Source organism: Hominimerdicola alba (assembly GCF_900109655.1).
GTDB classification, from domain to species: Bacteria; Bacillota; Clostridia; order Oscillospirales; family Ruminococcaceae; genus Hominimerdicola; species Hominimerdicola alba_B.
This window is the reverse complement of sequence record NZ_FOAT01000009.1, coordinates 115343-155798: the sequence shown is the minus strand read 5'-3', so window position 1 is coordinate 155798 and position 40456 is coordinate 115343. Positions and strand designations below refer to the sequence as shown.

The 40456-nt window shown below is 46.5% G+C and carries 24 protein-coding genes (1 of these 24 only partly in view); 15 read left to right on the top strand and 9 right to left on the bottom strand.

Annotation, left to right across the window (positions count from 1 at the left end):
• The 12 genes from BMY75_RS11130 to BMY75_RS11075 all read left to right on the top strand — a co-directional run.
• The coding region (locus tag BMY75_RS11130; protein ID WP_074833852.1) for a glycoside hydrolase family 11 protein at window positions 1-2145 on the top strand (2145 nt) is incomplete at its 5' end.
• A gap of 320 nt (window positions 2146-2465) precedes the next feature.
• Window positions 2466-4958 carry a fibronectin type III domain-containing protein gene (locus BMY75_RS11125; protein ID WP_074833850.1) on the top strand — a complete coding sequence of 831 codons (2493 nt, stop codon included), beginning with the start codon at window positions 2466-2468 and terminating at the stop codon, window positions 4956-4958.
• 362 nt (window positions 4959-5320) lie between these two features.
• On the top strand, window positions 5321-8023 hold the full coding sequence (locus BMY75_RS11120) for a glycoside hydrolase family 9 protein (protein ID WP_074833848.1): 2703 nt from the start codon (window positions 5321-5323) through the stop codon (window positions 8021-8023).
• 646 nt (window positions 8024-8669) lie between these two features.
• Window positions 8670-11696 (top strand): glycoside hydrolase family 9 protein, encoded by a 3027-nt coding sequence (locus tag BMY75_RS11115; RefSeq protein ID WP_074833846.1) that lies wholly within the window; start codon window positions 8670-8672, stop codon window positions 11694-11696.
• Window positions 11697-11847: 151 nt separating this feature from the next.
• On the top strand, window positions 11848-12510 hold the full coding sequence (locus BMY75_RS11110; RefSeq protein ID WP_074833844.1) for a response regulator transcription factor: 663 nt from the start codon (window positions 11848-11850) through the stop codon (window positions 12508-12510).
• Entirely contained in the window at window positions 12507-13502 is a 996-nt protein-coding gene (locus tag BMY75_RS11105; RefSeq protein ID WP_074833842.1) for a sensor histidine kinase, read from the top strand. The genes BMY75_RS11110 and BMY75_RS11105 overlap by 4 nt, the downstream gene beginning before the upstream one ends.
• A 191-nt stretch (window positions 13503-13693) precedes the next feature.
• Window positions 13694-13918 carry a hypothetical protein gene (locus tag BMY75_RS11100; protein WP_074833840.1) on the top strand — a complete coding sequence of 75 codons (225 nt, stop codon included), beginning with the start codon at window positions 13694-13696 and terminating at the stop codon, window positions 13916-13918.
• A gap of 95 nt (window positions 13919-14013) precedes the next feature.
• A complete protein-coding gene (locus BMY75_RS11095) occupies window positions 14014-14205 on the top strand; it encodes a hypothetical protein (protein WP_074833838.1) in 192 nt (63 codons plus the stop codon).
• 125 nt (window positions 14206-14330) lie between these two features.
• Entirely contained in the window at window positions 14331-14522 is a 192-nt protein-coding gene (locus tag BMY75_RS11090; RefSeq protein WP_074833836.1) for a hypothetical protein, read from the top strand.
• Between the two features lie 47 nt (window positions 14523-14569).
• On the top strand, window positions 14570-15337 hold the full coding sequence (locus tag BMY75_RS11085; protein WP_074833834.1) for an ABC transporter ATP-binding protein: 768 nt from the start codon (window positions 14570-14572) through the stop codon (window positions 15335-15337).
• A complete protein-coding gene (locus BMY75_RS11080; protein ID WP_074833832.1) occupies window positions 15327-17345 on the top strand; it encodes an ABC transporter permease in 2019 nt (672 codons plus the stop codon). The genes BMY75_RS11085 and BMY75_RS11080 overlap by 11 nt, the downstream gene beginning before the upstream one ends.
• 254 nt (window positions 17346-17599) lie before the next feature.
• A complete protein-coding gene (locus BMY75_RS11075) occupies window positions 17600-19648 on the top strand; it encodes a cellulase family glycosylhydrolase (protein WP_074833830.1) in 2049 nt (682 codons plus the stop codon).
• Between the two features lie 70 nt (window positions 19649-19718).
• Here BMY75_RS11075 and BMY75_RS11070 read toward each other — a convergent pair whose 3' ends face one another.
• From BMY75_RS11070 to BMY75_RS11050, 5 genes are all read right to left on the bottom strand, one after another.
• Window positions 19719-21656, bottom strand: coding sequence for a substrate-binding and GGDEF domain-containing protein (locus tag BMY75_RS11070; RefSeq protein WP_074833828.1), 1938 nt, complete (start codon window positions 21654-21656; stop codon window positions 19719-19721).
• A gap of 258 nt (window positions 21657-21914) precedes the next feature.
• Window positions 21915-24647 carry a glycoside hydrolase family 9 protein gene (locus tag BMY75_RS11065; protein WP_074833826.1) on the bottom strand — a complete coding sequence of 911 codons (2733 nt, stop codon included), beginning with the start codon at window positions 24645-24647 and terminating at the stop codon, window positions 21915-21917.
• A 268-nt stretch (window positions 24648-24915) separates the two neighbouring features.
• A complete protein-coding gene (locus tag BMY75_RS11060; RefSeq protein WP_074833824.1) occupies window positions 24916-27216 on the bottom strand; it encodes a CotH kinase family protein in 2301 nt (766 codons plus the stop codon).
• Window positions 27217-27228: 12 nt separating this feature from the next.
• The gene (locus BMY75_RS11055; protein ID WP_074833821.1) at window positions 27229-27900 is read right to left on the bottom strand and encodes a DUF4956 domain-containing protein; all 672 of its coding nucleotides are present in this window, start codon (window positions 27898-27900) and stop codon (window positions 27229-27231) included.
• Window positions 27901-27921: 21 nt separating this feature from the next.
• The gene (locus BMY75_RS11050; RefSeq protein WP_074833819.1) at window positions 27922-28590 is read right to left on the bottom strand and encodes a polyphosphate polymerase domain-containing protein; all 669 of its coding nucleotides are present in this window, start codon (window positions 28588-28590) and stop codon (window positions 27922-27924) included.
• A gap of 341 nt (window positions 28591-28931) precedes the next feature.
• On the opposite strand from BMY75_RS11050, the gene BMY75_RS11045 reads away from it, so the two are divergent.
• Both BMY75_RS11045 and BMY75_RS11040 read left to right on the top strand, forming a co-directional pair.
• A complete protein-coding gene (locus BMY75_RS11045; protein ID WP_074833817.1) occupies window positions 28932-30314 on the top strand; it encodes a vWA domain-containing protein in 1383 nt (460 codons plus the stop codon).
• Between the two features lie 494 nt (window positions 30315-30808).
• A complete protein-coding gene (locus tag BMY75_RS11040) occupies window positions 30809-32545 on the top strand; it encodes a putative bifunctional diguanylate cyclase/phosphodiesterase (protein ID WP_074833815.1) in 1737 nt (578 codons plus the stop codon).
• A gap of 132 nt (window positions 32546-32677) precedes the next feature.
• On the opposite strand, the gene BMY75_RS11035 is transcribed toward BMY75_RS11040, so the two are convergent.
• Entirely contained in the window at window positions 32678-33559 is an 882-nt protein-coding gene (locus tag BMY75_RS11035; protein WP_074833813.1) for a serine hydrolase domain-containing protein, read from the bottom strand.
• 192 nt (window positions 33560-33751) lie between these two features.
• Here BMY75_RS11035 and BMY75_RS11030 point away from each other — a divergent pair, with 192 nt between their 5' ends.
• Window positions 33752-35011: a glycoside hydrolase family 27 protein gene (locus tag BMY75_RS11030; protein WP_074833811.1), complete on the top strand. Its 1260-nt coding sequence runs from the start codon at window positions 33752-33754 to the stop codon at window positions 35009-35011.
• A gap of 90 nt (window positions 35012-35101) precedes the next feature.
• Here BMY75_RS11030 and nrdR read toward each other — a convergent pair whose 3' ends face one another.
• From nrdR to BMY75_RS11015, 3 genes are all read right to left on the bottom strand, one after another.
• On the bottom strand, window positions 35102-35548 hold the full coding sequence (nrdR, locus tag BMY75_RS11025; RefSeq protein WP_024856039.1) for a transcriptional regulator NrdR: 447 nt from the start codon (window positions 35546-35548) through the stop codon (window positions 35102-35104).
• 154 nt (window positions 35549-35702) lie between these two features.
• A complete protein-coding gene (locus tag BMY75_RS11020; RefSeq protein ID WP_074833809.1) occupies window positions 35703-38813 on the bottom strand; it encodes an HD domain-containing phosphohydrolase in 3111 nt (1036 codons plus the stop codon).
• A gap of 421 nt (window positions 38814-39234) precedes the next feature.
• A protein-coding gene (locus tag BMY75_RS11015; RefSeq protein WP_074833807.1) for a YhgE/Pip domain-containing protein crosses the window boundary here: on the bottom strand, window positions 39235-40456 show its end. Its footprint extends 2426 nt past the window's final position; 1222 of the gene's 3648 nt are visible here — the last part of the coding sequence; its start codon lies off the right edge, out of view; its stop codon occupies window positions 39235-39237.

Here is a 40456-nt window from a genome sequence, read left to right as displayed (position 1 = left end):
ATGACACTGCACGACAATGACGGTGGTTTCAGCACATCCTGGAAGTGTGGTCCTAATGGTTCGAGAGGTAACTTCCTTGCTCGTCGTGGTCTTTACTGGGGTCTGAATAACCCTAAGACATACAAAGATTACGGTGATTTCTATTGTGATTATGACTGCAACTGGCAGGCAGGTTCATCAGGTAACTCCAGAATCTGTATCTACGGCTGGGCTCAGAATCCTCTGGTAGAGTACTACATCATCGAAGACTGGAAGAACTGGTCTCCTGCACAGGATTCTTCTGCGCAGTACAAGGGTTCCGTTAATATCGACGGCAGTGAATACAAGATCTACACAAGTGCAAGAAATTCCTACACCATCGAAGGCAACAAGAATTTCACACAGTATATCAGCATCCGTCAGAACCTTAGAACCAAGGGTACCATCAGCGTTTCCGAGCACTTCAAGGCATGGGAATCCAAGGGCCTGAAGATGGGCAACCTGTACGAAGTTGCTTTCAACGTTGAAGGTTGGGAATCCGATGGTTCAGCTGACGTTAATCTGAAGATGTATGAAGGCAAAAGTGGCTACACTCCTGACCCCGAGCCGGATGAGCCGGAGATCGAGGGTACACTGTACTCAGCTACATTCGAGAACGGCACCAATTCCTGGAGCGGCAGAGGTTCTGCAAGTGTAGCATCATCTTCTTCCAAGGCTTATGAGGGCAGCAAGTCCCTGTATGTAAGCGGCAGAACTGATAACTGGAACGGCGGTGAGGTAGATGTCAACACTTCTACTTTCAAGCCTGGCAGCTCTTATAGCTTCAGCGCTATGGTAAATCCTACCGAGAGCACAACTGTTCAGCTGTCTATGCAGTATGATCAGAATGGTACCACAAATTACACTCAGATAGCTGAGGGCACCTGCACAGCAGGCAAGTGGTCCAAGCTTGAGAACACTAACTTCACAATTCCTTCAGGCGCATCCAATGTAAAGATGTACGTTGAAGCTCCCGACAGTCTGTGCGACATCTATGTTGACAGAGCTATAATCGCAAACAAGGGCTATGTTGCTTCCGGCACAGGCGCAGGCACAGGTACAGGCGGAACAAGTGCAACTGTTCCTTCAAACGTTAAGATGGAATACAGCAGCCAGTACAACCAGATGAGATTCACTTGGGACGCTGTAAAGGGCGCTGACAAGTACGGCATCGCAGTTTATCTGGCAGGCAAGTGGAGAGTTCAGGATTCCAACATCTCCGGCACTTCCTACACCACTCCTAAGGGTCTTACTCCTAACATGAGCTACAGAGTAGCGATCGCTGCAAGAGTAAACGGCAAGTGGGATACAGCAGGCGCTCTGGACAGCTACGTAGTAGTAATCACCAGATCCTACAACAACATTCAGTATCGCACCCCTGTTTACACAAACAACGGCGGTAACGAAGGAAATAACGGCGGTAACAACGGCGGCAATAATGGCGGCAACAACGGCGGTAACAATGGTGGTAACAATGGTGGTAACAACGGTTACTACGTTGACCCCAGCAAGCCTATGGTAGCTATCTCTTTCGATGACGGTACTGCACAGGGCTACTCCGGTCAGAGAATCATCGATGCTCTCTATAAGAACGGCTTCCACGCAACATTCTTCTATGTTGGCAACTGGATCGGCAAGCCTGATCAGGTTCGTGATGCTTACAGCAAGGGCATGGAGATCGCAAACCACACTATGTCTCACCCCAACCTGACTGAGCGTAATGCAAGCCAGATCCGTTCTGAGTATGATAACTGTGCAAGCAAGCTGAAGAGCATCATCGGCGCAGAGCCTTCCAAGCTCCTCAGACTGCCTTACCTGGCTTCCAACTGGCAGGTTCAGCAGACACTGTACGATGTTCCTATGATCACTTGTGCTATCGATACACAGGACTGGAACGGTGCATCTGCATACCAGATCGAGAACACTATCAAGAACGCAGCTAACAACGGTTCTCTGAACGGTGCTATCGTTCTCTGCCACGAGACTTATGACAATACTGCTACAGCTATGGAGAGTGTTCTTCCTTGGCTGAAGTCTCAGGGCTATCAGGTAGTTACCATTTCTGAAATGTTCGCAGCTAAGGGCAAGACTCTTAACGGCGGTCAGATCTACACAAAGGTAAGCTGATTTTCATTAAAAAGACCATATTAATAAGGTCGGAGGAGATCTCATCTGAGGTCTCCTCCGATCTTTTTGTTAAAATATATGTCAATTACTGAAATTTCTGTGAAAATGATTGACGGCGTGTATAAAGTGTGATATAATATAAAAAATTATCTAATAGGTCCGAAGTATATATTTTTTCGCGACGATTAAGATATCAAAAACAAAAAGCGGAGACATGTATACCGTGTTCCAAGGCGGGTCTGAGTATCGGCTGAGGTGAGGGTATATCGGGAATGTGTGCTGTGCACACTGTTGATGTTCACGTAAGGAGGAACAAGCCAATGAGCGGAAACTATACTCTGAAAAAAGTAACTGCAGGACTGCTGGCATTCGTGCTTGCGGCAGGTATGATGCCTGTAAGTGCAGAGAGCTTTTCGAAAGATGGTGCAGCTGTTGTTGCTGTTACCGCTGTAAACGAGAAAGAAGAGACTGAGATATGGAGCGGTAAAGGCAAGGGCACTAAGGCTGAGCCTTATCAGATCACATCTTCTGATGAATGGAAAAAGCTGGCTGAGAAGGTAAATGAAGGCGAAAGCTTCAGCGGCAAATACTTCAAGCTTACAAAGGATATAACAGTTACTGAGATGATAGGCAAGAACGAGCATCCCACAGAGACCGTGAGCCGTCCTTTCTCGGGAATATTTGATGGTAATGGTCATACTTTGACTGTTAAGATAGACGAATCGGAAAAGGAAGCCGATAAAATGACACACTGCGCTGCACCTTTCTGCGGCGTAAAGGATGCTGTCATCAAGAATTTTACAGTTAATGGCTCTGTTAAGAGCGGCATACATTCTGCAGGCGTTGTTGGTGCTGCACTCGGTACTCTGGAGATTGAAAATGTTCAGGTAAATGCTGAGATAAGCGGCGGAACACACAATGGCGGACTTGTTGGTCACAGCTACGGTACAGCTGTTAAGATCACAAACTGTGGTTTCAATGGAACTGTAAAGGCTTCAGATGTAGCTTGTGGACTGATCGGATGGTGCGGAGATAACGGAAATGTAACTGTAACTAACTGCCTTATAGACGGAAAGTGTACTGAGGCTGTTTCGATAGATCCTGTTGCAGCAGGTACCAGCGGAAAAGTAACTATCAAAAATACATATTCTACTTTTGAAGCTGTTGGTGCAAACAATCTTGTCTTCACAGGTGAAGTAAAGAAAGTTTCGGATATAACAGCACCTGTTGCTGTTGAAGAACTGGTATATGATGAAGAAGAACATGAGCTCATAACAGCAGGTTCTGTTAAAGACGCTAAAATGGTTTACAGTCTTTCTGTAGACGGCAATTATACCAGAGATCTTCCTAAGGTAAAGGATGCAGGTGATTACGAGGTCTGGTACAAGCTCGAGGGCATGGGCAACTGCACAGCTAAGTTTGTGAAAGTTACTGTTGAAAGAGCAGATATCGAACCTACAGTATCTGTTGCTAACTGGGCATTCGGTGATGAGCCAAGCGTTCCCGTTGTTGACGGAAACAAGGGCGAGGGCGAAGTTAAGTTTGAATACAAGTCCAAGGACGCAGAGGATTCCGAATACACCGATAAAGTACCTACCGAGGTAGGCAACTATACTCTGAGAGCAACTATTGCTGAAACCCAGAACTTCAAGGGCGCTGAGGCTCTTGCTGATTTTACTCTGGAGATAAAGTACACCTGGCATGACGCTGCTGAAGCTTCCTGCGATAAGGACGGAAATACAGGTTATTTTGACGGCTCTGACGGAAAGTTTTATGTTTTCGCAGACGGTGCATATCAGGAGATCGAGAAGGATTCCTGGAAGGTACCCGCAACAGGTCACACCTATGGTGATCCCGAGTGGAAGTTTACAGCTGATTACAGGACTGCTATAGCTTCCTTCAAGTGCGAAGACTGCGGCCACGTTGAGAATGTCAAGACACTCGTAACTTCCAAAATCAAGGATGCAACCTGCACCGAAGAAGGCAAGGCTGTTTATAGCGCAATGATAGAGTTCAACGGCAAGAAGTATACTGAAACAAAGGAAATAGTTCTTCCTGCTGTTGGTCATTCCTACACCAAGACCGAATGGATCTGGAACAAGAACGCAAGCGGCGCAACTGTAAATGTCATCTGCGAAAAATGCGGAGATGTTAAGACAGGTAAAGCTGAAATTTCAGTAAAGACTATAAATCCTACATACAATGCTGAGGGCAAGAAGATATATACTGCAACAGCAACCATCGATGGCGTTGAGTATACCGATGTCAGAACCATCACTATCAGCAAGCTGTCCACTGCTACTGAACTTTCTTACGAAGCCGGTAACGGTTCTGCGGTGCTTTCATGGACACCTGTAGCAAGTGCTGAGAAGTATGCCGTATGTGCGTATATCAGCGGTACATGGCATAAGTTAGATGAGGTTGACGGCACTTCCTATGAATTCAAAGGTCTGAACCCCGGAACAGTTTACAGAGTTGCTGTTATAGCCTATGCAAACGGCAGCTGGAGCACAGATGTTTCAAATTGGATAGGCGTTGCCTGCAAGTCTAAGTTCCCCGGCGTAGATGTTGAAGTATCCCACAAGAGATTCAAGCTCACATGGACTCCTGTTGAGGGCGCTGAAAGATACGCGATCGGAGCATATATTAACGGCGAATGGAAGATTCTTGCAAGGGAAGACGGCGACGTTACAAGCGTTATCTCACCTGAGTTTGAATCCGGCACCTACAAGATGGTAGTTTGCGCAAGGATCAACGGCGAGTGGGATCTGAGAAAGCTGGAATCCAGAACATTTGAAGTTACCATTGACTGATCGAAGATCATTAATATGAAGATAACAGGACAAAGAGGCTGTTCTCCTTGTCCTGTTTTTGTTTTGGTAAAATTGCACGTTTAATCGTTTAAGTTTTTGTAAGGCATCGATTTTGTAGCTAGTTTATGAGGTCGGAAAATTTGTCTGTATACGCGGAATTTGTACGGTTTCTCGGTAAAATCAGTCATGATATGATAAGATAAAATGTGTATACGTTAAATGATTTTGTTTCATGTAATCGTTTAATTAATTATATTAGCTATTGACAAACAACAATCAATATAGTATATTTTAAAAATATAGGGATATTATATTTATTATGCCTAAACCGGAAATCTTTATTTATCGAGAGGAGAATGGAAATGATATTTAAGAAGATTACCGCAGCAGTTTCGGCACTTGTTATGGCAGCAGGAATGGTTTCTGTACTGCCTCAGGACAATTCACCGGTACTGACGGCAAACGCAGCTTCGGCATACAACTATGCAGAGGCACTCCAGAAGTCTATGTTCTTCTATGAGGTACAGCAGTCGGGCGTACTTCCCGAATGGAACACTGTACAGTGGAAGGATGACTGTATGGTGGATGAAGACGGCAACGAGACCGACTATGTAAAGGGCGGCTGGTTCGATGCAGGCGACCACTTCAAGTTCTGTCTTACAAATGCTTATTCAGCTTCAATGCTTGCATGGGGCTACCTTGAGTACAAGGACGCTGTTGATAACGCAGGCATGGGCGAGCTTTACAGAAACAATCTCAAGTGGGGACTTGACTATGTAATGGCATGCGATAAGGGCAACGGCAAGATGGTAGGTACCATCGGTGACTTCACAGGCGGTTCTACCGACCATAACATCTGGTGCAGCTCAGAAGTATATCTCCGTAAACATCACCTCAACAACGGCGACTGGGAGCGTCCTTATGATGTGATAGAGAATTCTTCTGTTGCAGGTCTTTCTGCTGCTGCTCTTGCACAGGGATATCTCGTATTCAAGGATTCCGATCCTACAACTGCGGCACAGTACCTTAAGCACGCTAAGGATCTGTTTGCCGGTGCTGACAAGATAAGAGATTGTTCAGATATCGGCGGTATGACAGGTATGTACAAAACAGAGTCATGGGTAGATGACTGTATGTTTGCGGCTCTCTGGCTTTATAAGGCTACAGGCGATAAGACATATCTCAATAAGGTTGAAAAGGAATACATACCGATATTCCCTCTGGAAGAACAGGATACAGCACGTAAGTTCACATGGGGACTCTGCTGGGACGATACTTCACAGGGTGCTGCTTTCCTCTATGCTCAGATAACAGGAAACAAGGAGTGGACTGCTCACGTTAAGCGTCATCTTACTTACTGGATGGGCGAGGATTCTAAGTCATTCTTCGGAAAGATAACACCCAAGGGACTTTCTTGGCTGTTCCAGTGGGGCTCTCTGCGTCACGCAACAACGACAGCTTTCCTTGCAAAGCTCGGTTCCGATACACTTTTCAAGGGTACAGATGTTGAGAGTAAGTTCAGCAAGTGGGGCGACCTCCAGATGAACTACTGCTTCGGCGATAACGAAATGGGCTACAGCTATGTTCTCGGCATGGGCGATAAGTCGCCTTCTGCTATCCACCACAGAAACGCTTCCGGCGTACACGATGACCACTGGAACGAACTCGGTCAGGAATCCGGCGGAAACGAAGGCTGGCAGACAGAATATGCTCATACTCTCTACGGCGCACTTATCGGCGGTCCTGACAGTTCCGGTAAATACGGCGATTACAAGGTAGCTGACTTCCAGTATACAGAGGTTGCTATCGACTACAACGCAGGCTACACCGCTTGTCTGTGTGCTATGATCGACGATTACGGCGGAAAGCCTCTCGCAAACTTCCCCGAAAAGGAAACTCCCAAGTGGGATGAATGGGAAGTTGCAGCTGTACTCAACGGCAAGGGCAACAGCTATTCCGAGATCAAGGCATGGGCTATGAACCACACTGCTTGGCCTGCAAGAGTTGCTAAGGATATTGAGTACAGATACTTCTTCGATGCTTCCGAGATATTCGATGCAGGTCTGACTATCGATGATATCAAGGTACTGAGCAACAGCCAGCAGTACAAGGAAGGCGAGCAGGGCTACGCTACTGTAAGCGGTCCTTATGTATATGAGGGCGACAAGACAGGCAATACCCTTTATGCAAAGATCAAGTTTGAGGACGGCAGAGCTATCCAGCCTACAGGTCAGAGCGAGCACAGAGATGAAGTACAGTTCAGGATCTCTATCCCCGATGCTATAAACGGCAAGTCTACCGCAGGCGCATGGGATCCTACAAATGACTGGTCTTACAAGGGCGGTCTGGCTACAGCATCCGACATCAAGAGCGATGCTGCTCTCAACAAGAATATACCTATGTATGTAAACGGCGTACAGGTTTGGGGTACTGAACCTAACGGCAAGACCGCAAGCGGTTCCGAGTACGTATTCAAGAGAAACGGTGGAAACAACGGAGAAATAGGTGTTAATGCTCCTGCTCCCAACGTTAAATGTGATTCTACAACAACCACAACTGCAAAGCTCAGCTGGAACACTGTACAGGAAGCTACCAAGTATGGTATTTACTCTTATTCCAACGGCAAGTGGACACTGATCGATGAAACATCAGCCACTTCTTACACTATTAAGGGTCTGAAGCCGGGCACAAGCTATTCGTATGCTGTTGCTTCAAACAGAGGCGGAAAATACAGTAATAACAATACTACGAAAATAACTGTTACTACCCAGAAAGAGAGCAGCCAGATCGATTATCCTACAAACGTTAAGGTAAACTACAATACCCAGTACCATCAGGTACAGCTCGTTTGGGATAAGGTTGCAGGCGCTGACAAGTACGGCATCGCTGTATACCTGGCTGGTAAGTGGAGAGTTCAGACCTCCAACGTTACTACAAACAGCTATGTAACTCCTAAGAACCTGACTCCCGGCATGACCTACAAGGTAGCAGTTGCTGCAAGAGTCAATGGCAAGTGGAACACAGCTGATCCTATCAAGAACGCTGTAACTGTTACTATCAAGTAATTTACAGTTCCACAGAATCTATAAACGGCAGTTTCTTCGGAGACTGCCGTTTTTTTGCTTGCTCACAGATCAAAATAAATTATTGGATTTAACAAAATAGCACAGAAAACGATTGCGATAATTGTTAAGAACATCAATTCTAAAAAATCGGTTTTTAGATCGCTTCAGAAGAAGTTCACAGGAATATGGACAAAACGGTCGAATGCCTGTATATGGACATTTCAGAACTTTTGCCAAAGGAAAGTTTGGCATTGTAGGAATATTTTATCATGCCGAGCCTAAAAGAATATTATGAGTTATAGTCATATTAAGCTTTAGTTTGTGACAATACAACTTATTAACATATAGTATTCAAAGAATTAACAGGCTGTACGAAAACACGAGTTTTACTTGACTTTTTACATATTACGAGTTGTACGTATTGTATAAATAAACACGTGCGTAATCGTTAAAGTAAATGAAATTTAATCAAAACAATTGACTTTTTTGAGAAATATATTATAATAATAGCAGGTGGAAAAAAGGGTAGTGCAAGTCGGATGAAGACTTCCTTATTTCTCTTAAAACATTCGTTGATTCGGCAGCTGCACTGATGCCGTATCACAAACAAATTTATTTTTTCTATTTTTTCAGGGAGGGTTAATTCATGCAGAATCCAATGAAGAAGATTGCCAGCGGACTTCTGGCAAGCGTTGTATCTCTGTCCACAGCTTCCGCACTCATTCCTATGAGCGCATCTGCTTCTCAGATGCTGGGTCAGACAGATTTTGATGCTGGTGTAGGTCTGCCTTGGCATACTTGTGAGACCAACCCCGCTAAGCAGTCTTTTGACATCAGCGGCGGTACTTACAATGTTGAGATCATTAACAACGATGGTCCTGAGTCCAGATGGGATCTTCAGCTCCGTCACAGAGGCCTCAAAATCAAGAAGGGTCAGACTTATAAGGTTCACTGGGAAGTTGATTCTACCAGCGATGGTGAGATGTACACCAAGATCGGTAACTACGGCGGAACTGTTGAAGTTTGGCACAATAACTGCACAGACGGTACTTTCAACCAGTGCTGGGACTGCGTACCGATAAAGAAGGGTCATAACGAGTTTGATGCTACATTCACTGCTGACGAGACTGTTGAAGTTGCTGAGTGGGCATTCCACTACGGCGGACAGGGTCTGTATCAGTCCAAGGATTGTTTCCCCAACGGTACAGTTCTGAAGTTCGATAATCTTTCACTGGAAGGTCCTGATGCTTGGCCTACCGATAACGAGATGGGTGTTGTAAGACCTGAGAGCAACGTTCGTCTGAACCAGCTGGGTTACTATCCCAATCTTTCCAAGAAGGCTTCTTATGTAACAGACGCTTCTTCACCTCTGCAGTATGAGATCAGAGATAAGAGCGGCAACGTTAAGTATACCGGTACAACTACAGTATTCGGTTCCGACCCTGATTCCGGTACAGGTAAGACTACCAGTGTTTCGTTAGGTAGCCAGAGTGTTACCAGACTGAAGGACAGCGGTGCTTATGTACATATCATCGACTTCTCTAAGTTCACTACAACCGGTACATATTACATCTATGTAAAGGATACTGTTGGCGTTTCTGGTACTCAGGTTCTTCTTGATAAGGGCGCAAATGATACCAAGCGCAGCGGTAATGATCTGCTCTGGACAAATCCTCAGACCAAGAAGCAGTATGTAATGAACAAGAGCCATGAGTTCGAGATCAGCAATAGTGTATACAGCACTCAGCTGCTGAAGGACTCCATGAACTACTTCTATCAGAACCGTTCCGGTGTTCCGATAGAGTCTCAGTACATCACTTCCGGTGATAAGAGCGAGCTGGCTCACACTAAGTATGGTCATAACCCTGATACTGCTTATGTACAGTCCAAGTGGGTTAAGTCCTACGACAGCGAAGGCTCTGACGTTGAGAAGAGCAAGAGCATCAACGGTACCGGCGGTTGGTACGATGCAGGTGACCACGGTAAGTACGTTGTTAACGGCGGTATCTCTGTATGGACTCTCCAGAACGACTATGAGTTCACCAAGAAGAACGGCACCACCAAGAAGTGGACAGACGGCACTATAGCTATCCCCGAGAATGGTGATAAGGCTCCTGATATCCTCGACGAAGCAAGAGTTGAGCTGGAGTGGATGTTCAAGATGATCGACAGCAACGGATTTGTATATCACAAGCTGCACGACCACAAGTGGACAGGTCTGGCTACCAAGTCTTGGGACTATGATAAGGAAACGATGGAGAACGGCGAGAAGGGCTGGGGCACTATCCGTATAGTTAAGCCTGCAACCTATGCCGCTACATTCAATATGATCGCTTGCGCAGCACAGGCAGCACGTCTGTGGAAGGGCATCGATGACAGCTTCGCAAATGAGTGCCTGTCTAATGCTAAGAAGAGCTGGACTGCTATAATGGCTAAGGAGAGCAAGTGGAACATCAAGAAGGGTGATTCTTCTACCGATCCTTACTTCGCTCCTCTGGATCAGGCTATCGGCGGCGGTGCTTACGGTGATACCTATGTAGGCGACGATGCTTACTGGGCAGCTTGCGAGCTCTTCGCAACAACCGGCGATTCTACTTACTATAACTTCCTCAAGAAGTACAGCAACCCCAACGATACATCCGGCAAGGATAAGGCATTCAGCCTGACAACCAGCCTGGGCGGCGGCGAGAACAACGGTTCATTCAGCTCCTTCAACTGGGGTTGTACATCCGGTCTGGGTACCCTGTCTCTGTACCTGAACCCCAGCAAGCTTTCTTCTTCTGAGCAGAGTGCAATTAAGTCTTCCATCACATCTGCTGGTGATACTTATCTGGCTCAGCAGGCTAAGCAGGGCATGGGCATTCCTTACAAGGGTGCTACATTCGAGGATGCTATCAACATCGGTGAAGGCATCAAGATCACTGGTTATGAGTGGGGTTCCAACTCCTTCGTAATCAACAACGCAATGGTACTTGCTTACGCTTATGACGCTTCTAAGGGCTCTAAGTACCTGAACGGTGCTGCTGAAGCTCTGGACTACATCTACGGACGTAACGGCCTTGGCTTCTCCTATGTATCCGGCTACGGCGACAAGACAATGGAATGGCCTCACCACAGATTCTGGTCTAAGGGCGTAGATCCTACCTTCCCGAAGGCTCCTGATGGCGTACTGTCCGGTGGTCCCGGCGCTGGTATGCAGGATCCTTACATCGGCGGTCTGGGCTACAAGAGAGGCACACTGGCTAACCAGAAGTGCTACGTAGACAGCGCAGAGTCTTGGTCTGTAAACGAAGTTACCATCAACTGGAATGCTCCTCTGGTTTGGATGACAACATTCATGATCGATGAAGCTGCTAAGGGTACTGGCGGTTCTACAGGCGGAGACGAGGATAAGACTGATTATCCTAAGAACGTAAAGGCTAACTACAACACTCAGTATCACCAGATCCAGTTCGTTTGGGACAAGGTACAGGGCGCTGACAGATACGGCATCGCTGTATATCTGGCTGGTAAGTGGAGAGTTCAGACTTCCAACATCACTACTAACAGCTTTGTAACTCCTAAGAACCTGACTCCCGGCATGACCTACAAGGTAGCAGTTGCTGCAAGAGTTAACGGTAAGTGGAATACAACTGATCCTATCAAGAATGCTATCACTGTTACTGTTAAGTAATATATAGTTTCATAGAACCTATAACGGCAGTTTCTTCGGAGACTGCCGTTTTTTGCGTAAATACGAGCTTTTACGCTTGACGAATCGTGATAAATGATATATAATTGTTAAGGCGATAATGCTATGAATATCATTGAACAGGAGAAAGACAATGAAAAAAATAATGATAATCGAAGACGATACCGTGCTGCGCGATGAAGTCGCGACACTGTTAAAAAATTCGGGGTATGAGGTTCAGGTTGTTACCGACCTCAGCACTTCCCTTGAACAGATGAAGTCATCGGGGGCTGACCTTATACTGCTGGATATAAACCTTCCCTTTGTGGGCGGCGAGACACTTTTGCAGGAGTTCCGCAAAGTCAGTGATACCCCTGTTATAATGCTGACCAGCAGAAGCACCGAGATAGACGAGGTGCTTTCTATGAGCTTCGGCGCTGATGACTATATCACCAAGCCCTATAACCCAACCATACTTCTGCTGAGGATATCCGCGGTGCTGAAGCGCTTTACCAAGACTGGCGGTTCCCAGATGTATCACGATGCCGAGGTCAGCACCGTAAAGGGAAGCATCGACCGAAACGGCAAGGAGCAGGTTCTTACCAAAAATGAGATGATCATCTTTCAGCTTCTGCTTGACAGACAGGGGGAGATAGTCACCCGCGATGACCTCATGACCGCACTCTGGGATAACGACGAGTTCGTTAACGACAATGCTCTTTCGGTAAACATAAGCAGACTTCGCGGAAAGCTTGCAGACCTAGGATTTGAAGACGCCATCGAGACCAGAAAGAAACAGGGGTATGTACTGAAATGAGCATAACCGAATATTTAAAAGACAGACTTTCGGTTTACATGATATACCTTGTCACCCTCGCAACAGCGCTGATCTTCATGCAGGCTTTCCATATCAGAACGCAGTGCATTATAATAGTATATGTGATACTTCTGCTGGGCGGGGGCATCGCCGAGTGCTGGGTATTTTTCAGGAAAAAGAGTTTCTATGACAAGCTTAACTACTGCCTGGATAATCTTGATAAAAAGTATCTTCTGGCGGAGATGACAGAAGCTCCCGACTTTTTTGACGGCAGATTTCTGTACGAAGTTCTCAGGCAGTCCGATAAGGCTATGTGCGAGCATATAGCTGAATACCGCCGAGAGAATCTGGAGTTCCGCGAGTATATAGAGATGTGGGTGCATGAGGTGAAACTCCCTGTGGCAAGCTTGCAGCTGATGTGCCACAACGACGGCAGCACAAGGTATTCCGAACAGCTGAAGCGCATCGACGACTACATCGAGAACGTGCTTTACTATGCCCGCAGCCGCAACGCAGAAAAGGATTATATTATCAAGGCTGTACCTCTGAAACGTGTATTCAGCGAGATAGCCATAAAGAACCGCAGCGAACTTCTGGAGCGTAATATATCACTCTCGGCCGAGGGGCTTGATACGGAAGTCATGACCGATTCAAAATGGCTTGCATTCATATTCGGTCAGCTTATGGGCAACAGTATTAAGTACGAAGCAGACGAGATAAAGGTCTATGCAGAGGACTTCGACGACAAGACGGTTCTGCATTTCCGTGATAATGGCATAGGCATTTCGGAGGCTGATCTGCCCTATATATTTGAAAAATCCTTTACGGGCGAAAACGGAAGAACTCACACCAAGTCAACAGGCATGGGTCTGTACATAGTAAAAATGCTCTGCACAAAGCTGGGACACAGCGTGCAGGCAGATTCAGTACAGGGGGAATACACCGATATAACCATAGTTTTCGGCAAAGACAAGCTTCACAATATTCAGTAGACCAAACTATCCCATATCCCGACAGTGTAAATATGCTATCGGGATATGGGAGTATTTATGCCGCAACATTACGAAACTGTAATGTCAGGTAAGATTAAAATATCGACCCGACTGTCCTTTTGTGTTATACTTTAATCAAAGCAAGGGGGAAGACCCCACGGACAGTATAACTCAAGAAGGGGAGATAAATTATGGAGAACACAAGAAAAGTAATGGTGATAAGCGCACTGGTAACAATAGTAATGTTTCTGATAGCGGTGATAAACTACTCGCACACCGATGTGTTCGATCCCGCACTCGGAACCATGATAGCTTTCGGAACAGGCATCTACTGCTGCGCTTCACAGAAGTATAAAGAAGAGATCGAAGAGGCTGACAAAGAGAAAGCAACATTACAGAACTGTAATGCAGTGTAAGATAAAAATAACGACAGACAGCAAAACCTATGATATAATATAGACATAGTAAGGGGAACACCCCGTGACCTGAGACATCTGAAAGGAAGATAGATATGAAAAAGGAAAGAACAGCATTGATAATAAGCACAGTTACAACACTGGTACTTTTTATAATCGCAATGGTGAATTACATACAGACAGGTTTCTGGGACACTACCCTCAGCGGACTGATCGCCTGCAACGCTTGTATCTGCTGCTGTACGGAAGAAAAATACAGGTCAGCTAAAAAAGCGCAGAAGCAGTAAACATTACAAAACTGTAATGTAAAGTAAGATAGAAAAAACGACAGACAGCAAGACGTATGATATAATAAAGATACAGTAAGGGGCTGGACCCCACAAAGAATATGAAAAGGTTAAGGTGATCCAAAATGAAATTTGCAAAGATGACACTGGTGATATGTACACTGATGATGATGGCAGTAACAGCAGGCGTGATAATGCACTTCGTTGCAATCAGAAATCTGGACATTCCGGGTATGGCGATACTTGCAGCAAGCACACTTGGCTATTCATATGCATATTCCGTATATCTCACAAAGAGATCGGAGCAGTTCATTTAAGAAAGACCTTGATATAAAAAATACTACAAAGGAAAAGAGAGTTGGATATGGAACAGTTACTCAAGATCGAAAACATTGAAAAATACTACGGCAGCAAGTCGAGCCTTACCAAGGCGATAGACGATATATCCTTAGGGGTATCAAAGGGCGAGTTCGTTGCTATAATGGGAGCTTCGGGAAGCGGTAAGACCACGCTGCTCAACTGCATCTCCACCATCGACCGCGTTACTGCGGGTCATATATATCTGGAGAACAGCGATATCACCGAGATAAAGGGCAAGGAGCTGAACAAGTTCAGGCGCGAAAAGCTGGGATTCATCTTTCAGGATTTCAACCTGCTGGATACACTGACAGCTTACGAGAATATCGCACTGGCACTTTCGATACAGAAAAAGCCTGTCAAGGAAATTGACGAGGCAGTCAAGACAGTTGCTGAACAGCTGGGAATCACCGAGGTGCTGAAAAAGTACCCCTATCAGATGTCAGGCGGACAGAAGCAGAGAGTAGCTTCTGCACGTGCCATAGTTACTTCACCCAAGCTTGTACTTGCGGACGAACCTACAGGTGCGCTGGATTCAAAGTCGGCTAAGATGCTGCTGGAGCGTTTCCGCTACCTGAATACAGAGTGCGGCACAACCATCATGATGGTAACTCACGACAGCTTCACTGCAAGCTATGCCAGCCGTGTTATCTTCATCAAGGACGGCAAGATATTCAACGAGATAAGCCGCGGCGCTGATACCCGCAGGCAGTTCTTTGATAAGATAATCGATGTAGTAACTCTTCTGGGAGGTGACATGAGCGATGCTCTTTAAGCTTTCGGTAAGCAATATCCGCAGAAGCCTGAGGGATTATGCGATATACTTTTTCACGCTGATGATCGGCGTTTCAGTATTTTATGTTTTCAACGCCATTGGCGGACAGGCTGCTATGATGAGGATAAACGACAGCAGCTATGAAGTAGTTGATCTTCTGAGAACCGTGCTTTCTGGTATAAGTGTGTTTGTTGCAGGCGTTCTGGGTCTGCTGATAGTTTATGCCAGCCGTTTCCTGATGAAGAGAAGAAAGCGGGAGTTCGCGCTGTATATGACCCTTGGTATGAGCAAGGGCAGTATATCAAGGCTGCTGTTGATAGAAACAGTTATCATCGGTCTTGGTTCGCTGGCAGCGGGTCTGCTGGTGGGCATAGGACTTTCACAGCTGATGAGTGCCCTGGTGGCAAACCTTTTTGAAGCTGATATGACAGCCTACAAGTTCAATGTTTCAACCGAAGCAATAGTCAAGACCATACTTTACTTTGCTGTTATGTATCTGGTAGTTATGGTATTCAACAGCATAGTCATCACAAAGATGAAGCTTATCGACCTGATGCAGTCGGGCAGACGCTCAGAGCAGATAAAGCTGAAAAAACCAATAGTCTGCGTGTTGATATTCATAGCAGCAGTCATAGCCCTGAGTATTGCATACTACAACGTAACAGTGGGCTATAATGACCTCAACGAAGATAAATTCATTGGCAGCGTGATAACAGGCATCATATCCACATTCTTCATCTTCTGGTCGGTATCGGGTATGCTGCTGCGTACAGTGATGTCCGTAAAGGGTATGTACTACCGCAGTCTCAACAGTTTCACCTTCCGACAGATAAGCAGTAAGGTCAATACCATGGTAATGTCCATGACAGTTATCTGCCTGATGCTTTTCGTTACTATCTGTATGCTGGCTGCTGCTTTCACCATAAGAAATTCCATGAATTCAAACATCAAGGAGCTTTGCCCCGCTGATTTCGAGGCGCGTGTTTTCATTTACAGCGACGAAAGAGCCGATGACCTTGAAACGATGTACAAAGAAGCAGGTGAGGATATAACCTCGGATTTCAGTGAGTATGCACATTTTTACGGCTACACCGATGAGGGCTTTACCTTTGAAAGATCTCTCGGTGACAAAGCCGAAGAAATAAAGGCGCAGTATCCGAATATGATGTTCGATTCAACCGAGGATCTGGTCAAGGTCAGCGATTACAATGCGCTTATGAGGCTCTACGGCAGGGAAGAGCTTGAACTGGAAGATGACAGTTTCATAGTTTTATGCAACTACGGTTCAGCGAAGGCAATGCGTGACACCGCACTTGAAAAGGGTAATGAGATAAACGTATTCGGCAAAACACTGAGATCACAGTACAGCGGCTGTGTTGATGGCTTTATATCCCTTTCGTCAAATAAAGCAAATTTTGGTATAATAATCGTTCCCGATGATGTGGTTGACGAAAGCTGTGTTCATAATGAATACTTTATCGGAAACTATCTTTCCGAAGATAAGGAAGCAGCCGAAAAGACAGTCAATGAAAAGTATGACAGGATAACGGCTTCCACCGATACCGAGGGCAATTATTTCGTACGTGATTCAAAGATAGCTATCAAAGCCGCTTCCGTGGGTATTGGTGCCATAGCTACATTCGTAGGTCTTTATATCGGACTTGTGTTCCTTATCGCCAGCGGTGCAGTGCTTGCACTTAAAGAACTCTCAGAGAGCGTTGACAGTGTGGGCAGATACGAGATGCTCAGAAAGATCGGCGCTGACGAGAAAGATCTTGGCAAGTCCCTGCTGAGACAGACAGGTATATTCTTCCTGATACCCCTGCTGCTCGCCTGCCTGCACTCCGTATTCGGTATGCGTTTTGCGGCACGTACGCTTGAAGTATTCGGCACGGAAAATATCGGTCAGTCCATGACAGTGACCACCCTGATAATCCTGATGATCTATGGCGGATATTTCCTCATAACATTCTTCAGCAGCAAGAGCATAGTCAAAGAGAGAAGATAGACAAAACGGATAAATATTATAAAACAATAAGACGGATGTGCACCTTTGTACATCCGCTTTTTGTTTAAAAATTCAATAAATTTTCTAAAATTACGGAGCGTATAATATATTAACAAAAAGTTTAATCGATTTCGTGTCTTTATGTTCAGTTTTTACAAGATTGGTATTGACATTTTTCGGTAACGATGATACAATTAAAAATAGTAAGATACCTTAATAAATTAACATTCGGTATCACGAGAGGGGAATATTTTATGAAAAGTTTAATCAGAAGGATGGCTGCTTTTGCTTCAATAGCTGCTCTCACCGTTTCAGGTGCGGCTACAGGCATTTCAGCAGTCAGAACAACTACTGCATCAGCTGCTACCGTAGCAGATGACTGCAACGACGACTGGCTGCACGCTAAGGGCAGCAGACTTTATGACAAATACGGCAATGAAGTATGGCTGACAGGTGCAAACTGGTTTGGTTTCAACTGCAGCGAGGCTTGTCCTCACTACCTCTGGAGCGCTGACGCTGATGACTGTCTGAAAGAGATCGCAGACCGCGGTATCAACGTTATCCGTTTCCCTGTTTCTTCCGAGCTGCTTGTTTCATGGATGAACGGCAAGCCCATGCCTGTAAGCAGCTTCTCATGCAATACAGACCCTGCTTACACCATCAATGCTGATTTCTGCGAGGCTGATGGCAAAACTGCTAAGAACAGTATGGAAGTATTCGATATCATGATGCAGAAGTGCAAAAAGTACGGTATCAAGGCATTCATCGATGTACACAGCCCTCATACTGACAACTCTGGTCATAACTACAACCTCTGGTACGGCAAGGCAGGCGTTACCACAAAGGTATGGATCGATTCACTGGTATGGCTTGCTGACAAGTACAAGAATGATGATACCCTCATCGCTTATGACCTCAAGAATGAGCCTCACGGCAAGGGTCAGGAAGGCGCTGACGCTGCTAAGTGGGACGGCTCTACCGATGAGAACAACTGGGCTTACGCTGCTACTAAGTGTGCAGAAGCTATCCTTGATGTCAACCCCAATGCACTTATCCTCGTTGAAGGCGTTGAGCAGTCCATGAGCGGTGCTATGGCTGGCGACTACTGGGGTATGCCTGACAGAAGAGATAACTCACCTTACATAGGCGCATGGTGGGGCGGTAACTTCCGCGGCGCAAGAGAGTATCCTATCGTTCCCAAGCAGGGTACATCACAGATAGTTTACTCACCTCATGACTACGGCCCTTCTGTTTACGCACAGACATGGTTCGATAAGAACTTCACAGAGCAGACTCTGCTTGATGATTACTGGTATGATACATGGGCATACATCAATGCCGAGGAAATAGGCCCTGAGCTTATCGGTGAGTGGGGCGGTCATATGGACGGCAAGGAGAACCAGAAGTGGATGACTCTTCTCCGTGACTACATGATCAAGCATCACATCAACCACACATTCTGGTGCCTCAATACTAACTCCGGCGATACAGGCGGACTTTGGGACGGTCTCGGTTTCATGGCAGGCACCGGTACCACTATCAAGTGGAACGAGCCTAAGTATGAGCTCTTCGAGAAAGCACTCTGGCAGACATCTACCACCGGTAAGTACATCGGTCTTGACCACAAGGTAGCACTTGGTAAGAACGGTATCTCCCTTGGCGAATTCTATTCCAAGTATTCAAATACCGAGGGCAGTAACCTTGACGGCGGTAAGAAAGTTAATGGTAATGGCGGCAACAATGATACACCCGTTGTTCAGACCATCAAGATCTCTTCTACAGCAGGTGAAGGCAGCGTTAAGCTCAGCTGGAATTCCATCAGCAATGCTGACAAGTATGCTGTATACCAGAACGTTAACGGCTCCTGGAAGCAGGTCACCGAAACAACAGGCACTTCTTACAACTGGACAGGTCTGACCTCTGGCACAAACTACAAGGTAGCTGTCGTTGCAAGAGTTAACAATACTTGGACCAATGATTATTCCAATGCTATCACTGTAACTCCCAAGCAGTCAACTCCCAGCGATGATTATCCCAAGAACGTTAAGGCTAATTACAGCACTCAGTATCATCAGGTACAGTTTATCTGGGATAAGGTTGAGGGTGCAGATAAGTACGGTATCGCTGTATATCTGGCAGGTAAGTGGAGGATTCAGACTTCCAACATCACAACCAACAGCTATCTAACTCCCAAGAATCTGACTCCCGGCATGACCTACAAGGTAGCAATTGCTGCAAGAGTCAATGGTAAGTGGAACACAACCGATCCAATCAAGAATGCCATCACTGTTACTATCAAGTAATTTAGCTGAATAAGCTGATAATTAAAAAATCCGTCGGTTCATTACGAGCTGACGGATTTTTTTTGTTTTATCAGTGAGTTGTACGGTTTTTTCTGCGGGATGATTTGCAGCGGTACATCGCTTCATCTGCTTTGGTAAGAAGCTTTTCAAATTCAAAGCTGTTTTCATCACTCAGCACACAGCCGATGCTGGCGTTCAATTGGTAGGGCTTATCAAGTCCTGAATTGACTTTTTCGAGTATATCTGCCAGATGCTCTGTACGCTTTTTCGGTTCGTCATCATTATATGCACCGAGCCCGACTATAACGAATTCATCGCCGCCTGCCCTGACGGATACTTCCTTGTCGCCGCACAGTTTTTTGATTGCACGGCTCATAGTGATTATCGCCTCATCGCCCTCGCTGTGTCCGAAGGTGTCGTTTATGTATTTCAGACCGTCCATATCTATCACGCATATCATCAGCCTGTCGCCCTCATTTGTGTGCTTCAACATATCGCTGAATTTCTCATACATTCCGCGGCGGTTGTAAAGACCCGTCATATTGTCAACTATTGAAAGCTGAACGTATCTGTTCTTTGCCCTTGCCATTTCAAGAGAATTGTTCACAAGTCTCAGCCAGTTACGGAACACAAGATTCAGCAGATGTCTGTCTGAAAGCTCTCTTTGCAGCACAGCATATCCCAGAGTATTGTCACCGAAATGCACTGCCGCAAAATAGAACACACAGGGCTTTTCGGTGTACTCATTCAGTTCGGGTATCATTTCGCTGGTATCTATGGTGAATGCATCGTCAGCGTTTGCGAATTTTAATCCGCCCACAGTTGAATCAGCTACCGCTACCAGCATCTTGTCGGGGTAGCCCTCTTTCAGATATTTATCATAGCTCAGCCAGTCCTCACGCAGGCAAAGCCTGAAATTAACAAAGGGTAGCAGCAGATATATTTTGCCAAATATGTTTTTCAGACATTCCTCGGGTGTGGCAGAAGCGGTAAGTGTTTCTGATGCATAGCTTTCCATCAGCATACCTATGTCGATATTATTGTAAGTATCTTCAGAAGAATAATTGTGGTATACGTAGTAAAGTGAATCTCTGAAAGTTCTGGCTGACCGTGTTATATCGGGTTGACATCCACAGCTCATACCTTTGTGGCATAGATTCCGGATATCCGGTACGAAAGGCTCGATATCCCCATCGGGTTCTATCTTTTGGCGCAGATAGTCGACAGCGTCTGCCGCTGTCTTTGTATAGTTGGTTTCAAATGAAGTCAGTGTTATCTCCGACAGCATAGCTTCATCGGTGGCATCAAATCCCAGTACGATCATATCCTCGGGCACTCTTATACCGTGCCTGGTAAGTTCCTCAATAAGTCCAAGTCCCATGTAGTCGCCTGCGGTTATAACAGCTTCGTACATCGGACGCTTGCCCTCAACTATCTCTTTAGCCAGAGCGATACCACTGTTGTACCAGAAATCTCCGTAGATCTTATGATCTTCATCAAGCTCTATACCAAGCTTTTCAAGCTCATCAACAAATACCGCCAGACGTTCCTCGGCTTCGGGATGACCTTTCATACCTGTCAGAATACATATATCACGCTTGCCGTGAACATTCACCACATGGCGGCACATCTCGCGGAGTATATCTTCATTGTATCCGCTGATAGTGTGATAATCTCCATATGGCATACCAAGAGATACAACAGGTATATCACCGCATTCCTTTATCCTGCGGCTGACAGTTTCTATTACCTTTCCTGTGCTGTCAGAAGAAAGTGTTACAGTATCGATGATAACACCGTCAAACAGCTTGAAATTCGGCAGAGAATAGATATTGTTTTCGCCTTTGGCGTGCTCCTCGATAAAAAACAGAAAATGAGACATTGAAGCAAACACTGCTACATTGTAGCCGTACTTATCGCATTGTCCGAAAACGCCCTTTGCTACACGCCTTACGTGCATCGTTTCAGGCATACCTGTTATAAGGCAGATGGTTTTTCTCTTCTCCATATCAATGCCCCCTGCGTCACTGTCTGTGTCCGATTTGCTGTTGTCTAATTATACCATATATTGATGGGTTAGTCAATAAGTTAATTGCAAAATACACAAATAAGAATGGTTATTCCTTTAGCACACCACTTCATACACCGATATAATAATGAATTTTTATTTGAGGGGTATTGCCTGTCAAAAGGTTGTGTAGCATAAATAAAAAAGGCGGTTTGACAGTAAAAAACGGACAAGTGTTTTGCTTGTCCGTTTAGTTTGTTATTCTTTTGGCTTGTTCTGCATTTTAAGTTTTGCCATTTTGTAGAGGAATATTTCAGTCGCTATAACAAGCACTATCACAGCACCTGCTATGAGAGCTATATACAACGCCTTGTTGTCCTTGCCGGGATCGGAAGATGATGATTTTTTATCGCCATCGTTTTCTTCGTCGGCGGTATCGTCGTCATTTGATTTTCTGCCCTTGTTACTTGCCTTGTTCTTGTCGGCTTCCTCTTCGTCATAGGTGGACTTTTCTGTTGATTTTGCGTCGCCGCCGTCGTTTTCTTTGCCTATATCGGTACCGCCTTCGCCGGGTTTGATATCTGCATTAAGTGCGGAGAAAGCTGTCAGCCATGCAAGAGAAGCGTTCCAGTTTATGGTACACTCGTTGCAGCTCCATGCTTCTATTGAATCAACATAGCACTTCTGGGGAGCGATCTCGCCTTTCTTCCAGCCCATGCCCCTTACCCAAGGATCCTGCATACCCGAGTTTGGTCCGCCCGAGAGTACGCCGCAGGGTGCTTTGGGAAATTTGTCATCTATCTGGTTAGACCACCAGCGGTGATGGGGATTCTCAGTTGTGTGACTGCCGTAGCCTGTAACGTAGGAGTAGTCCATGGCGTTTCGTCCCAACAGATAATCAAGCCCCTGAAGTGCGCCGTCGGTGTAGCTGTCATCTTCGTTGAGTACAGCTGCGTATGCAAGGACTATGGCGTTATCTGCCACAAAGGAATTTGAACCCCAGAGATAGCCCTTGTCGCTGTCATTGTAGCTGAGGGTACTTTGTGCGTAGGGCAGTCCGTAGCCCTGTGATTCTTCAAGCTCTATATAATGGTCAGCCGCTTTTTTCAGCGACTTTTCAGCTTCGTCCGCATCATCGAATTTTTTCTCATTCAGCAGTGCGGTAAATGTGCCGAGAGCGGCAGTGTTTCCCCAGTCGAAAGTTCCTGCACTGTCAACGCTTTCGCCGCTGCCCATGGTTACAGGCACATTCATATAGTATCCGGACTTTTCTGCGTCTTTCAGGTAATCCTTTTCGCCTGTGGTGGCATAAAGCTCCATGGCAGCCCAGTAGAATTCATCGGTAACATCGTTATCGCCGTAAGCGCCGCCGCCAACGCTCTCGTCAAGGGGAGCGTACATCTCTGGGTGCTTTTTTGCTGCCGCATATGCTTTTTCAGCGGCTTCAAGGCAGGTGTCAGAGAAATCCTCATCAAGCTCTTCCCAAAGTCTTGCAGACTGTGCCGCGCAGGCTGTTAGGTTCAGCGTTGCCGCTGTCGTGGGGGGCTTGATTATCCTGTTCTTGTCATCGTCCGCGGGTGCTACGCCAAGACCTGTCCATGTTTCGTCGTGAGCCTTGTGGTAAGCCATGCCCTCGTATTCGCTGGTATCCAGCTGCATTTTCAGCATCCATTCCATCTCCCACCTTGCTTCGTCAAGCAGGTCTGGGAAGCCGTTGCCGCTTTCGGGGATTATCATCGACCCGTCAGCAAAGATATCATCATTTCCCGTGAATACAAAAAACTCATACAGATTCTGGAGCATCCACAGTGAAAGTCCGCCGTTGACGGTGTACTTGCCGTGGTCGCCTGCATCGTACCATCCGCCAGTCACATCGACCCTGCCGCTGGTGGCGCTGTATCCCCATGTGTGCTGTATCTCGGCATCATCGGAGGTATGACCTGCCGCGCGGGAAAGGTCTGATTTATCGCCTGAGCTGATATACTCGCTTTCTATCTCGATACCGCTTCTGTTCTGGTAGAAATAGTTCAGCGAATCATAAAGCAGTGCCGAGTAATCGCTGACCTCATCGGGTGCGAATACCTTGAAATCACGGCTGACTGCGCCGTTGTCAGCCTCGATGTGGAATGTTCCGCTTTCATCAAGTTCCGAAAAATCGATGATATGAACTGTGTCCTCAGAATCCTCATCGTAGCCGAAATACTTGCTCTTGCCCTCGTAAACGGTCTTGCCCGAATCGTCAACTACTTCAAAACCGATATCATCTTTATCGGTGCAAAGGAGAGTTGCTTTCTTTTCGCGCTTTGCAAAATAGCCTACCTGATTGGTGAGTATATCTGCACGCTTCCATTCTTCGGGGAACTGATAATCGTTCTCATTGCTTGTAAGGTCGATGAGGGACATATTATCAAAGGTTATCTCAGTACCGGCAGGGAAGCAACCGCCGGGGGTGTACTGCCCGTCACCGCCCAGATGGAAAGCCCATTCGGCAACGTCCAGTGACTGGTTGGCGGTAAATGTAAGCTCGACTTTTTTAGTTTCTTTTGCACTTATCTGTATTGGGTCCCATGTAGCATCAAGGTCGTAGCCGTTGGACATATTGTGCCAAACCTCAACGTCACCGTCCAGATTGCCTATCTTGGTGTAGTACTTACCGCTCTTCGAGGGTGTTATCTCGTAGGAGACTTTGTACTGGTGACCCGCTTCGATTTTCAGCCCTCTGTGGCGGAACTGGCAGTCCCATCTGTCCTCGCCGCCGTTGGACTGTCCGCCGGGATTCACGATGGTGATCTTGTATTTGCCGTCTGAGATATCGAATTCCATTTCAGCCGTTCTCGATTCGCATATGTGCCACGGCAGACCTACGCCGTCATCGAAATCTGTCTGCCCAAGCTGCTGACCCGCCATTACTCCGAGGGGTGCAGTGATGTTCAATAACCAGACAGCTGCCGCCGCGGTAGACACTGCCCGTTTCACTGATCGTGTAAACATTTTAATATACCTCCATATCCTAATATCGCAGTATTTCTGCAAACCCATGTCATTTATTATAACATATTATCCTTGGATTGTAAAGACCTCGCGTGATATACTGCAAGCCGTTTGACCATAAAAAACAGGACAAGGAATTATCCTTGCCCTGCATTTCAGGTATCATTTACAGATTCATCACTATCAGCGCTGCTATCGTGAGATAGGCAGCGAGCTCGGTCATAAAGCCTAAATTTTCTTTGATCGTTCTGTTCATTATACACCTCAGTTATCTTCTCTTGAACTTGAATGCGAATATCAGTCCGAATAACAGGACACCTGCGGATACACCCACCAGCACCAGAGGAACTGTGCGGTTGGCTGTGTTTGAGCCGTTAGGCGAGAATTCTCCGCCCTGAGGCATTCTGCCGCCTGCGTTCTTGTCATCACCGCCCGAGGGTCTCTGCATCTTGCCACCCTGACGGTCGGTCTGCTTTTCTTTGGCAGTATCTTCATCTTCAGTGCTTTCGCTTTCTGACGGCTTTTCGGTATTTTTGCTTTCGTTAGATGTGTCTGTCTGCTTATCCTTTCCACCAAAACCGCCGGGCATATTTGAAGAGTCAAAATCTTCAGGCATATTGCTCGGGTCGAAACCGCCCTTCATATTACTGGGGTCAAAACCCTCAGGCATATTTGAAGGATCAAAATCCTCGGGCATATTGCTGGGGTCGAAGCCCTCGGGTCTCTTGCCGCTTGGGGTCTTCTTTTCGCTGAGGTTAGCCGCCTTTGCGGGTGCGGGAGTGTTCAGCACCTTTACACTGCTGAGGAGTTCTGCTGATGAACTGTCAGCAGAGGGATCCTCGGTGCTCTTATCAGTGCTGTCATCGGAGCTCTTGTCCTTTGAACCAAAACCGCCGAATCCGCCCATATCGGGCATACCCTTGCCGCCGAATCCGCCGTTTCCGCCCATTGAACCCATATCTGAAAGGTTCAGGGAAGAGCAGTCGATAAGTGCGGAACTGTCAGCGCTCTGACCTTCGCTGGTGGAAGGTATAGTGCCATCCAGCTGACCCTTGACGCTCTCACTTCTCAGTGTGCAGAAGACGCTTATTGCTTCAACACCCTTTTTGAATTCTTCATAGGAGCAGAACTTGGTGGGGTCTTTTTCCACGTACTTGTCTATCATCGCTGCGGTATCGCTTACAAGTGCAACGAAGTCTGTGCTGTTTACGAATTCGCTGAACAGTTCGTGATACTGCTCTGTGTAGTCTTCATTATCGAATATCCACGAGATCATGGGTCTGTCTTCCATGCCGTTAGATACGGGTGTATCGATAGGGGAGTTAACGCTTGAAGAAGCATTTCCGCCCATGAATGTGCCGTAGGCAAGGTTGTAATCCCAGGGTATCATCGAAAGCTGACCGTCCTTTTCGTACAGGTAGTAATTGTGTATCATCTGACCTGTGTAGCTGTCGCCGTTGCAGAGGAAGTTGTGTACCACGAAATAGCGGATGACTTCTTCGGTATCTACCGTGTTTTCGATATCGGTCTGCTCTGTCAGATTTTTGAGAGACTTTATCAGACGCTTCTTGTCAGTGGTATCAACTATGGTCTTTGCGTTGCCGAAGATATTGCTGTAGCTGTCTTCGTCATCATCGGAATATTTCAGCTTGACATCATCACTGCCCATGCCGAATCCACCGAAACCGCCTTTGCCGCCATTTTCACCGCCAAACATTTTTGATGGGTCAAAATCTCCCATATCACCCATGTCGGGCATTTCTCCATCGAACATTTGCGAGGGGTCAAAATCTCCCATATCGGGCATATTTGAAAAGTCAAAATTACCGGGAGCGAAACCACCGTTTTCATCGGATTTCTCATCGCCGCCCTTGTCATCATCGGAAGAATTCTTGTTCATGAAATCGCCCATGCTGAAATCCTTGCCGTTGCCGGGACCGCCGCCGCCGAAGCTCAGACTGTCAGGCTTGTACAGCTCGCCGTAGTTTGAACCGTAGTTCCTTTCAAGGAAAGAATCCTCGATGGCTTCAACTGCCAGATAAAGACCCCAGTCTTCACCGTTCACGGTGATGTACACATAGCTGCACAGAGGTGTATCAACACCGAAATCGTACATCATGGTGTATGACAGATAGTCCTTCATGTAGCTGTTGTCCTGTATGATATTGTTCAGGCAGAGCTTGTCAAGTCCGTGGTAGCTCTTGCCCTTTTCGTACTGGTCAAACTCTATCTTGAAGCTGTATCTGCTGCTGTCCATGTTCTTTACTGAACTCAGGGAGGTGTTGCCCTTGCCGCGTATACCAACGTTCTTGACTGCTTCGCCGTCGATGACAACACTGCAGGCTGAGTATTCTTCGCTCTCGCAGGTCTCGATAAAGCTGTCCCAGTCGTCCATCACTATATCAAGGGTATGTACCTTTGATTTATCAAAAAGCCTTGCTTCATATCCCGCAGCGGTCGCCTTGACTTCGATACCAAGTGCCTGACCGTTGCAGAACACGATAGTGATGAGAAGCGTCAGCACAGTGATAACAGCGCATATCCTGTCTATGTTTTTGTTTGCCGACATTATCTCACGTCCTTATCCCATGTAATCTCCGTTGTAGCTGACCAGAACTGCGCTCTGCACACCGTTCATATCGGAAAGCTCGTTGATGAAATCGGTGTTGTCGTCTTTCAGGCGGATCTCTGTGTTCAGCTCTACAAGACCTTTCTGTGCTGTCTTGCTCTTGATAACGCATCTTTCGGTCTTGCTGTCGAGGAATGCCTTTGCATTCTTTTCAGCGTCGTGATTGTCGCAGCGGATAACTACGATGTAGGGGTTCTTGTGGGATTTTCTGTTAACGAATATCAGAAGTATCACGCCGATGAGCACGCTGCCGACAACTGCAAGAGGTATCATGCCTGCCGCAAGAACTATTCCCACTGCGATAGACCAGAACAGGAAAGCGATATCAAGGGGTTCTTTGATTGCTGTACGGAAACGCACGATAGACAGCGCACCTACCATACCCAGTGAAAGTACTACGTTGCTTGTTACAGCAAGTATAACTACTGTGGATATCATTGTCAGCGCTACCAGTGTAGTGCCGAAGCTTGAGGAATACATAACGCCGTTGTAGGTCTTTTTGTATACCATGAATATGAACATACCCAGTCCGAAAGCAAGCACAAGGGCGATTGCCATATCAAGTATGCTGACACTGGTCACATTTTCAAGAAAATTGGATTTAAAAATATCTTTGAAGCTCATTGTGGATTCTCCTTTATTATATTATCCGTAGATACGACAGGCTGCATATTTTGAAAATGCACCCTCGCGCCTGTCTGCAAGGGCTACTGCATCTCTTATGATGTCAGGCAGGAAACCATCCCACTTGACTTCCAGTATTATCAGTTCCGATACAGGAACTGTAACACAGTCACTTTTAAGAAAGTCAGTACATCTCATACCACTTCTGACATTGTAATCAAGTGTCACCCTGACATTGCCCGCAGGATAGATGAATGGTTCACGGGTATAATCAACGATGGTCTTTGGGGCTATGCCCTGGGTGTACATCTTTGAATACAGTTCCCGTATCAGCGGATATTGTGAATCCAGCATCCAGCCGATATCGCCGTCAACTATCCTCTGCGCCTGCTCAGCGGTGAGCGGAGCGCTTTGCTTATTTCCGAGATTCGCGAACTTACTCTTCTTTTCAAGATGTATGACAGATGTATCACCATTATAGTACCGTATCCTGAATTTTTCACGAATGCTCACTCCATTCAGCTTTTCCTTCAGTGCTTTGTCGGCGAGGTTGTCAAAGTAAAGACTTCTTATGAAGTATTTGCCGTCGATTGCATGAGGGTCGTGATATGCCACCGCATTCAGTCGGTGACATATCGTCATCATATCAGAGTAATTGATCTCATGCTTTATCTCATGTCTGAGGTCCATACTATCACCCCTTTCGTTTTTATTATCCGAAACGACCTGCTGTCGGCTTGGATCTCTCTTACGATCAATATTATAAACGTTTTAACTAAAATGAAACTTAAAGAAATACTTAAGTCAGATCGTTTATTTCACCTCATACTAACTTCATATCCATTGTTTACGGGACTTTTACGAATCTTGGGCTATATTGCGATAAAATAACTTTGTGCAAAACCAACATGGAACGTGGTCGATGTTTGTGAAAAATCACACCAAAAAAACTCTTCTGCCGAAACGTATATATGATGTAAGCGGCAGAGAGCCGCAGATCCGATGACAAAACAATAACGGAGGGAACAACTATGAAAAAGATGGATATCAGAAAAATAACAGCAATGACAGCTGCTCTGGTGATGTGCATATCAATGGCATCCTGTGGAAGTACATCAGACAAAGCCGGCACCAACGGCGGCGATAAAGCAAAAAACTCGGGAACAACAAAGAGCGTTACAGATGCTGAAACTGCCGCTGAGACAACAACAGTTGCTGCAAAGAAAGCTGAGGCTATCGATGATGCAGGGTATGAGGGCGAGATGGCTGATATGAAGATGGAAACAGCTGCTGATGCGGATATGGCAATGACGACAGAGGGTGTGGCTCTGGATGCAGCAGCCAAGTCAGATGATGCAGCTTCTCCCGCACTTGCAGGCGATGAGGACATACTCCCCGGTGAGCCTGATAACGCTGTAGACGGCAAGGCTTTCGTGCTTACAGCAGGGGAGTGGAACGATAACAACAACTGGGGCTTCTTTACAAACCTTGCCAAGAGCGGCACTATCAATTTCCCTGTGTTCGGTTTTGACCCCACTCACAGGATAGCAGTAACTGTCACCAAGGATGGAGAGCCCGCACGTGAGCAGCTTGTTGAACTTCTGGACAGCGACGGCAATGTTATCTGGATGGCAAAGTCTGACAAGAACGGTATGGCTTATGTGTTCTATAAGAATGGTATGAACCCCGCAAAGGTAAGGTGTGGTGAAAGCGTGCAGGAAGTTAAGGGCGACAGCGATGACGGTCAGGGCGACGCAGGCACTGCCGAGGTAACCCTTGAAGCTATGGACAGCAAGAAACTTGATGATACTCAGGTAATGTTCATACTGGATACCACAGGTTCTATGGGCGATGAGATAGCATATCTCCAGATGGATTTCGCATCTATCGCTGAGGATGTTGATGACGGACATACTACTTTCTCTGTTAACTTCTACCGCGATGAGGGCGACGATTATGTTACCAAGTGCAATAGGTTCACAAATAATGTCAAGGTGATACAGGATGACCTCAACCGCGAGAGTGCTACCGGCGGCGGAGATTTCCCCGAGGCTGTTGCAGAGATACTCGAGGAGACCATAACCAACAACGATGAGTGGAGCGAGAGCGCCAACAAGATAGCTTTCCTTATCTTCGACGCACCTCCTCATGACGGTAAAGAGGATAAGCTTGAAGCAGCAGTAAAGACCGCAGCCGCAAAGGGCATACATCTTGTACCTGTTGTATCCTCCGGTGCTGACCGCGACACCGAGCTTTTCGGCAGAGCGATAGCAGCCGAAACAAACAGCAACTATATATTCCTGACAGACGATTCAGGCGTTGGCGGTTCTCACCTTGAACCCATCATTGGCGACTACGATGTTGAACTTTTGCATGACATTATTGTAAGGAATATCACAAGCCTGAGAGGATGATATAATAGTATTATCAACTGCATAAATAGACCATTGAACGCCGATGTGTGCATACACATCGGCGGAATTTTTTGAAGAAAAATGATGATAAATTGAAAAAAACAACAGATGAAATATATAATTAATCATATATATATATTAGAATAGTACATTTCGTAATTAAAGCGCTGTTTTTATTTGACATTTTTTTCGCAATGTTGTATAATGAATATGTCAAATATTTTGCATACGTGACTGAGATAATAAAAATTCATGACGGAAATAATTTTTAAAACATACTGCCATAACTGTTAAAATTTGGGAGCGTAGAAGTGATATTAATTCTTTGCAGAATATTTGTAAGCCGTCATAATACAGTTTTTGTTTTTTCTGTGTATGATACGGCTCTGTTTGAATGGGAATAATGAGATTTTTATAAAGGAATCCCCGAAATAAATATAGAGTCTGTTGCTGACTGAACATCGGGGAGCGGGTATAAAGTACAGGGGGTCAAGATGGTCAAGCGTGATAAGAAAAGCAATAGCATACCTGATACGCTTGCACGGATAATGGGTAAAAGGACAGCATCGAAAGGTCTGTTTGTGATATTGCTTGTGATGTATCTTGCATCTACAGCTATAATCAGTATGTCGGCGTCTTCGTATAAGGTGCTGAACATTGCTGGCAGTGAGATAAGTGTGTATGCATTTGCGGGAGTGTTTTCTGCGATATCGAATATTGCGGTCATGTTTATGGCTGTGTATTTTGGCAAAAAAGGTTTTTTTACATCGCTGTTTTTCCTGCTTTTGCAGTTCCCGATGATGGTCAACGGAATAATCAATCACCATAATCTGCAAAGTCTGCCGGGAGCATTTACGAATATACTGACGATCATCGCAGTTATCGTGATCTATGTAAATAATGAAAAGATAGATAAATTCCAGCAGAATATCCGCGAACAGGCGGTCACGGATATGATGACGGGTCTGCCAAACAGGTTCGCAAGTCAGGAACTGGTTGAAACACTGCTGAATGATGGTGAGAAATTCGCTGTGGTATCCATAGATCTCGATAGCTTCAAGAGCATAAATGATACTATGGGGCGCGATGTCGGCAGCAAGCTGATAATAAAGATCGCCGAAAAATGGAAGAATTCTGCAAACAACGGTGAAACCGGAACGGTGGATTTTATCACCAGACAGTGCGGTGATGAATTTACGCTGATAATCCGCGGGTATGAAAACGATAATGATATACTGGAGACAATAAAGCATTATCAGTCTCTTCTGGAAGAGAAGGTCACGATAGACGGCTGTGATATGTTCGTCAGGGGAAGCTTCGGATATGCTCTTTATCCTGATGATGCAGATATCAGCGACCATCTTTTTACCTATGCGGATGCTGCAATGTATGAAGTAAAGAGAATGAACAGCAGTGAAAAGGTCATGAGATTCTCCAAAGAGCTGATGAAGATAGAGCGTACACTGGAGATCGAGCGCAAGCTGAGAAAAGCTCTTGAAGACGATACGATATTCTTTGAGCTCCAGCCACAGTTCGATATGGCTCACAGGCTGCGTGGCTTTGAGAGCCTTGCACGCATCGACGACGGAAACGGAAATGTACTTACACCAACGGAGTTTATACCTGTGGCTGAAAAAGTCGGATTGGTTGACAAGGTCGATACCAAAGTGTTCAGAAGATCTGCTGAATTTTTCGGCGAGCTTATCAGAAAGACGGGTGCAAGGATAACCCTCAGCGTAAATGTATCGGTAAGGCATCTGATGAAAAACGATTTTCTTGAAGAAGTCAGATCAATATTGAAGTCCAGCGGGCTTCCGCCTGAACAGCTTGAGATAGAGATAACCGAATCGGTGCTGATAGAATCTGCCGAAAAGGCATTGCAGTGCATAACCGAGATCAAGGAAATGGGCGTTAAGATAGCGATAGACGATTTCGGCACGGGTTATTCGTCTCTGAGTTATCTGTATAGCTTTCCTGCCGATCTGCTTAAAGTTGACAAATCCTTTATCGACAAGATGAACACCAACGAATCCTCGAAGCAGTATGTTGCTGCGATAATCTCCATAGGCCACATCATGAAATTTGATGTTATCTCCGAGGGAGTCGAAGATGAAGAACAGCTGGATACCCTTAAAGATATCGGCTGTGATTACATACAGGGATTCATATGGGGCAGACCTCTGTCCAAGGAAGAAGCGGAGAAGCTGGTGCTTAGTCAGGTGTCTGCATAAATTTACTATATACAAAATTTGCCCCGAAGCGTTATGAAATGCTTCGGGGCATTAATATTGCTCTGGTATGCTTATCGCACAAATGTTCCACGTGGAACATTTGCACTTACTGGGTCTGCTTGTGATTCAAAGCTATTTTGGAAATTCCTCAATAAAGCGCTGCGCGATATCCGCAAGCTCGCCGCTTCTTTCGGGCTGGTGCGAAAGATAAGTAACCGACAGCTGTTTTTCGGGACAGGCAACGCATCGCTGACCCCATTTTCCGCTGATGGCAAAGGTGGTATCTGTAGTCCAGAAGAAGTATCCGTAGCCGCCTTTTTCGGTCTTTACAAGGGGGCTTGTTGCTTTATGAATCAACGATGGGGGAATGATCTGATCCCCATGCCAGTTACCATCCTGCATGAAAAGCTGACCGAGATCTGACAGCTGACTTACCGTGAGTTCCATGCCCGTAGCGCCGTAAAAATGCCCCTCGGGCGAGAGCTGAAAAACAGGTCTGCCCCAGCCGAGAGGTTCAAACAGTCGTGGCGAAAGGTAGTCCATAAGGTTCATACCTACCGCGTTTTCGCAGGCGGCACCAACCAGATAAGCGGGGATATTTGAGTAGTGAAAACTCCTGTCGCCGTAATCAACTGGCAGGCGCAAGATGTTTGCAAGCCAGTCGTCATTGTCGGGATTGTCGATAAGGGCGGCGGCTTCCTGCGGGCGGAAAGGGTAGGGCGCGGCGGACATGGTCATGAAATCTCGGAAAGACAAATCCTTGAAAGGCTCGGATATGATATCAGTGTATTTACTGTTCAAATAAATGTACAGCTTATCTGCGATGTTTATCTTGTTTTCCGAATGTGCCATAAGGACAGCAGCGGCAGTCACGGATTTCGTAGCAGAGTAGACAGGGTAGGGGATATCCGCGTCAAAACAGCGTTTCAGTACAGGTTTGCCTTGGTATGTTATCTGTGCGCCGTGCAGTTCGATACCTGCGGCGGAAACGTCATCAAAAAATCTTTCAAACATGAAAATCCTCCGTATTCAAAAACTAAATTGATTATACCGCTTTTTCGTGCGTAAGTCAAGAGTAAGTATTCAGTTAACATATTGTGCAAAACCGGCTTTGTAAATTAGCAGAATAGTCTATTGACTACGCACTTCTGCGATGATATAATTAACATATCCTTTGAAAAAGATGATCGGAACGGAGGTATATAAATGATGATAAAAACGCCCCCAATGGGCTGGAACAGTTGGGACTGCTATGGTGCATCGGTTGATGAGGAAACAGTCCGCAGGAATGCCGAATATATGGCAAAACACCTTAAACAGTACGGCTGGGAGTATGTTGTGGTGGATATCCAGTGGTATGAACCTTTGGCGAAAAGCCACGAATACAATAATTTTACCGAACTCTGCATGGACGAATATTCCCGCCTTATCCCCGATGAGAGCAGATTTCCGTCATCGGCAGGTGGAAAGGGTTTTGCTCCGTTGGCTGAATATGTCCATCTTTTAGGACTTAAATTCGGTATACATATTATGCGCGGTATACCCCGTCAGGCTGTACACAGGAACACGGCTCTCTTCGGCACTGATAAGACTGCCCGCGAGGTGGCTAAGATGAACAGCATATGCGCATGGAACACCGATATGTACGGCGTTGACCCCGAGAAAGAGGGAGCTGAGGCTTACTACAGGAGCATTTTCGCCCTGTATGCCGAATGGGGCGTTGACTTCATCAAGTGCGATGATATCTGCCGTGAGCTTCCTCACGAGGAAAGCGAGCTGGTGCTTCTCAGCAAATGCCTGCATAACTGCGGCAGAGATATGGTGCTGAGCCTTTCCCCCGGACCTGCACTTCTGGAAAAGTCCGAGCTCTACAAGCAGACAGCCGATATGTGGCGTATCACCGACGATTTCTGGGACAACTGGCAGTCTCTCTACAATATGTTTGAAAGATGCGAAAAGTGGAGCATCCACAGCGGTGCAGGACATTATTCCGATGCCGATATGCTTCCTGTCGGCGCGATATTGCAGGATTACAGTCCTGAAAACAGGACTAAATTCACCGAAGATGAACAGCGTACCATGATGACCCTGTGGAGCATTTTCCGCTCGCCGCTGATGATAGGCGGAGAGCTGACAAAGAACGACGAGTTCACCGATATGTTGCTGACGAATGCCGCTATAATCGGCATGAACAAGCTTTCACGCCACGCGCACATGGTTTTGCGCAGGGAGATCGGCGGCAGTGAGCATATCCTCTGGACGGCTGTGTGTGCCGACGGTGGACAGTACGCGGCGGTGTTCAATGTCGGCGAAAATGCGGGCAGCTTCACTCTTGATCTTGCCGACTTGGAGATATATACTCCCGTCACCTGCACCGACCTCTGGACAGGGGCTGTAACCGAGAACTGCAGAGGTATCAAGATAGAGCTACCGCCCCACGGCGCGTCGGCTTTTCTGCTGAAATAATAAGTACAACGACGAACGCCCTGCAATACTATGCAGGGCGTTCGTCGGTCTTTATTTGAGTTTAATGAGAAAACACTGTTTGTCTGAAGTTCACTTTTCAGAAAGTTCGGAGATTATCTGTATAAACGAATCAACATCATTGAAGTCCTTATACACCGAAGCAAAACGCACGTAAGCCACGTTATCCAGCTTCTTCAGCCCGCTGAGCACCATGTCGCCTATCTCGCCAGTGGTGGTCTCGGTCTGCATCTTGTTGGCATAGGTGTTCTCGATATCATCTACCAGATTGGTAACCTGCTCAACGCTGACAGGACGCTTCTTAATGGCGTTCTGCAAGCCCTTTATCAGCTTTTGTCTGTCAAACGGCTCAAATGAACCGTCCTTTTTGTAGACCATCAGCAGCGGCTTTTCAACTACCTCATAAGTGGTGAAGCGTCTGCCGCACTTTGGACATTCACGTCTTCTGCGCTTTTTGCCCTCGCTGGGTCTTGAATCTATTACTCTTGTATCCTCATGGCTGCAAAAGGGACATCTCATCTTAATAACTCCTATTCGGTCAATGATGTACGTTTTTTTTCTCTGTATTACATTATAACACAGAAATTTTCAAATTTCAAGTGGTTTTGCAAATTTAGTATGAATTTTTTTGGACAGTGTGGATGTTTTGCTCCATTTGTATGCATTAATGCTGTTATGATCTCTGCTCAGCTTCTTTGTTCAGGCGCTTGTGGATATTATCAATATCCTCGGTAGTGCCACCGCCATTGTCATCAGGGGCGCGGAATTCGCCTTTTTCCACCAGCCTGAGGAAAGCGTCAACCACATCCTCAGTCAGCTGAGTGCCTCTGGCTTCTTTCATGATAGACACCGCTTTATCAAAATTCATGCGCTTGCGGTAGGGACGGTCGGAATACATGGCATCGAAAGTATCTGCGACAGCGATTATCTGGGCTACGCGGGGTATTTCTTCGCCTTTCAGACCCTTAGGATATCCCTTTCCGTCGGGACGTTCGTGGTGTGCGCCTGCACCGATGGCAAGCTCAGGCATTATGCTGATATTTTTTAGCGTATTATAGCCAAGGGCTGAGTGTGATTTGATTATCTTGAATTCCTGGTCGGTCAGCTTGCCGGGCTTATTCAGCACCTCGGGCGGTACGCCGACTTTTCCGATATCGTGCAGCAGCGCGATATTGTAGTATTTCTCAATTGTCTCTTCGTCAAGACCCAGTTCACGTGCAAGCATCATTGTATACTCTGCCACGCGGGTGGAGTGACCGTTGGTATACTTGTCTTTCATATCGATAACTTTCGCGAAAGCTTCAACTATCTCACGGATAAGGGTCTTCTGCTCTTTTTCCTTTTCAAGGAAACGCGCCGTTCTTCTGCCGATGTAGCTCTTCACCGCCAAAATGATGATACCGATCACCAAAGCCGCACAGAGGATCATGAACCAAAGCGTTTCGTATATCGCCTTTGTCTTGATTATCTTTACCACAAGTTCTTTCGTGGTTCCGTTATGGGGGTCTTTTACCTGCATAACAAAGCTGTATGTTCCGCCGTGCAGATTGGTGTAATCCACAGGTGCAAGCTCGCTGCGCTTAAGGGTCACAGGGTTCTTGTCGAAGCCCTCAAGACAGTAGGTTATCTCAGGGTTTACCAGCGAGTAATTGTACGCATAGCTGTATATCGTCAGTTTTTTTACAGTTGAGGGTATCACGATATTACCCGAGCTGTCGGGGTAGATCATCTTGCCGTCAGCCTCAGCATAGGGTACCGAGAGCTTTATGCTTTCCACGTTTTCAAATTCCTTTTCGATATTGACCTTTGCAACGCCTGTTGTACCCGAGATATAAAGGTCTCCGTCGGCTGTGAGTTCGCTGTAGGAATTTGAAGTCGTTATGCAGGAAAGACCGTTGTCCCTGCCGTAGTATATGGGCGAATGTTCGCCGTTTTCAAGGAGTGTCTCGCATTTTTCAACGTATATGCCGTTGCTGCTGAGTATCCACATCTCGCCCCGGGAATTCTCGTAAAGGTCAAAATTGTTTGAATATGGGAACTTCTGTATCGTGGTTATGTTGTAGTCGGCATCCATATACGCCAGTGAATTGCTGGTCACTATCCAGTAGATATCCTTTGAGATATCTTTCTTTATACGCATCATAACGTCCGAATGAAGACCGTCATCGGTGCCGCGGTGGATTATGGAATTATTGCCTATTATGAACATACCGCCGCCGTCTGTACCGAGTATAAGGTCGCCGTTCTCGCTTTCGGCGGCTGTGAGTATCTCGGTGTTGCTTATGCCGTCGCTTTCGCCGTAGACTTTGATTATCTTGTCGTCCTTGATGACCGCTGCACCGCCCGTGCAGACCGCCACAAATGTGCCGTCCGAACGCTCAATGACAGTCCTTACGCGCTCTGAGGGCATACCGTCCTTCTCGGTGAATTTTATCACCTTACCTCTGTCGTACCTTAGCAGTCCCTGTTCACCGAAAGTCGAAAACCATACTCTGTTTTTGCTGTCGCGGATTATCGAACGTATCTTGCAGTCGTGCATAAGGCTGATAAGGTCGGTATCAGCGCAGACCTCTCCCGATGCAGTTTTTGAAGATGTGATGAGCAGGTTCTCCAGTTTTCTGCCGTTGCTGAGGACGATAAGTCCGCTGTTCTTTGTGCCGATAAACAGCTTGCCGCTTTCCGCGCAGGTGGAGTATACCACCTCGTTTTCGAGTTTGTATTTCTCAAATATATCCGTGAACTGATTGGGAACTATCTTCATCACGCCCTGCTGTGAGGATACGAACCACAGGTTCTTCTGATAGTCCGTCATCATATCCTCTATGGAAGTCGTGAGTGGGATATTCTCCAGAATAGTGAATTTTCCGTCATCGATGAAGCCTATGCCGTTATCGGCACAGACCCACAGCATATCCCCCACGGTACACATGGAGTTTACATACCTTAACGGCGAGATATCAGTAGGGTCAGTATTTTTGAAGCCCTTGTCAAGTTCGCCGTGATATACCTCGTGGTTCTTGGTGCCTATATATACATACCCTTTCTTGTCAGGGTCTGGAAGTATCGAGTGTATATCTTCGATACCCAGTTCTTCTGAACCGCTGAAGCTTTTCAGCCTTTTGTTTTCCAGCGTGAATACCGCACCGTCGATGGTAATGCCGTATATGATATTGTCGGAGACGTGCTTCAGCATACGGATATATCCGTTATTGAGCTGGGGCTCGTCTATCATGGAAAGACTGCCGTTTTTGTCTACCAACGCGATTCCCTGGGTCGTACCTAGATAGATGTTGCCTTCATCGTCCTCGGTTATAGAGCGTATCGACAGGGAAGTAAGACCGTTGCTTTTATTGTATAAAGTAAACTCGCCCTTTTCCATCACCGCCGCGCCGCTGTCATTGGTGCCTACCCAAAGACGATTCTTTGAATCCACAAAAAGCTTCACCACGCTGGCTATGCCTGTGGTAGAATCTATTCGCTCAAAAGTATTGCCGTCATAGCGGATAAGGCCGCTGTAACTGCCGATCCATATGAATCCCTCACTGGTCTCAACGATGTCGTTGGCTTCCGAGGTGGGCAGACCCGAAGTGTTGTCATAAAGCACGGTGGAATAGCCCTCGCCCTTGCCTGTGGGATCGACTGAAAGCTCTTCCTCTGTGATGATCTCATCGCCCCAAGCACGGAACGGCACACTCATAACAGCTGAGGTCAGCAGTAACGCCGATGCCGTGATGCAAAGCAGCTTTTTCGATATTCTTTTAATAAGGCTGAGTTTGTTTTTCATATCGCTCACTCTCCGTGATCATACCGACAGTCGGATGTAAAATCGGCTGTTATCGGTCTTTATCCATCAATTAGTATAAGACTTGTATCTGATCTTTATCCTTACTTTCTAATTCTTAACTAAGTTATTCATGACTAAATTGTAACCTAACAGAAAATAATTATTTATAAGTATATGATATCACATTTATATGTGCATTGTCAATAGTTATCAGCGGAAAAATAAAGCGATTTTATTTCATGTTTAATATATTAACGAAAAAAGCACCCGCTTCTCGCGGCAATTCGAGAAACGGGTGAAAGGGGGTATCATATCAAACGGCATCTGTCTCACCCGACTTACGCACAGCGTCTGCCGAATGAGGAAAATATGCCGTTCAATAGAGTTTGGGAGAAATCTTGTTTAATAGCAGATGGCTTTATCAGTCATCTTTTTTTGCCACAGCAACAGGAGCGGTCTCGTAGATGAACTTGACTTCGCCTTCGGTGCCTGCTGCCTTGCCCGAGAAATTATCATAAGCCTTGCTTGCTTTCTTAAGTGCGTCAAGCCTGTCGAGCAGTGGAGTGATATCATCGTTGTAGGCGCTGATTATCTTGTCGATGCCCTCGCGGCGGAATTCCTTCATGCCGCTGTTGAGCTTCTTAGCGCCGTCTTCAAGCTTCTTTGAACCGTCTTTCAGCTGTGCGGCACCGTCATCGAGAGCAGTTATGCCCGCATAAAGTGTGCTGCTGCCGTCGGAGAGCTTTTCGGCACCATCTAAAAGCTGTGCACTGCCTGTGGATACGCTGTAAGTGCCGTCTTTGAGGGTCTGTCCGCCTTGCCAGAGAAGTCCCAGACCGTCATCAAGCGCGGATGCGCCGTCCGTAAGCTGGCCCAGACCGCCCTGAAGTGAGCCAAGACCTGTATCAAGCTGATATGCGCCGTTATATGCGGCGGCTATACCCTCGGCGAGGGAGTGTGTGCCGCCTGAGATTTTCTTTGCGCCGTCGGCAACAGCAGTGCTTCCGTCAGCAAGCTGTCCTGCGCCTGCTACAAGCTCTGTTACCTTTGAAGCAAGTGTGCCTGTGCCTGCTTTCAGCTTTTCGCCGCCCTCGGTCAGCTGACCAAGTCCGTCATCAAGCTTTGTAGTACCCTCTGAAAGTTGAGTAAGTCCGCCCTGAAGCTTGCCTGCGCCCTCATCGAGAGCAGCTGCGCCTGTATTTGCAGAGTGAAGTCCTGCAGAAAGAGTGGAAGCGCCTGTGCTGAGTGAGCCGGCACCTATCGCGAGAGCCTTGATGCCCTCTAAAAGTGAAGTCACGCCGTTATCTATTGCAGATATGCCGTTGAACAGTGTGTTAGCGCCAACTTTGAGTTCACCTGAACCGCCTGACAGCTTGCCAAGACCCTCGTCAAGATCGACAGCGCCTTTGTTTACCTGTTCAATGCCTGCCTGAAGCTTGCCTGCACCGCTGTCTACACTCTTAGCACCTGCGGAAGCGGTAGTCAGTCCCGCTGAAAGAGAACCAGCGCCTGTGGAAAGTGCATTAGCGCCATTCAGAAGTTCACTGCTGCCCGCTTTAAGACCTGCCGCACCAGTGGAAACCTTTGCAGCGCCGTCAGCAAGGGTCTTGGAATTTGTATAAAGTTTGTCTGCACCCTCAGCA

Excerpts from the sequence above, each read along its gene's own strand:
- BMY75_RS11040 (WP_074833815.1), top strand. The coding sequence starts at position 30,809 with ATGGTCAAGCGTGATAAGAAAAGCAATAGCATACCTGATACGCTTGCA.
- BMY75_RS11030 (WP_074833811.1), top strand. The coding sequence starts at position 33,752 with ATGATGATAAAAACGCCCCCAATGGGCTGGAACAGTTGGGACTGCTAT.
- BMY75_RS11110 (WP_074833844.1), top strand. The coding sequence starts at position 11,848 with ATGAAAAAAATAATGATAATCGAAGACGATACCGTGCTGCGCGATGAA.
- BMY75_RS11115 (WP_074833846.1), top strand. The coding sequence starts at position 8,670 with ATGCAGAATCCAATGAAGAAGATTGCCAGCGGACTTCTGGCAAGCGTT.
- BMY75_RS11050 (WP_074833819.1), bottom strand. The coding sequence starts at position 28,590 with ATGGACCTCAGACATGAGATAAAGCATGAGATCAATTACTCTGATATG.
- BMY75_RS11045 (WP_074833817.1), top strand. The coding sequence starts at position 28,932 with ATGAAAAAGATGGATATCAGAAAAATAACAGCAATGACAGCTGCTCTG.
- BMY75_RS11120 (WP_074833848.1), top strand. The coding sequence starts at position 5,321 with ATGATATTTAAGAAGATTACCGCAGCAGTTTCGGCACTTGTTATGGCA.
- BMY75_RS11075 (WP_074833830.1), top strand. The coding sequence starts at position 17,600 with ATGAAAAGTTTAATCAGAAGGATGGCTGCTTTTGCTTCAATAGCTGCT.
- BMY75_RS11065 (WP_074833826.1), bottom strand. The coding sequence starts at position 24,647 with ATGTTTACACGATCAGTGAAACGGGCAGTGTCTACCGCGGCGGCAGCT.
- BMY75_RS11090 (WP_074833836.1), top strand. The coding sequence starts at position 14,331 with ATGAAATTTGCAAAGATGACACTGGTGATATGTACACTGATGATGATG.
- BMY75_RS11105 (WP_074833842.1), top strand. The coding sequence starts at position 12,507 with ATGAGCATAACCGAATATTTAAAAGACAGACTTTCGGTTTACATGATA.
- BMY75_RS11060 (WP_074833824.1), bottom strand. The coding sequence starts at position 27,216 with ATGTCGGCAAACAAAAACATAGACAGGATATGCGCTGTTATCACTGTG.
- BMY75_RS11125 (WP_074833850.1), top strand. The coding sequence starts at position 2,466 with ATGAGCGGAAACTATACTCTGAAAAAAGTAACTGCAGGACTGCTGGCA.
- BMY75_RS11080 (WP_074833832.1), top strand. The coding sequence starts at position 15,327 with ATGCTCTTTAAGCTTTCGGTAAGCAATATCCGCAGAAGCCTGAGGGAT.
- BMY75_RS11095 (WP_074833838.1), top strand. The coding sequence starts at position 14,014 with ATGAAAAAGGAAAGAACAGCATTGATAATAAGCACAGTTACAACACTG.
- BMY75_RS11085 (WP_074833834.1), top strand. The coding sequence starts at position 14,570 with ATGGAACAGTTACTCAAGATCGAAAACATTGAAAAATACTACGGCAGC.
- BMY75_RS11055 (WP_074833821.1), bottom strand. The coding sequence starts at position 27,900 with ATGAGCTTCAAAGATATTTTTAAATCCAATTTTCTTGAAAATGTGACC.
- BMY75_RS11020 (WP_074833809.1), bottom strand. The coding sequence starts at position 38,813 with ATGAAAAACAAACTCAGCCTTATTAAAAGAATATCGAAAAAGCTGCTT.
- BMY75_RS11070 (WP_074833828.1), bottom strand. The coding sequence starts at position 21,656 with ATGGAGAAGAGAAAAACCATCTGCCTTATAACAGGTATGCCTGAAACG.
- BMY75_RS11100 (WP_074833840.1), top strand. The coding sequence starts at position 13,694 with ATGGAGAACACAAGAAAAGTAATGGTGATAAGCGCACTGGTAACAATA.
- nrdR (WP_024856039.1), bottom strand. The coding sequence starts at position 35,548 with ATGAGATGTCCCTTTTGCAGCCATGAGGATACAAGAGTAATAGATTCA.
- BMY75_RS11035 (WP_074833813.1), bottom strand. The coding sequence starts at position 33,559 with ATGTTTGAAAGATTTTTTGATGACGTTTCCGCCGCAGGTATCGAACTG.